The sequence below is a fragment of the Amycolatopsis panacis genome (assembly GCF_003600245.1).
Lineage (GTDB): Bacteria > Actinomycetota > Actinomycetes > Mycobacteriales > Pseudonocardiaceae > Amycolatopsis > Amycolatopsis sulphurea.
This window is the reverse complement of the sequence record NZ_QZFV01000083.1, coordinates 1-56,097: the sequence shown is the minus strand read 5'-3', so window position 1 is coordinate 56,097 and position 56,097 is coordinate 1. Positions and strand designations below refer to the sequence as shown.

Genomic DNA, 56,097 nt, shown 5'->3' with positions numbered 1-56,097 from the left:
CCAGTGCTGGCCGATGCCGGGTTGCGCGCGATCGCCCCGGACCTGGTCGGATTCGGCCGCTCGGACAAACCGGCCGAGATCGCCGACCACAGCTACGCGCGGCATGTGGAGTGGGTGCGCCGGTTCGCCTTCGACGATCTGGACCTGCGGGAGGTGACCCTGGTCGGACAGGACTGGGGCGGGCTGATCGGGCTGCGGCTGGTCGCCGAGCATCCCGGCCGGTTCGCCGGCGTGGTCGCGGCCAACACCGGCCTGCCCACCGGGGACACCGACATGCCGCCGGTCTGGCACAAGTTCCGCGAGGCGGTGGAGAACGCGCAGGTGCTCGACGTCGGCCGGGCGGTGCAGTCGGGCTGCCGTACGCAGCTGCCGGACGAGGTCCGCGAAGCCTACGACGCACCGTTCCCGAACGAGGTGTACAAGGCAGGCCCGCGGGCGATGCCCGGCCTGGTGCCGACCCGCCCGGACGACCCGGCCTCCGACGCGAACCGGCTGGCCTGGCAGACCCTGACCGGGCTGGAAATCCCGTTGCTGTGCGCGTTTTCCGACGGCGACCCGATCACCGGCGCGATGGCGCCGATTCTGCAGCGCAGCGTCAAGGGCGCGGCAGGTCTGGACCACCCGACGATCACCGGTGCGGGCCACTTCCTGCAGGAGGACGCGGGGGAGACGCTGGCCGAGCACGTGGCCCGGTTCGTGCGGCGCTGAGCGTTCGCCGGTTGTGCTGTGAAGGGTCCCTTCACGGACGCAGAGTCCGTGAAGGGTCCCTTCACAGCTTTACTTCAGGGCGGCCAGGGAGTCGGTCAGGATGGCCAGGCCTTCGGCGGCCTCGGCTTCGGTGAGGGTCATCGGCGGGCCGATGCGCAGGACGTTCTTGTACAGACCGCCCTTGCCGATGAGCAGGCCGCGCTTCTTCGTTTCCTCCAGCATCTGCTTCGCAGCGCGGACATCGGGGGTGCGGGTGCCCGGCTCGACCAGCTCGACGCCGATCATCAGGCCCTTGCCGCGGACCTCGCCGACGTGCGGGCTGTCCGCCGCGCGCAGGCCGTCGATCAGCTGGGCGCCGCGGGCGGCACAGTTGGCCTGCAGATCGTGGTCGTCGATGTAGCCGAGCACGGCGAGCGCGCCCTGCATGGAGACCGGGTTGCCGCCGAAGGTGGAGAACGACTCCGCCTGGAAGCAGTCCAGCACGTCGCCGCGGGCGACCACGCCGCCGACGGTCAGCCCGTTGCCGAGGCCCTTGGCGAAGGTCATCATGTCCGGCACCACGTCGTGTGCCTCGATGCCCCAGAAGTGCTCGCCGGTGCGGCCCCAGCCGGTCTGCACCTCGTCGGAGACGAACAGGATGCCGTGCGCGTCGAGGACCTCCTTCATCGCCTTGAACAGCCCGTCCGGCGGCAGGCTGAACCCGCCGACGCCCTGGATCGGCTCGGCGATCAGGCAGGCCACGTCGCCCGCGGTGGCGATGTCGAGCGTCTCCACCAGATCGGCCACGCAGGCGTCGATGTAGGCGGTGTCGGACAGCTCGCGGAACGGGCTGCGGTAGCGGTAGCCGCCGTGCACGTAGCTGACCTTGATCGGGCTCAGCGAGGACGCCGACCAGCCGCGGTTGCCGGTGATCGCGACCGTGCCGAACGAGCGGCCGTGGTAGGAGTTGCGCATGGCCAGCACCTGGTTGCTGCGCCGGTACTGGGTGGCGAGCATCAGCGCGGTGTCGTTGGCCTCGCTGCCGGAGTTGGTGAAGAACACCTTGGCGTCCGGGATGCCGGAGCGCTGCGCGATCTTCTCGGCCAGCTCGACCTGCGAGCGGATCAGGTAGAGCGTGGAGGTGTGCAGCACGCCGGTGTCGAGTTGTTTGCGCACCGCGTCGCTGATCTCGGCGACGTCGTAGCCCATCGAGTTGGTCAGTACGCCGGCGAAGAAGTCCAGATAGGTGCGGCCCTCGGCGTCGGTGACCCGGCGGTCCTGCGCGCGCACGATCTCCAGCGGCTCGTCGTATAGCAGCGACATCCAGGACGGGAGCACCGCGCGGTGGCGCTTGAGCAGGTCGTCGGTCATGGTGTTCTCCTCGCTCGGGGGTCTTGGCGAGTATGCGGAGCGCGGGAATCGGGCGACAACGATCAGACTGTCGGGTAGTCCGCGCGCGGCTGCACAGTGTGTACGGGAAACCGAGTCGAGGCGCCGCTACCCCGGCGACTACCCTTTTGCAAGTGATTGACCCCAGGACTCTGCGCGAAGACCCGGAAGCCGTGCGCGCGTCGCAGCGTGCCCGTGGCGAGGACGAGGGCGTGGTCGACAAGCTCCTCGGTCTCGACACCCGCCGCCGCTCCGCGATCGCGAACGCCGACACGTTGCGGGCCGAGCAGAAGTCCGTCAGCAGGCAGGTGCCGAAGGCCTCCGCGGAGGAGCGGCCCGCTTTGCTGGCCCACGCCAAGGACCTGGCCGCGCAGGTCAAGGCCGCCGAGATCGAGCAGAACGCGGCGTCGGAGGAGTTCGACCAGCTGTTCCGCACCGTGCCCAACCTGGTGCACCCGGACTCGCCGGTCGGCGGCGAGGACGACTTCACCGTGCTCAAGACGGTCGGGGCGCCGGGGTCGTTCGACTTCACCCCGCGCGATCACCTGGAGCTGCTCGAAGGACTGAGCGCGGTGGACATGGAGCGCGGCGCGAAGGTGTCCGGCTCGCGGTTCTACTTCCTCACCGGGGTCGGCGCGCAGCTGCAGCTCGCGCTGCTGAACATGGCCATCGCGAAGGCACTGGCGAACGGGTTCACGCCGATGATCACGCCGTCGCTGGTGCGGCCGGAGATCATGGCGGGCACCGGGTTCCTGGGCGCGCACTCGTCCGAGGTGTACCGGATGCGGGACGACGACCTGTACCTGGTGGGCACCTCGGAGGTGCCGCTGGCCGGCTTCCACGCGGACGAGATCCTCGACCTCGGCGAAGGACCGCGCCGGTACGCCGGATGGTCGTCGTGTTTCCGGCGCGAGGCCGGTTCGTATGGCAAGGACACCCGCGGCATCATCCGGGTGCACCAGTTCGACAAGATCGAGATGTTCGTCTACGCCAAGCCCGCCGAGGCGGAGGCCGAGCACGAACGGCTGCTGGCCTGGGAAGAGGAGATGCTCGCCGCGATCGAGGTGCCCTACCGGGTGATCGACACCGCGACCGGCGACCTCGGCACGTCCGCGTACCGCAAGTACGACTGCGAGGCGTGGGTGCCGACCCAGCAGACTTACCGCGAGCTGACCTCCACCTCGAACTGCACCACCTTCCAGGCCCGCCGGTTGTCCGTGCGCTACCGCGACGACAACGGCAAACCGCAGATCGCCGCCACCCTCAACGGCACGCTGGCGACCACCCGCTGGATCGTCGCGATCGTGGAGAACCACCAGCAGGCCGACGGCTCGGTCCGCGTCCCGGAGCAGCTGCGGCCGTTCCTGGGCGGGGCCGAGGTGCTGTCGCCGGGTAAGCGCTGATCGGGCTGGGCGTAGCCGCTTGCAACGTTGGGGTGTTTCTCCGGTCGATCGTGAGGAACTCGCACACAGTAAGCAATGCGTGGGTACAGTTCGCCAGTGTGGATGATCGTCGATGGGGGTTCGGCGTGTTTGCGCTCGGTGTGATCGGTGCGATCGCGACGGCATGCACCGTAGTCGGCATCCCGGCGGCGATCGCGGGCGCGGCAGGTGTTGCGATCGGGCTGGTCACCACCGCGATCGCGTCGGTCCAGTCGCTGGTCAACACCATTTCCGCCGAGCAGAACACCATTGCGCAGAAGGTGCACGACCTCGGAGCTCAGTGGGCGAGGTCGAACATCGGTGCGATGCAGGACAAGTCCGATTGGCACGTGATGCAGTGATCCCGGCGCTGGACAGGGCCGGGCGAATCGCCTGGCCGGACTTGTTCCTGAGTCTCGGCGCGATCGTCGTCCTGGTCGTTCTCGGCTTCGCCGCGCCGTCGGGGATACATCCGTTGTTCTACTTCGGGCTGATCTTCCTCGGCGGTGCGGCGTTTCCTTGTTGATCAGCGGGGTCATCGTCGGTGTGGCGAAGAACCGTGCACCGACCTTCCCGGCGGCTGACGCGCAGTTCTTCGCCGGAGTTCGTCGAGGTGTGCTGGCCATGTGGCTGTGCGCAGTGGTGACGGTGGTGCTCGGGGTCCTGATCCTGGTGGTGATCGCGGACGGGAGGGGTGGTACCCCGGTGAGCGCGGGGGCGTTGACAGCCGCCTTCGCCGTTGCCGTGGTGGCGGTGATTTTCGCCGCGGCGACCTCGATCCTCGTGCGTCGTGCGGTGCCGAAAGCCTGACGGCTGTGAAGGGTCCCTTCACGGACCCGAAACCGGTCCGGCGCACGCCACGAGGTGGTCGCACACACACCTCCGCATCGCCCGCTGCCGGGCCCCCGACCAACTTTGCCGGGGCCCTGGACTCTGAGGCTGTGAAGGGACCCTTCACAGCATGCAGAAGCACTCACGCGGACACGCGGTCGGCGATGTGCTTGGCGATCTCCAGTGCGCTGGTGGCCGCGGGACTGGGTGCGTTGAGCACGTGCACCTGGTTCCGGGCGGACTCGATGAGGAAGTCGTCCACGAGTGCGCCGTTCGGCCGGAGTGCTTGCGCGCGTACGCCGGAGCCGTGGCGCACGATGTCGTCTTCGGTCACCGCGGGCACGAGCTGGGCGAGGCTGGCCGCGAAGCGCTTCTTGGAGAACGACCGCCGCACCTCCTCCAACCCGGTGGGATAGGCGTACTTGCGCGCCAGCCGCCAGGCGCCGGGGAAGCGTGCGACGTCCGTGAGGTCCTTCATGGACACGTCTGCCCAGCGGTATCCCTCGCGGCGCAGGGCGAGCACCGCGTTCGGGCCGGCGTGCACGCTGCCGTCGAGCATTCGCGTGAGGTGTACGCCGAGGAACGGCAGTGTCGGGTCCGGCACCGGGTAGATCAGGCCGCGCACCAGGTGCCGCCGATCCGGCTTGAGTTCGTAGTACTCGCCACGGAACGGCACGATCCGCGCACTCGGCGTGAGACCGGCCAGCTCGGCTACCCGGTCGGCTTGCAGGCCCGCGCAGTTGACCAGCGCGTCCGCCCGCAGTACTTCGGTGCCGGTAGCCACCTCGACGCCGCCGCCCCGGCCGGCCCGGATGCCGCGCACCGGCGTGCCGAGGCGCAGGTCGGCGTCGGCCTCGTCGAGCAGCCGGACCAGCGCCGAGCACACCGCGGGGAAGTCGATGATCCCGGTGGACTCCACGCGCAGCGCCGCCACGCAGGACACCTCGGGTTCGTACTCGCGGGCCTCGGCGGGGGAGATCCGCTTGGCCGGCACGCCGTTGGCCTCGGCCCGGGTGGCGAGCGTGTCCAGCGCCGGGATCTCCTCCTCTCGCGTGGCCACGACGAGCTTGCCGCACACCTGGACCGGCACCCCGTACTGCCGGGCGAAATCCACAATGGACCGGTTGCCGGCCACCGACATCCGGGCCTTGAACGAGCCCGGCTTGTAGTACAGCCCGGCGTGCACCACATTCGAGTTGTGCCCCGTCTGGTGCGCCGCCCAGCGGGACTCCTTCTCCAGCACAGTCACGTCCTGACCACGTTGCGACAGCTCCCAGGCAACGGCCAGGCCGACGATTCCCCCACCGACCACCACGACATTTCGCACGGCAGGGAAGGCTACGCGCTTCGGGCCGTCGCTGCGTAGTCCACGACCGCGTGGTTACCTGACCGGCGACAACCCGGCGACGGTGAGCGCGTCGTCCACCCCCAGCTCCCGGCCGGTGGTGTACGCCTCGGCGAAGCGGTCGCCCAGGCTCGCTGTGGCTGCTTCGGTGACGCGCGCAACATCCGGCTGCCCCAGCACCGCAGTGCCGCGTATGGCCTCAGCAGCCCCGAGCAACGTGGCTGCTTCGATGTACTGCTTCTCCTCGGTGAGAAGACCCGCAGCCGCTTCGAGGACCGACGCCAGCACGAAGTTGTTGTGCCACGCGTACGCGGTCTCCGCAGCCTCTCGGATCCGGAGACGGGCTTCTTTCGGTCGATGCTCGGCCACTTCGATCCATCCCAGCGTGGCGGCTGCGGTGGCGCGTACGACGGCGACAGCGAACGAGCCCGACGTGCACTCGGTCAGTACGCGCTCGGCCAGGTCCCGTGCGTGGGCGAGGTCTCCGGCCTGGCGAGCCAGCCCGGCCAACCCGAGTTGACCGGCGGCACGCGTCTCCGGCATGCCCGTCCGCCTTGCCAGCGCGACAGCCTGTTCGTAGTCCGCGCGTGCGCCTTCGACGTCTCCGCGCAACGCACGGCTGTCGCCGCGACGGGAGAGCAGATCGGCGTAGTCGTCGGTGGCGCCGAGTTCCTGCATGAGCGACATCGACTCGGTCATCGCTGCTGTCGCTTCCTCGTGCTGGCCGCGCCAGGTGAGTACTTGTGACAAGTGGTCCAGGGACATGGAAAGACCCCAGCGTTCGCCGAGTGCGCGATAGCGGGCCTGTCCTTCGCGGAGGCCGTGTTCGGCGGCGTCCAAATCGCCGGTGAGCATGGCGCGCAGGCCGTCGCCCATCGGCACGAGCGCGGTGAGCCACGGATCGGAGTGCCGCGCGAGCCTGGTCTGCGCGAGCCGTGCCGCGTCGTCCTCCGGTGGTCCGAGCACCACGGCCGCGAGCATCAGCAGCATGGGCCGTTCCGGCACCCATCCGCTGTCCGCGAGGTAATGATCCACATAGGACTGATGGGCCAGTACCACGTCGTGCCCGGGATCCCCGGCCATCGCGGCCAGCAGACACATCAGGAACGGCTCGCCGGCCGGTGGTTCGGACCCGCAGTGCCGCAGGACTGCCAAGGAAAGCACGGCGCCTTCGTGGCGTCGGCCGCGTAGCCACCAGTACTGCGCCAGCGCGGCGACGAGCCGGAGCGCCGTGGCCTGGTCGGCCGTGGCCGACCAATACAGCGCGGCCACGAGGTTGTCGTACTCCGCGTCGAGCCGATCGAGCCAGGACAGCTGTTCGGCGGTGCGCAGTTTCGGGTCCGCATCCTCGGCCAGCCGGAGGAACGCCTGCGCGTGCGCCTGCCGCAGCTGTGCGGTTTCCCCGGCACCGGCCAGCTTCTCCGCGCAGAAGGCCCGGATCGTCTCCAGCATCCGGTACCGCCCACCGGAATGTTCCACCAGCGACTTGTCCGTGAGTTCCGGGAGCAGCTCCGCCGGCGTCCCGCAGATCTCCTCGGCGAACGCCAGCGTCGCCCCGCCGCGGAAGACGGTCAGCCGCCGGGCGAGGCGGCGCTCGTCGTCGTCGAGCAGATCCCAGCTCCACTCCACCGCGCCACGCAACGATCGGTGCCGTGCTTCCGCGGTCCGGCTGCCGCGGGCGAGCAGCCGGAACCGGTCGTCGAGCCGTCCGGCGATCTCCTCGACTCCCAACGTGCGCACGCGGGCCGCGGCAAGCTCCAGCGCGAGTGGCAGGCCGTCGAGCGCGGCGCAGATCCGCACGACGTCCGCGGCGGTGCGCTCGTCGACCCGGAACGCCGGATCGCTGGCCTGTGCACGGTCGGTGAACAGGCGCACCGCAGAGTAATTGAGCATCTCGGCAGCGGGGGTATCTGCAGGCGGTACCGCAAGCCGAGGGACGGGGGCGAGCTGCTCGCCGGTGATGCCGAGCGGTTCCCGGCTCGTGGCCAGTACGCGCAGCCCCGGGCAGGCCGGCAGCAGCCGCGCGACCAGCCGGGCCGCCGCGGCCACGACGTGTTCGCAGTTGTCCAGCACCAGCAACATCGGCTGGTCCCGCAGCGCGGAAACGATCCGTTCGACCGGGCTCGGCCCGCTGACGCCGCGCAGCGGGGACGTCGTCTCCCTCAGCCCGAGCGCGCCGAGCACGGCCGACTCGACGTCGTCTGCGATGTGCGGGGCCAGCTCCACGAACGCACACGGCCCGGCGTTCGTCCCGGCCTCCACCGCCAGCCGCGTCTTGCCCGTACCGCCGGGACCGAGCAACGTGACCAGCCGGGCGTGCCGGAGCAGCTCGGCGATCTGGCGCAACTCCTCGTCACGGCCGACGAAGCTGGTCAGCTGCGCGGGCAACGGTGCGGCCGTCGTCGCCGGTTCGTCGTGCAGCACCGCCAGATGCGCCTCGGCCAGCTCCGGTCCGGGATCGGCGCCCAGCTCGTCGGCCACTACCCGGCGGGCGTCTTCGAATGCGACGAGGGCTTCCGCGTTACGGCCCAATGCGTGCAATGCGCGGACCAACTGGGCACGCAGCCGTTCACGCAATGGCTCCGCGGCAACGGTTGTGCGCAACTCGTCGAGAATTTCCCCGGCGCGGCCAAGGGAGATCTCCGCATCGATCCGGTCGGCGGCTGTCTCGGCGCGCAGTTCCTCAAGCCGTGTGGCCTGCGTGGACGCCGCGGGGACGTCCGCGAAGGCCGGTCCGCGCCACAACGCCAGCGCTTCGGTGAGCAGATCGCTCGCCCGCGCCGGGTCGTTCGCGGCCAGTTCCCGCCTTCCCTCCGCGGCGAGCCGTTCGAAGCGGTGTGCGTCGATCTCCTCCGGATCGACCACCAGGCGGTATCCCGCGGACGTGAACTCCACCGGCAGCCCCGCTGCGCTGCGCAGCCGGGAGACCTGGGACTGCAAGGCGTTCGCGGCACCGTCCGGCGGTTCTTCGCCGTACAGGCCGTCGATGAGCCGCTCCGCGGACACGAACCGGCCGGCGTCCGCCGCCAAGAGCGCGAGCAGCGTCCGTCCCCGTGGCCCGCCGACGGTGACCGGCTCGCCCGCGGTGTTCCACCCAGTGACGGCCCCCAGCAGCCCGATCCGCATACTGGTGAGCCTAAGCGCTGCTCGTCGGCTTCACTGGCAGTTTATCCCGACGACAGCCTGTGGGGGGAACGTTATATACACTGCGACGCGATCAGTTCGCAAGGCGAGGTCCGCGATTCACAGGAGAGGCAAAGTGGGCGAACCCGTGCTGCTCGGGAAGCCGACGGTGGGCGAGGAAGAGCTTGCCGCCGTGGCCGAGGTGTTCCGTTCCGGCTGGCTCGCCGGGGCCGGACCGGCGTGCCGCCGATTCGAGGAACGCTTCGCCGGCGTCACCGGCACCGCGCACGCGCTGTCCACGAGCAGCTGTGGCGCCGCGTTGTTCCTCGGCCTGCGCGTGCTCGGAGTACGGCCCGGCGACGAGGTGATCGTCGGCGACTACACGTTCCCGGCCACCGGACACGCTGTGCTGCAGGCCGGTGGCAAGCCGATCTTCGCGGACATCCGCCCGGACGTCTTCAGCGCCGACCCGGCCGCGATCGAAGCCCTGATCACCCCGCGCACGGTGGGCATCCTCGCGGTCGATGTCGCCGGGCAGCCGGGTGATTTCGACGAATACCGCGCCATCGCGGACAAACACGGCCTGTGGTTGTTCGAGGACGCTGCGTGCTCCGCGGGCGCCACCTACCGCACCCGCCCGGCGGGCAGCCTCGCCGATTTGGCCGCCTTCTCCTTCCACGGCCGCAAGGGCATCACCGCGGGCGAGGGCGGCGCGCTCGTCTCCGATCGGGCGGATCTGCTGGCCCACGCCCGGAAACTGCACACTTACGGCATCGAACCGGCGATCAGCCGGGAAGGCGCCGAAGCGCTGCCGGTGCCGGAGTTCCACGAACTCGGCTGGAACTTCCGGCTGTCCGACATCCAGGCCGCGATCATGGGCGTCCAGCTCGACCGGCTGCCCGACCTGCTCGCCGCCCGGCGCGCGGTGGCCAAGCGCTACCACGAGGCGTTCGCGGACCTCGAAGCGCTGAGGGTGCCGGTGGAGCTGCCCGACCGCGAACATCCATGGCAGGCCTATCTGCTCACGGTCGCCCCGGAGATCAGCCGGGACGCGCTCGCGCTGCGCATTCGCGAGCAGGGCGTGCAGTGCAACTTCGGCACGTACGCCTCGCACCTGCAGCCGATCTACGGCGAGCAGGCGCCGTTGCCGGTTTCGGCGGACGCGTTCCGCCGGCAGCTGGCGATCCCGATGCACGCCGAGCTCACCGGTGCCGAAGTGGACCGCGTGGTGAGCACCGTGCGCGAAGCCGTCCATACCCTTTCCTGACCCACGAGGAGAACCAGCACCCATGTCCGAGAAGAAGGTCTTCTTCACCGGCGGTGGCGGGTTCATCGCCGCACATGTGATCCCGCTGCTGCTCGAGGGTGGCTACACGGTGCGGATCTTCGACAACATGACCCGCGGTGACCGGGCCAGGGTCGGCGAGTTCGTGGCCACCGGCAAGGTCGAGCTGGTGGAGCAGGACGTGCGCTACGGCGGCGCGGTGCGTGAGGCGATCCGCGGCTGTACGCACGTGATCCACTTCGCCACGGTGTCGATCAACAAGTCGATCGCCGACCCGCACGAGTCGATCGACATCAACATGATGGGCAACCAGAACGTGTTCGCCGCGGCTGCCGACGAAGGCGTGCAGCGGCTGGTTTTCGCCTCCACGGCCTCGGTGTACGGCGATCCGAAGCGCTTGCCCATGCACGAGGACGACGAGCTGCGCCCGCTCACGCCGTACTGCATCTCCAAGCGCGCAGGCGAGGACCTGCTCGGGTTCTACGAGCGCACCAAGGGCCTGTCCTGGAACGCGTTGCGGTTCTTCAACGTGTACGGCCCGGGGCAGAAGATCGAGGCCTACTACACCTCGGTGATCAACCACTTCATCAAGCGCCTGCGGGCCGGGCAGCCGCCGGTCATCGACGGCCGCGGCGACCAGTCGATGGACTTCGTGCACGTGTCCGACCTCGCCCGCGGTGTGGTCGCGGCGCTCGAATCGGAGCAGGCGAACCTGCCGATCAACATCGGCACCGGGGTGGACACCTCGATCGCCACGCTGGCCAAGATCCTCATCGAGGCGGTCGGCGTGGACGTGCAGCCGGAGTTCAACGAACGCGACGTGCTGGTCTCGCGCCGGGCCGCGGACATCGGCCGGGCCCGCGAGGTGCTGGGCTGGCAGCCGCGGATCTCGGTGGAGGAAGGCATGCGGGCCTTGGTGCAGGACTCCGAGTGAGTGCCGCCGGCCCTGCCGAGAGAACGCCGATGCGCATCGCGGTGGTGAACAACTTCTTCCCCCCGCGCGTCGGCGGGAGCGCGCACATGGCGGCCTCGCTGGCCGCCGAGTACGCCGCGGCCGGGCACGAGGTTCTGGCGATCACCGCGGCGTACGCGGATGCGCCCGCGGAGGAGGAACGCGACGGCTACCGCGTGGTCCGGCTGCCCGCGGTGAAGATGCCGCAGCTGGGTCTGTCGATCGACTTCGACATGACCTTCGCCGCACCGCGGCCGGGTAACTGGCGACGGCTGTGGAAGCTGCTGGAGGAGTTCAAACCGGACGCGGTGCACCTGCACGGCCAGTTCTTCGACCTCTCGTGGATGGCCGGGATCTACGCCCGGCGGCACGGGCTGCCCGTGCTGCTGACCATTCACACCCTGCTGATCAGCGACAAGAAGCTCTACGGCCGGGTGTTCCGGGTACTGGACGCGGTGCTGGTCAAGCCGGTGCTGAAGTACCTGCGCCCGCGCTACGTCATCCTCGACAAGCTCGGCGTGGACTACTGCGTGCAGCGTTACGGTACGAGCGACGAGAACTCCGAGTATTTCCCGATCGCGGTGGACATCGGGCACTTCGCCAAGCCGGTCACCAAGGACGTGCGCGCGGATCTGGAGCTGGGGGACGGCCCGCTGATCGTCTCGCTCGGGCACGTGATCCCGCTGCGCAACCGGCTGCCGCTGGTGGAGGCGCTGCCCGGGATTCTCGAACGGCATCCCGGCGTGCGCGTGGTGGTCGTCGGCCGGGTGTATCACGACGCGTTCCTGCGCCGGGCCGAGGAACTGGGCGTGGCGGACGCGCTGGTGGTTACCGGGCCGGTGCCGAAGGAGGACGTGCCCGCCTACTTCGCGGCCGCGGACCTGGTGACGCACGACCTCAACGGCGGCTGCGGGACCGCGTCGCTGGAAGCGATGCTGTCCGGCACCGCCACCATCGCGTCGGTGACCGAGGACAACTACCCCGGCATCGAACTGCGCAACGGCGAGAACGTCCTGCTGGTCCGGCCGGACGATGCCGAGGCGGTGCGCGAGACCGTACTGTCCCTTTTGGACGATCCGGACCGCAGGGCGCGGATCGCGCAGCGGCAACGGGCGATGGTCCGGGACAACTTCGGGCTGGACGTGGTGGCCGAGGAACACCTGCGGGTGCTCACGAAACTGGTGGCGGACAACGATGTTCTTCGATGACGAGCGCTCGAACCGGCTGCGCCCGCAGATTCTCACCGATGTCGTCGCGCAGTACTTCAACGACGCGGAGCGGGCGAAGTTCTACGGACTGCCCGAGAGCTGCCGGATCCGGGAGCGGGGCAAGATCGTCAGCCCGGAGAACCTCCGGATGGGCGAGCACTGCTGGATCGGCGAGGGCGCGGTGCTCGACGCCAGCGGCGGGCTGGAGATCGGCGAGCACACCAGCATCGGGCTGAACACGCTGGTGTTCACGCATTCCAGCTGGCTGGCGAACATGGCGCTGCAGAACCACTCCGGCAGCGATCTGATCGAGCGCAAGCCGGTGAAGATCGGCAAGGGCTGCTTCATCGGCGGCCTGGTGGTGATCATGCCCGGCGTGACCATCGGCGATTTCGCCACGGTGCAGCCGAATTCGGTGGTGGCCAAGGACGTGCCCGCCCGGACACTGGTGGCGGGCAACCCGGCGCGGGTGTTCCAGCGCTACGACGAGGAGTACATCGAGTCGGAGGTCGAGCGGGTGCGGACGGAGAACGCCCGCCGCCGCGCGCTTTCGGACGATCCGTCCGGCTGGGGCTCCCCTTCGGGCGACTTCACCGCGTAAGAGGCGTCAAAGCTGTGAAGGGACCCTTCACGGCCACAGCGGCTGTGAAGGGTCCCTTCACGGACGATCGTGGTGGAAGTTGCGGGCGCAATGGCCGTAGCCTGGGGGCGTGCGCAGTGACGACGAGTTCGCCGAGTTCGTGCACGCCTGTTCGAGTCGTCTTACGCATGCCGCGTATCTGCTGACCGGTGATCGGCACCAAGCCGAGGACGCCGCCCAGACCGCGTTCACCCGCACTTACGCTGCCTGGGCGCGGGTACGGCGGAAAGATCCGTACGCCTACGCGCGGCGAGTGCTGGCCAACCACGTCATCGACGGCTGGCGGCGGCCGATCCAGGAGTACGCCACCGAGGAGCTGCCCGAGTACGAACCGGTGCCGGACGTGGCGCACGCCGTCGCGCAGCGGGAGTGGCTGTCCACGGCGCTGGCCCGGCTCACCGCCAGGGAACGGACGGTGATCGTCCTCCGGCATTTCTTCGACCTGTCGGAGGACCAGGTGGCCATGGAGCTCGGCGTGTCCACCGGCACGGTGAAGAGCACGAACTCGCGAGCGCTCGCGAAACTGCGGGTGGACGCGGATTCGCTGGTCGGGAGGTGAGGCATGGCTGAGGAAATCGATCAGTTGCGTGCCGCGCTCCGGGAGCCTCTGCCGGAGCCCTTCGCTGCGCCCGATGTGCCCCGGATCATGGCCGAGGGCAAGCGATTGCGGCGACGGCGGCGGGTGCTCGGCGGGGCCGGTGCGGCTGCCGCGGTGGTCGCCGTGCTCGCGGTCGTCTTCGCCGCCGTGGGGTTGCGTTCGACCGGCCCGGCGCCGGCCCCGGTCGCCGCCGCGCCTTCGGCCCCGTCCCTCCCGCCCGCCCTGTCTGTGGTACCCGGCCCCGTCGCGCCGCCCGTCAAGGCCGTCCCGTCCGGCGACGTGATCGACACCGACACGTTCACCCCGGACGGGCAGCTGGTGTTCTACTTCGTGGCGCTCGACTCGGAGATCGGCTTCGGGGTGATGGCGGGCCTGCGCACGGCGAACGGCCTGCAGCCGCTGTACCTGACCAACGAGACCCGGATGCCGGCGCTGTCGTTCGGGTTCCACGCCACGTCCGGCGGGCAGCTCACGGACCGGACCTGGGTACCGGTGTACGGATACTTCAGCGGCCCGGCCGCGCGCATCACGACCACGATCGGCGGCCGCACCATCGCGGCGCACCTGGGACGGTGGAGCGGGCGGCCGGACGTGGTCGTGTTCTGGTTCGACCAGTCCGACGTGCCCTCCACGTCCCGGCTGACCCCGCTGATCGCCTATGCCGAGGACGGCGGGCGGCTGACCCGCTGAATCAGGCCGCCTGGTTCAGCACCTGCGCCACCACGTGGTGCGAGGGCAGGATCAGCTCGCGTTCGGCGTCCGCGTCGAGCTTGCCCTCCAGCAGATCGAGGAACCGGTCCAGCTGGGTGGCCAGCGGTTCCCGCGCGGTGATCAGCTCCGGGATCTCGATCACGGTCTGCTGCCGGTAGCCGAGCCCGTCCGGGGTGACCGAATCGTGCGAGACGTGCCGGTAGATGGTCACGTCCCGGCGCAGCAGGTCGATCTCCACCATGCGGTCGAGTTCCGACACCACCAGCGAACGGACCTTGCGCTGCCCGAGCCGGGACGCGGACACGGTGGCCAGCCCGGTCGGGAACGACAGCACCGTCTCGATGGTGTCCTCGGCGCCGTCGACCGAGGACGGGTGGAAGTACCCGGCACCCGAGGTGACCCGCGCCGGCGTCGCCCCGCCGAAGAACTGGATGGCCAGATCGACGTCGTGCACCAGCAGGTCCCAGGCCACCCCGGTCTTGATCCGCGGGGCGTACGGGCCGTGCCGGCGGGCCATCAGGTGCACCGGCTCGGTCACCAGCGCCCGCGCGGTCATCACCGCCGGGTTGTACCGCTCCAGCAGCCCGCACATCAGCGGGATGTCCTTCTTCGCCGACAGCGCGACGATCTCCTGGGAGAATTCGAGGCTGTTGCAGACCGGCTTCTCGACCAGCATCGGCTTGCCCTGGCCGAGGATCTCCTGCGCCAGCTCGTAGTGCACCTCGGTGGCCGAGGCGAGCACCACTGCGTCCACATCGGACAGTGAGCCGATCTCCGGGGTCCACCGGGTCTCGTACCGCTCGGCGACCGCGCGGCCGGCCTCCTCGCGCGGGTCGATCACCCGGACCAGCTCGGCCCGCTCGTTGCCGGCCAGTACCCGGGCGTGCAGCGAGCCCATGTTGCCGGTGCCGATGAGTGCGATGCGGTGTGTCATGCGCCCAGCACCTCGCGCACCGTCTCGACGATCCGGTCCAGATCGGACTCGGTCAGATGCGGGTGCACCGGCAGCGACAGCGCCTGGTCGGCGACCGAGGAGGCCACCGGGAAATCCGCCACCGTGGCATCCGGGATCAGCGGATGCCCGCGGTAGCAGTCGTAGTCGAAGACGATCTTCGGGTAGTAGATCCCGTTGCCGATGCCCTTTTCGGTGAGGGCGGCGGCCAGCTCGTCACGGGAGAGCATCGCGTGCGGGCCGACCAGCACGGTGTACTGGTGCCATACGTGCGACCGGCCGGGCAGCACCTGCGGCACGCTCAGGCCCGGCGTGTCGGCCAGCCCGTCGGACAACCGCTTCGCGTTGGCCTGCCGGGCGGCGGCGAGCTGGTCGAGCTTCGCCAGCTGCGGGATGCCGACCGCGGCGTGCAGATCGGTCATCCGGTAGTTGTGCCCGGCCATCTCGTACTGGTAGCGCGCTCGCATGCCCTGATTGCGCAGCACCCGCAGCTTGTCCGCCAACTCGTCGTCGTCGGTGGTGATCACGCCGCCCTCGGCGGTGGTCACGTTCTTGGTGGCGTACAGCGAGAAGCAGCCGATGCCGTACGAGCCGGCCTGCTTGCCCTCGAACGAGGCGCCGACCGCCTGCGCGGAGTCCTCGATGATCCGCAGCCCGCGCTCGGCCGCGAGCGGGGCGAGCTTGCCCATGTCCGCGGTCTGCCCGTAGAGGTGCACCGGCATCAGGACCTTGGTCCGGTCGGTGACCGCGGCGGCCACCGCGTCCGGGTCGATCGCGAAGTCGTCGCGCCGGATGTCGGCGAACCGGACCGTGGCGCCGGCCTCCAGGATGGCGTTCAGCGTCGCCACGAAGGTGAACGGCGAGGTGATCACCTCGTCACCGGGCGCCAGGTCCAGCGCCTGCAGCGACGCGACCAGCGCAGTGGTGCCGTTGTTCACGGCGATGGCGTGCTTCGTGCCCGCGACGTGGGCGAAGGCGTCTTCGAAGCGCTTGACCATCGGCCCCTGTGCGATGGCGCCGGAGCGCAGCACCTCGACGACGAGGTCCTCCGCGTCACGGACGTCGACCACGGTAATGGGGATCATCGGCAGTCTCTCTCGGCAGGCGATTTCGATGCGTCCGGTACAGTTGGCCGCCGGTTCTGCGCCCGGCCGCCCTGCAGCAACGCGGGCCACACGTTACCGGGCGCGCCGTCATGTCCAGTACCCAGCCGCCGACGAACGGATACGCGAACAGTGTCGGACGCTCAGGCCGCCAGGCCGGGAACCAACCGCATCCACCCGACCGCAGTCCTCGGGGAGGGCGTCGAACTCGGCGAGGGCAACGTGATCGGCCCGTACACCGTGATCGTCGGACCTGCCCGGATCGGCGACGGCAACTGGATCGGCCCGCACGTGACCATCGGCACGCCCGGCGAGGACCGCGGCAAGCCGCACCCGGCGGCCTGGGACACCGCGCCGTCCGGTGATCCGGAGCAGGACGGGCACGGGGTGGTGATCGGCGACCGCAACCGGATCCGCGAGTACGTGAGCGTGCACCAGGGCACCTGGCGCACCACCACGCTCGGCAGTGACGGGTATTACCTGCGGGGCAGCCACATCGCGCACGACTGCCTGGTCGGTTCCGGAGTGACGATCGCCTCGAACGTGATCACGGGTGGGCATTGCCACATCTGGGACGGCGCGAACCTCGGCATGGGCACGGTGCTGCACCAGCGCGTGGTGATCGGCCCCTGGGCGATGGTCGGCATGTCCTCGGCGGTGCGCCGCGAGGTGGGCGCGTTCACCATCGCCGTGGGCAATCCGGCCCGCGTGACCGGCGTGAACGTGGTCGGGCTGTCGCGCCGCGGAGTGGACGAGACCACCATCGAGGCGCTGTCGCCGTGGCTGAAGGGCAAGAGCGGCCTGCCGGACGACGGGCTGGCCGACCGGCTCCCGGGCGACCTCTCTACCGTGGTCAAGGCGTGGGACGCCCGCCCGCGCGAAGAACACTAGGAGCTGTGGATATGTCGGAAGTGGCCACCCAACTGCGCACGGTCTTCGTCGACGCGCTCGATCTCGACGGTGAAGTGGACGTCGAGAACCTGAAGTACCGCGAGATCGAGGCGTGGGACTCGGTCGGCCACATGGCGCTGGTCGCGGCCATCGAGGACGAGTTCGACGTGGAATTCGACACCGACCAGGTGATCGACATGTCGAGCTTCAAGGTCGCCGTGGACATGGTGACCGAGCTGAAGGCGAAGAATGACTGACTTGTCCGGTCGTGTCGCGCTCGTCACGGGCGGGACGCGTGGGATCGGCCTGGCCACCGCGCGGGCGCTGGCCGAGGTCGGCGCCACCGTGGTGCTGACCGGCCGGGACGAGTCCCGCGCGAAGGAGGCCGCGGCCACGGCCGGTGCGGCGGCCGGGCTCGTGCTCGACGTGACCGACGCGAAGGCAGTCGCCACGCTGGTCCGGGGGGTGGCGAAGGAGCACGGCAAGCTCGACATCGTCGTCGCCAACGCGGGGATCATGGTGGACGCGCTCCTCGGCATGATCAAGGAAGACCTGGTCGACACCACGCTGAGCACGAACGTCGCCGGCACGCTGCACACCGTGCAGGCCGCGGCCCGCGCGATGATGCGGAAGAAGACCGGCTCGATCGTCGTGCTGGCCAGCGTCGTCGGCGAGTACGGCAGCGCGGGGCAGACGGTGTACGCGGCGTCGAAGGCGGCGGTGGCGAACATCGCGCGTTCGGCGGCGAAGGAACTCGGCCGGTCGGGCATCCGCGTGAACGCGGTGGCCCCCGGCGTGATCGACACGGACCTGACCTCGGGGCTGTCGGAGGAGGCGAAGGCGGAGAACGCCGGCCGCACGCCGCTGGGCCGGCTCGGCACCGCCGAGGACGTGGCGAAGGTCATCCGGTTCCTGGTGAGCGACGAGGCGTCGTTCGTGACCGGTCAGGTGCTCGGCGTGGACGGCGGCCTGGTGTTGTGAGTGTCCTCGCCGGGTGACCCGCGATGGTCACCCGCGAGCACGACTAGGTTCTGTTTCATAAACGGCGGAGCCGTTTGCTGTGGGCCGTCAACCGGCACCGCTACCCGCACCGCCACGCAAGCCACTTTCGAGACAGTCTCTAGGAGGTTCGGGTGAATCTGGTTGGCGCTGGGGCCCGGCTGGTGGATGTGGCCGGTGGCCGCACGCTGGCGGGCGACGAGCTGACGGCGGAGATCGAGCGCGCGGCCGGGGATCTGGCGGAGCTGCCGTCCGGGGTGCTGTTCGCGCGGATGTCGCTCGATCTCGCGAGCGTGCTGCGTTACCTCGGCGCGTTCGAGGCGGCGCGGGCGGTCGCGCTGATCGACCCGGCGCTGGACCCGGACGTGCTGGCCGGGCTCATCACCCGGTTCCGCCCGGCCGCCGTGCTGGCCGCGCCGGAGGCCGAACCGCCCGCCGGCTACACCGCGTCGGACGGGCACTGGGTCCGGGCGGAGGCCGAGGGCGTGACTCCGCATCCCGAGCTGGCCGTGCTGCTGCCGACCAGCGGTTCCACCGGAAACCCGAAGCTGGTCCGGCTTTCGCGCCACGGGCTGCTGTCCAATGCGGACGCGATCGCGGAAGTCCTGCGGATCGACGCCGGCGAGGTCGCCCCGACCTGCCTGCCGCTGCATTACAGCTACGGCCTTTCCGTGCTGAATTCGCACTTGCTGCGCGGCGCGACGGTGGTGATCGAGGCGTCCGGTGTGCTCGGCCGCGGATTCTGGTCCGCAGTGCAGGAACACGGCATCACGTCGCTGTCCGGCGTGCCGTACCACTACGAAATGCTGCGCCGCCTGAAGTTCGACCCGGCGAAGTACCCGACGCTGCGCACTCTCACCCAGGCCGGCGGGAAGCTCCGGGACGAGCTGATCGCCGAGTTCAACGACAAGATGCTCGCGGTCGGCGGCCGGATGTACGTGATGTACGGCCAGACCGAGGCGTCCCCGCGGATGACGACGGTGCCGGCGGAACGGCTGGCGGAGAAGCTCGGCTCGGCCGGTCCGGCGCTGCCCGGCGGCAAATTCGTCGTCCGCCGGGACGACGGTGCGGAGACCACGCATCCGAAAATCGTCGGTGAGGTCCTTTACCGTGGGCCGAATGTGATGATGGGTTACGCCGACGACGAGGCCGGGCTCGCCGCGGGCGACGAATGCGGTGGCACGCTGGCCACCGGCGACCTCGGGTACCTCGACGAGGAGGGGTACCTGTACGTCACCGGCCGGCTCAAGCGGATCGGCAAGGTGTTCGGCAACCGGGTCAGCCTCGACGATCTGGAGCACGCCGTGCGCGTGGCCGAGGTGGGCATCGACGTCGTGGCGGCGGTGTCCGCGGGCGACAAGGTCGTGCTGTTCGCCGAGCTGCCCGAGGGTGAGGGTGCCAAGGCGATCTGCAAGGACGCCGCGCGGGCGCTGTCGGCGCGGCTGCACCTGCACACCAGCGGGTTCGACGTGCGCCCGATCGACACGGTGCCGCTGCTGGCCAGCGGCAAGATCGACTACCGGTCGTTGGAAGGACGGGTATGAGTGTGTTCACGCGCTCGCAGGCGGAGCGGGAATCCTTGCTGCTGCCGGAGCTGGCGGAGCTGACCGCGCACCACCGCGCGAACTCCGCCGGGTACGAGCGCATCCTGGCCTCGCTCGGCATCGAGCCGGACGCGTCGTTCGGCGCGATCGCGGAGCTGCCGTGGCTGCCGGTGCGGATGTTCAAGACCCACGACCTCAAGTCGGTGCCGGACGACGAGGTGTTCAAGACGCTCACCTCCTCCGGCACGACCGGCGCCGGCGCGTCGCGGATCCATCTGGACAAGGCCGCGGCGGGCGCGCAGACGAAGCAGCTCGGCGCCACGCTGCAAGAGGTGCTGGGCGGCGAGCGGCTGCCGATGCTGATGGTCGACACCATCGGGATCATCAAGAACCGCCGGTCGTTCTCCGCGCGGGGCGCGGGCGTGCTCGGCATGGCGAACTTCGGGCGTAAGCACACGTACGTGCTCGACGAGGACGACAAGCCGGATGTCGAGGCGGTGAAGCGGTTCCTGGCCGAGTACGGGGACAAGCCGTTCCTGATCTTCGGCTTCACTTTCATGGTGTGGCAGTACCTCTACGAGGTGGCGCGTGAGCACCGGCTGGATCTGTCGAACGGGATCCTGATCCATTCGGGCGGCTGGAAGAAGCTGATCGACCGCGCGGTGGACAACGCCGAGTTCCGCCGTCGGTTCACAGAGGACACCGGCCTGCACCGGATTCACAACTACTACGGGATGATCGAGCAGATCGGCACCGTGTTCCTCGAAGGTCCCTCCGGGAATTCCTTGTACTGCCCCGATTTCGCCGACGTGGTGATCCGCGATCCGGAGACGTGGCAGGAGCAGCCGGTCGGGCGGCCGGGGGTGATCGAGGTGGTGAGCACGCTGCCGCGGTCGTACCCGGGGCATGTCCTGCTGACCGAGGATCTCGGTGTGTACCAAGGGATCGACGACGGTGACTGGCCCGGCAAGCACTTCACGGTGCTCGGCCGGTTGCCGAAGGCCGAGGCCCGCGGCTGCTCGGACACGTTCTCGGGAGCGGCGGCGTGATGATGGAGCAGCGTTTTCCCGCGGCGGCATCGATCGCCGCCGATACCTTGCTGGCGCAGGTGCGCGAGGAGCCGCCCGGTGGCCGGTTGACCGTCGGTGACCCGCGTGTGGTCGAGTTCGTCACGAAGTTCGCGCGCAAGCTCCTGGCGCCCGCGCTCGCCCGCCGTTTCCCGGAGTTGACCTCGCTGGGTTTCTTCCTGCGCAAGGGAGAACTCGCCAAGGCACTGTCCACTTTGGAAACCACAGGCACCGCACTGCGGTTCCCGCGAGGGCTGGTGTTCCACGTGCCACCGGCCAATGTGGACACGATCTTCGTGTACTCGTGGGCGTTGTCGGCGCTGGCGGGGAATCCGAACGTGGTGCGCGTGTCCTCGCGGTCGGCGGGCGCGGCCGAGGTCGTGCTGGAGGCGCTGAACGCGGCGCTCGGCGACGTGTCGCCGGAGACGGCCGCGACGATCCGCGCCACCCAGCGGATGGTCACCTACGACCGCAGCGACGAGATCAGCGGGGCGCTGTCGCGGGCCGCGGACCTGCGGGTGATCTGGGGCGGCGACGCTTCCGTGGCCGCGCTGCGGAAGTACCCGCTCGCGCCGCACGCGCGGGACCTCACCTTCCCGGACCGTTCGTCGTTCGCGATCGCCTCGGTGCGCGGCTGGCAGGAGGCCACGCCGGAAGCCCGGCTGAGCGCGGTGGAGGGCTTCTACAACGACTCCTACTGGTTCGACCAGGCGGCCTGCTCGTCACCGCGCGCGGTGTTCTGGGTCGGCGACGCGGAAGGCGCGCGGGCCGCGGGCACCGAGTTCCGGCAGTTGCTCGGGCAGGTGCTGGCGGCCAAGCAACACGTCGTCGAACCAGCCATGGCCGTGCAGAAACGCGTGTCGGCCTATGGCGCGGCGGTCGACGGGCTGGTGTCCTCGATCCGGTTCGACGGGAACGCGCTGGCCACTTTGGAGCTTGCGGACGCCACCGTGCTGCCACGGGAGTGGCTGGGCGCGGGGACCTTCGCGAACGCCACGGTCGGTTCACTCGATGAGCTGGTTCCGATTGTGCGGCGCAAGGACCAGACGGTCAGCCAGTTCGGCTTCACCGCCGCGGAACTGGCCGGATTCGTCACCGCGCTGGCCGGGCGCGGGGTGGACCGGGTGGTGCCGTTCGGTTCGGCACTCACTTTCGCCGGGGTGTGGGACGGCTACGATCTGCTGGCCGAGTTCAGCCGCCTGGTCACCGTGCAGGCGTGAGGAACGCGCAGGCGTAAGGAGCAAGGCCGATGACGACCGTCCAGGATGACGAGGCCCGGCCCGCCGGGAAGACCCGCAAGTCCACCAGGGCACGGGTGCTCGACGTGGCGCGCTGGGTCGCCATCCTGCTGGTGGTCGGCTTCGCGGCGAAGCAGCTCGCGTCCAACTGGAGCGAGTTCTGGCACACGCTGTCCGAAGTGGCCTGGCAGTCCTCGGTGCTCAGCCTGCTCGCGCTGGTGGCCGCCATCATGGTGTCCACCTGGGGCTGGCAGATCCTGGTCGATCATCTCGGCAAGCCGATCGGGTACGCCCGCGGCGCGCAGATCTGCCTGGTCGGCTCGCTCGGCAAGTACGTGCCCGGTTCGGTGTGGGCCTACCTGCTGCAGATGGAGCTGGGCCGCAAGGCCGGGCTGGCCAGGGCCCGGATCTTCACCGGTTCGCTGATCCAGCTCGGCGTGAGCGTGGTGTCCGCGCTGGTGGTCTCGCTGCTGGCCGCGCCCGCGGTGTTCAGCAACAGCCCGCGCGCGATGTGGTTGTTCGTGCTGATCCCGCTCGGTCTCGCGCTGCTGCACCCCCGCGTGCTGAGCTGGGGTACTTCTCTGGTGCTGAAGCTGCTGCGCCGCGCGCCGCTGGAGGAGTCGCTGGGCTGGGGCGTGGTGGTGAAGACGTTCGGCGCGTCCACCGGCGCCTGGGCGTTGCAGGGGGTGCACCTGTGGTTGCTGGCGAACTCGATCGGTGCCCCCGGTTTGAACGGCTTTGTCCTGTGCGTGGGCGCGATGGCGGTGGCGATGACCGTCGGTACCTTCGCGTTCATCCTGCCCAGCGGCGTCGGTGTCCGTGAGGTGGCACAGGTCGCGGTGCTGACCGCGAGCGGGCTGACGGTCGGGCAGGCCACCGCGTTCGCGGTCGCGTCTCGCGTGATGTTCACCGTGGCCGACCTGCTGACGGCTGGTATCGCCGCCGTCGCGGCCCGGTTGTCGGCGCGGCGCACACCGGCGCCGACGGCGGCCTGATTCAGCGGTCCAGCCGGTAGATCACCGCGTCCTCGTTGCGGTACACCTGGTGCAGGAACGGCAGTCCGTCCAGCCGGTTCAGGCCCGCGAACGAGTACGGCGGGTTCGGCGCTGCCGCTGGGCGGCCGAGGATCACCCAGTGGATGTTCAGCCGAACCACCGCGGCGCGTACTTCCGGATCGGTTTCGTAGTCCCGGAACCGCGCTGCCAGCAGCCATGCGTCGGCCGGGGGTGTAGTGCCGTCGTCGTGGGCCGCGACGGTGCGTACGCCGCTCAGCGCGTAGGTCCACGGGGTGCCGTCGTTGCGGTCGTTCATCGCCCACTCGCCGGGGCGGGCCAGCTTGCCCAGCTCCACCATCGCGCGCTCTTCGTCCGGCGTGATGTTCTGCTCGCGCGGGTTGGCCGAACGGTAGCCGCCTGCGACACGGTCACCGTTCGACGGCGCGTACAGGCCGTTGGTGATCGCTACGAAGCCCAGCAGCACCACGGCGGCCAGCGCGGCCGCCGGTAAGCGTGCGGGCAGCCGTACACGCAGCCATGCGTGCAGCGACGCGACACCGTGGCCCGCGATGAACGACAGCGGCACGACCGCCATCGACATGAACCGGTACGGGTCGTCCCACCACGGCCGTGAGAGCGCCATGACCAACGGTGCGTTCGAGGAGGACACAGCGATGTAGAACAACCCGGTGACCAACGCTGTCAGCCCGATCCAGCGAAGCGAACCGAGCCGATTGAAGAAGATGAAGCCGAGCAGCAGCGCCACTGAAAGCCATAGCTGCGGATGTGGTTCCCGATGCTGGAAGCCGAGCAGCGCGCCAAGCGCGTCCGTCGCTCGCCATTCGACCGGCCAGCCCAGGTAGGGCAGCGAACCGTTCGCGAGCCCGAGCGCACCGAACAGCTGCAACCATGCCACGAGCAACGCCACGACGGCGATCGGCAACAGTGCCAGCAGATCCCGGCCGATCGTCCGCCATCGTTCGATCCAGCGCTGGATCAGCAGCGGGCCGGCGAAGAGGATCGCGCCGAACAGCGTCGACGAGTGGATGCACAGCAGCCCGACCGCGGACACCACCAGTACGAAGCCGGTGTCCGGCGCGACGCGGTTGAGATACCGCCGTAGAACCACAGCTGCCAGCGGTGTGAGCGCCATGCCGAGCATGAACGGGTACAGCGGACCGCGGTTCATCGACTCGTACAGGCTCATCACCGGCGCCACCGCTGCCAGCGCCACAGCACCGGCCAGCACCGCGCGTCCGCCGAACTCGCGCACTGTGACCACTAGGGACAGCGCCATCAAGCCCGGCAACAGCACGGTGTTCGTGTCGAGCGTGAGGGGGATGGATCCGCTGCCACTGAGCGTGTACTGCTCGGCTGCGAGCAGGTGGTAGGCGTTGGGATAGAACGGCGGCGAAGCGTCGCCATACCAGTTCAGCGTGCCCATGCCGAAAAGACCGCCGTCGCCGGTCGACGCGATGTAGCGGACGCCGTTGGCCGTGTACGGGGCGTCGCCGCCTTGCGCGATGGCGCCGAGGTGCCCCATTCCGCGTACTGCGGCGTAAAAGCCCACGGCGGCGGCGAGTAGCACGCAGGCACCCACGGCCCAGTGCGCCCTCGGTTCCCACACTCGTTGCACAGGCGGCGGTGGCCACTTGCGCACCGTGAGCCGTCGCAGTCCGAACGCGACAGCCGCGAACAGCACCGTGGTCACGGCGAAGGTCCACGTGGTGAACGGAAGGCCAAGCGCGGCCGTCCACGGTCCGGCGAGCCCGCCGATCGCGTAGCTCAGCAACGGCGTGAGCCCGGCCAGCGTCCAGCCGCGCAGGCCGGCGGCCAGCCCGGTGATCAGGCCGGGAAGCCCGATCACGAGCAGGCAGAGCACCAGGCTCGTGGCAACTGACAAAAACGTGGGTTCGCTCGGCAACAGTCTTCCTCGGCTGGACGGATCCGCTCGTGCCCCCGGGCGGCGGATCGAAACTCGGAAGTACAGCCTATCCGGCGGCCACATACACTCGAACGGCTGATGTCCGGCAGGCCGGGGGGCACGCTTGACTGAACCGGGTCAGCGCGGACCGCACGATCGGTCCGGAGGGGCCTGCGCCCCGGCGGGTGGGGACCGGCCGGGCGCCCGACCTGGGGGAGTCGCGTGGTCAGTGCTGTCGTGGGGGGATGGCTGGTGCTCGCCGCGCTGGTCATCGCCTGCTGGCGGCCGATCGTGGCGGACCGCCGGTGGCGGCGTACGGCCCTGCTGCTGATCCTCGGGTTTTCCCTCCTGCACCAGCTGTTGTTCGCGACCGGTACGGAGGACGCGTTCGTTACTTTCCGCTACGCGCAGAACCTGGCCGACGGCTACGGCCCCGTGTTCAACGTCGGCGACCGGATCGAGGGGTACGCGAATTTCTTCTGGCTAGTGGTAGTCGCGTTGCCACGGGCCGCGTTCGGCGCTGCAATACCCATTGCTGCGCCTGTGCTCAGCGTGCTCGCCACGCTCGGCTCGGTGCTGCTGGCGTACTTGCTCGCTGAACGCATTACGGGGCTGGCTCTCCCACCCGGCGCCGAACCACGTCCGTCGCTCGGCGTGGCAGCGGCGATGCTTACTGCGAGCGCCAGCGGGTTGGCCGTGTACGGGGCTTCGGGCACCGAGCTGCCGATGTTCGTACTGCTGGTGCTGGCTGTCGCGTACGCGTTGGTTGCGCGCCGTCCAGTGGTGACGGGAGTGCTCGTCGCCTGTGCGGTGATGACGCGGCCGGAGGGGCTGGTGCTTGCCGTCGTAGCCGTGCTGTGGCTCGCCGCCGCGGCTGCGCGGCGACGGCACACCTGGTGGGCGCCGGTCGGCTGCGTACTGGGTGGACTCGTGTTCCTGGTGCCGTGGATCGCTTGGCGGGTCACGTACTACGACGGGCGCCTGCTCCTGCGCTTTGTCAGCCCGGACTGGGCGTACCTGGGCGGATTCGCCTTGGCGCACATGGTTTTCCTGGTGCCGAGCGTGTTGGCGGTGGGCGCGCTGCTGCGGGTTCGCAACCGTGCGACGGAAGCCGTGTGGCTCTTGTTCGCCTTCGCTGCCGGCCTCATCGCGTACGTGGCGTTGCTTGGCCCGGATCCGGAGCCGTCGTGGCGGTTGCTCGCGCCGGTACCGCCGTTGCTCGCTGTCGCCTGCGTCAGTGCGTACGGCGTGTTCATCGCCGCGCGCCCGTCACCGAAGCTTCGTGCGGCTTCGCGCGTTGTCCCGGTCACCACAGCGGTGCTGGCCGGCGTCGCGGTGGCCGTGTCCGTGGTCAGCCCCGAGGTGCTGAGCCGCATCCGCGTCTGGCACACCCACGGCACGCAGCTGGCCGAGATCGGCGATTGGCTCGCCCACTACCTTCCGCCGGGCTCTGTGGTGAGCGCTGGCGCCCCCGGCGTGCTGGCCAGCCGTACGGGCGGACGGCTGACAGTAACCGGCCTGGACGCGGACCGCTCGACGCTGGCCGTCCCCGGCGCCGAGGGGTACACCGAGAGCCAGGACTGCGCCAGCAAGCTCGCCGGATACCGCGTCGCCACGTTCCGTCGCACCGGTACCCAATTCTGGGTCTCCGTCTACCCACGCGCCGACGAGGTGAGCCGGTTGGTCGGTGATCTTGACCGGGCACCGGGGTTTCAGTACGTGTCATGCCCTTGATCGACACCGGTGTGTCCGGCATGCGCTCCCGTAGCCTGGAACGCATGGCTGATTTCGTGTACCCGCCCATCGTCGCTGCCGCGCGGCTGATGTTCCGGCTGCTGGACAACCGAATCCGGGTCGAGGGGGCGGAGCACGTACCAGCCGGGGGCGGCGCGGTCATCGCCTGCACGCACGTCAGCTACCTGGATTTCATCTACTGCGGGCTCGGCGCCCGGCCGTCGAAGCGGCTGGTGCGGTTCATGGCCAAGCACGAGGTCTTCGAACATCGGATCGCCGGGCCGCTGATGCGCGGGATGCACCACATCCCGGTGGACCGCTCCGCCGGGCGGGCCTCCTACGCGGAGGCGGTCGAACGCTTGCGGGCCGGCCAGGTGGTCGGGGTGTTCCCCGAGGCGACGATCAGCCGTTCGTTCACGGTCAAGCAGCTCAAGACCGGCGCCGTCCGGATGGCCGCGGACGCCGGGGTTCCGGTCGTGCCGATGGCGGTGTGGGGCACCCAGCGGCTGTGGACCAAGGGCCGTCCCAAGGACCTGACCCGACGGCACGTGCCGATCTCGGTGATCGCCGGCGAGCCGATGAACCCGCAGCCGGACGAGGACTGCGAGGTCCGCACCAAAGACCTGCGTGTCCGGTTGTCGGCGCTACTCGACCGCGCGCAGGCGAACTACCCGGAGGAGCCCACGTCGGAGGCCGGCCGCTGGTGGCTACCCGCGCACCTCGGCGGCACCGCGCCCACCCCCGAGGCCGCCGCCGAACTCGACCATCGCCCCGACTGACCCGACCAAGGCTGTGAAGGGTCCCTTCACAGCCGCAGGGTCCAGGGTTCCGGCAAAGTCGGTGTAGAGGTCTGTGAAGGGACCCTTCACGGACTCTGAGTCTGTGAAGGGTCCCTTCACGGACCCGAAACCGGTCCGGCGCACGCTACGAGGTGGTCGCACACACCTCCGCATCGCCCACTGCCGGGTCCCCGACCGACTTTGCCGACACCCTGGACTCTGAGTCCGTGAAGGTGCCCTTCACAGCTTTTCCCCGGGCGGTCAGAACCAGCGGTCCAGGACTTGGGCGACGCCGTCCTCGGTGACCGGCCCGGTCACCTCGTCCGCGGCGGCCAGCGCTTGCGGGTGCCCGTTCGCCATCGCGACGCCGTGCCCGGACCAGCGGAGCATCTCCACGTCGTTGGGCATGTCGCCGAAGGAGATCACGGCCTCGGCGGAGACCGCGAAGCGTTCCGCGATGTCGGCGAGGCCGAGCGCCTTGGTGACCCCGTGCGCGGCCAGTTCGATCAGCCCGCCCGAGGACGAGTACGTGACGTCCACCGAATCGTCGAGCACCGCGCGCACCGCCCCGGCCATCTCCTCCGAGGTCATCCCGCGGCGGCTGACCAGCAGTTTGATCGCCGGCTTGCCGAGCACCTCGCCGCGCATCGCCACGCGGCCCTCGTCGTCGCCCCAGGGGTTGTGGTAGTCCGGCTCGATCACGAAGTTGCGCAGGTCGTGGTCCGCCGGGCCGGTTTCGATCCGCTCGGCCGCCAGCCGGCATCCGGGCAGCGCCTTGTCGAGCGCACTGGCCAGCTCGTGCAATAGCACCGGCTCGAGCTGCCCGTGCACCTCGACGACGGTGTCCGCGCCGATGTCGAGCAGCACGGCGCCGTTCGCGCAGACCGCGTACCCGGTGAGGCCGAGTGGGCCGGCGACCGGTGCGATCCACCGCGGCGGCCGACCGGTGCACAACACGAACGGCACCTCGTCGTCGAGCACTCGGCGCACCATGCCGACAGTGCGTTCGGTGAGCGTTTCACTGGGACCGAGCAGGGTGCCGTCGACGTCGGACGCGACCAACCGGGGTTTCTCCACTCCTACAGTGTCCCGGGAGCCGCCCGTTTGAGCGAATGTCTGTGTCGGGCACTACGGTCGGACTTCGTGCGAGCAGGCATCGTGATCCTTCCGGAAGATCGTTGGTGGGCGGCCGAGCCGAAGTGGCGGGCCGCCGAGGAGTACGGCTTCGACCACGCGTGGACCTACGACCACCTCGGCTGGCGGTCACTGGTGGACGGTCCGTGGTTCTCCGCGGTACCCACGCTCACCGCGGCCGCGATGGTCACGTCGCGGATCCGGCTGGGCACGTTCGTCGCGTCGCCGGTCGCGCGGCACCCGGTGCCCTTCGCGCGCGAGCTGATCACCCTGGACGACGTGTCCGACGGCCGGTTCGTGCTCGGCGTCGGTGCCGGGGTCGAACACGGGGAGTACGACGTGCAGGTCCTCGGCGGACCCCGGCTCACCAACCGGCAGCGGGTCGACCGCTTCACCGAGTTTGCCGAAGCGCTCGACGGCCTGCTGATGACCGACCGCTTCGACTACTCCGGCGAGTACTTCACCGCGGTCGGCGCGCGGAACCTGCCCGGTACGGTGCAGCGGCCGCGACTGCCGTTCGTGGTGGCGGCGAACGGCCCGCGCACGATGACGCTGGCCGCCCGCTTCGGCGCCGGCTGGGTCACCACCGGCCGTGGCGGCAGCACCCCGGACGAATGGTGGCAGGGCGTCGCAGACCTGGTGAAGGTGTTCGACCAGCGCCTCGAAGACGCCGGCCGCGACGGTTCCACGATGCAGCGGTACTTGTCACTGGACGCGTCGCCGACGTATTCGCTGAGCAGCGTGGCCGCGTTCCGCGAGGGCGTCGAGCGGGCCAACGCGCTGGGCTTCACCGACGTGATCTCGCACTGGCCGCGTTCCAGCGGGCCATACGAAGGCCATGAGTCGGTGCTGGAGCAGGTTGTCGATTCGGTGCTCCCGGAGCTGCCGGAGAAGTAGACGTCCGGACGCGGGCTAGTCCATTCGGGTGATACGGAGCGGGCCGGGAAACCTCCGCGCGCGCAACGGCGTGCACGCGGTGAGAAGAGGGGGAGCGGCGCCGGGGGACGTCGTCTTCTCACCCGGCGGGGGCTTGGGGAGGAACTCCTCGTGATCGTGGTGGTGGGGGAGCCGCGATCACGAGGAGCCGTTACCGCAGGATCGTGTAGATCGCAGCCCCCCGATTGCGGTAGTCCAGACGCAGGAAGTCACGGCCGTCCAGGCCGGTCAGACCGGGAGCGAGCGGGGCGTTTTTGACGATCGTGCCGCTGCCGATCAGCACGTGGTGCACGTCCAGCCGGTGCACTGCCGCGCGGACCTCCGGATCGGTGTCGTAGTCGCGGAAGTGCAGGGCCAGGTACGTCGCGTCCGGCGAGATCCGGCCACCGCCGTCGTAGTGGCCGGCGACCGGGTGCACACCGCTCAGCGCGTACATCCACGCTGTGCCGTCCAGCCGGTCGTTCAGCACCTTCTCGTGCGGCCCGATGCCCATCGTGCCGAGGTGTGCGATGGCCGCGATCTCGTCCGCGCTTACCGGCGGAGTGACCTCGCCCTCCCGGCCGTTGTAGTACAGGTAGGACACCGCGGTGGCGTTCGCGCTGCGGTAGAACCCGCCGGTCAGCACGGTCGTGGCGACCACCACCAGCACCGCGGTCGCGGCACCCAGCCGCGTCCGTACCTTTGGCCGGGCGCGGGCCCAGCTGCCGCGGCGGACCAGCCGGGCGATCCACCGTTGCAGCTCCGCCATCCCATGCCCGGCGAGCAGGCACAGCGGGATCGCGGCCAGCGCCATCAGCCGGTAGCGGTCGTTCCACCAGGGGCGCGACAGCGAAACCACCCACGGCAGGTAGCCGAAGGACGCGACGAGCACGAAGAACGCGGAGAGTCCGAGCGCGGCCAGCCCCACCCAGCGCATCCGGCCGAGCCGGTGGAAGGTCAGCACGCCGAGCACCAGCAGCACGGTGAGCCAGATCAGCGGCCGATTCAGGACCTGCTGGAAGGTGCCCAGCAGCTTCAGCGACACCGGGATCGACAGGTTCGAGTTCCACCCGTAGTACGGGTAGGAGCCGGACGTGAAGCCGATCGCGCCGAAGATCTGCGGCACGGCCAGCAGCACGCTGGCCACCATCACCGGCACCATGTACACGAGGTCCATACCGATTACCCGGCCCACGGAGCGCCCTTCCGGCACACCGTCCACCGGTAGCCGCCGAAGCGAGCGATACCAGCGCTGGATCACCAACGGGAACGCCAAGAGCACCGCTCCGAACAACGCGCTTGAGTGCGCGCTCAGCAGCCCGTCTGCCGTGAGTGCGAGCACCAGCCCGGTGTCGACGCCCGGCCGTACGAGGAAACGCTGCAACGCGACCACTGCGAGCGGCGTGAGCACGATGCCCAGCGCGTACGGCAGCAGGCCGCTCGACACCGACTCGTACGCGCCCGTGGTCGCTCCTACGGCGACGAGAGCGGCACAGCCGGCGAACACCGCGCGCCCGCCGAGCTGACGGATCAACGCGACCATCGACAACGCGAAGAGGCCCGCGATCGGCATGGTGAGCGCGTTGAGCGTGGCCGGGATGCTCGCCCCGGAGATCTGGTACACCAGCGCGCCGACCAGGTGGTAGCCGTTCGGATAGAAGGAGCCGTCGGGGTACCAGTTGATCTTGCCCATACCGGTGAGCGAGCCGTCGCCGGTCTCGGCGATGTAGCGAATGCCGTTCGCGTGGTACACGGTGTCCCAGCGCTGGAACACCGCGCTGGTGCCTTCGCGCGCGGAGAGCACCACGGCGATCGATATCCCCGTCGCGACCACGACGCAGGCAGCGACCGCCCAGTGCTCCCGATTGGTCCAGCCAATCGGCGGTTCCTCGGCGCCTGCGCGAAGCAGGCCGCGGGCGATCAAGAGCCGTCTCGCGCCGTACGCGAGGGCTGCCAGCAGCACGGTGCAGGCGGCCGTAGTGAGCACGTTGTAGGGCAGGCCGGCTTTCGCCAGCCAGGGGCCGGCCAAGCCGGTGACGGCGTAGCTGAGCAGGGGGGCGAGGCCGGCCAGTGCCCAGCCGCGCAGTCCGGCCGCGCGGCCGATCAGGCCGCCGGGAACCGCCAGCACGGCCACGTACGTGGCGATCGCGCCGAGATAGCTCCAGAAGGTGTCCGGTGCAGGCATGGTTCTCTATGTGTGGTGTGGGTAAAACCTGGCGGTATGCCGAGGTCGGTTCGGGCCGCGGTGTCAGTACTGCGTACCCTGGGCGCCCGTGAGCGAGCACACGAACCCCGCCAAGATTACTGAAGACGAGTTCGCCGGTTACGACCTCATCGTCGTTGGGTCCGGTTTCTTCGGGCTGACCGTCGCCGAACGCGCCGCGGCCGAGCTCGGGAAGAAGGTGCTCGTGCTCGAGCGGCGGAGCCACCTCGGTGGCAACGCCTACTCCGAGCCCGACCCGGAAACCGGCATCGAGGTGCACAAGTACGGCGCGCACCTGTTCCACACCTCGAACAAGCGCGTGTGGGAGTACGTCAACCGCTTCACCGAGTTCACCGGCTACCAGCACCGGGTGTTCGCGAAGGTCGAGGACCAGGTCTACTCGTTCCCGATGAACCTGGGCCTGATCAACCAGTTCTTCGGCAAATCGCACACGCCGGACGAGGCCCGCGAGCTGATCGCGAAGCAGGCTTCGGAATTCCGGACCGAGGACGCGCAGAACCTTGAGGAAAAGGCCATCTCGCTGGTCGGCCGCCCGCTCTATGAGGCGTTCATCCGCGGGTACACCGCGAAGCAGTGGGAGAACGACCCCAAGGACCTCGGCGCCAACATCATCACCCGGCTGCCGGTCCGCTACACGTTCGACAACCGCTACTTCAACGACACCTACGAAGGCCTGCCGGTCGAGGGATACACCGCCTGGCTGAAGAAGATGGCCGAGCACGAGAACATCGAGATCCGGCTGAACGTCGACTACTTCGACGTGCGCGAGCACATTCCGGCGGGCACCCCGACCGTCTACACCGGACCGCTGGACCGCTACTTCGGCTACTCGGCGGGCCGGTTCACCTGGCGCACCGTCGACTTCGAATCCGAGGTCGCGCCGACCGGTGATTTTCAAGGCACCTCGGTGGTCAACTACAACGACCAGGAAATCCCCTACACCCGCATCATCGAGTTCCGGCACTTCCACCCGGAGCGGGACTACCCCAAGGACAAGACGGTCATCTTCCGCGAGTACTCCCGTTTCGCGAAAGAAGAAGACGAGCCGTACTACCCGATCAACACGCCGGAGAACCGCGAGAAGCTGGAAAGCTACCGCGAGCTGGCCAAGGCCGAGGCGCGCGAGAAGAACGTGCTCTTCGGCGGCCGGCTGGGTACCTACAAGTACCTCGACATGCACATGGCGATCGGTTCGGCGCTGTCGATGTTCGACAACAAGATCGCGCCGCACCTGACCGACGGTGCTCCGCTCGACGGGTCCATCGATGCTTGAGAAGGACACCCCGCGCGGTGAAGTCGCGGTCCTCGCCAAGGCACAGGGCGTCCTGAAGAAGCCCGGCACCGTGCAGGTCGCGCGGGGTATGTCGCTGTTCGGCGAGCACAGCGCGGGCTGGTTCGCGCTCGGACTCGTCGGCGCGGCGGTGGACCGCGAGCGGCGCAAGGACTGGCTGCTCGCCTCGGCCGGGGTGGTGGGCGCGCACGCCGCCTCGATCGCGGTCAAGCGGGTGGTCCGGCGGCGCCGTCCGGACCACGAAAGTGTCGAGGTGCTGGTGGGGACGCCGAGCAAGCTGAGCTTCCCGTCCTCCCACGCCACCTCGACCACGGCGGCGGCGGTGCTTTACTCCGGGTTGACCGGGCGTAACCTGGTGCCCGCCCTCGTACCGCCGATGCTGGCCTCGCGACTGCTGCTCGGCGTCCACTACCCGACCGACGTCCTGGCCGGAGCTGCGCTCGGGGGTGTCCTCGGCGGTCTGCTTCGCAGGCGGCTGACCAAGGCCGAGCCCCGCGGCACCTCCCGAAAGAAGTGTGGAAGGCGATGAGCGAAACGACCGACGAGCGAGCCGAGAACGCAGCGGCCGCCGAAGGCGCCGAGGCGACTCCGGCGGAGCACGCGGAGTCGGTCGACGCCCCCATCCCACCCACAGCGCCCGTCTCGGCCAATCCGAGCCCACTTGGCCTGGTGCTCGGCGTGGTCAAGACGGCCCGGCCGAAGCAGTGGGTGAAGAACGTACTGGTCTTCGCTGCGCCGTTCTTCGCTTTTTCCAAGGCGACGAACCGCACCGAACTGGCCATCGACGCGTTGATCGCGTTCGTGGCGTTCTCGCTCACTGCCTCGTCGGTCTACCTCATCAACGACGCGGTCGACGTCGAAGCCGATCGCGCGCACCCGACCAAGCGGAACCGGCCGATCGCGGCCGGGATCGTGCCGGTCGGCGTGGCCTACGCGGCCGCGGCAGGATTCCTGGTCGCCGGGCTCGCGGTGTCCTTCGCCGCGAGCTGGCAGCTGGCCGTCGTGCTCGCGGTGTACGAAGCGGTGCAGCTGGCCTACTGCTTCGGGCTCAAGCACCAGCCGGTGGTCGACCTGGCCATCGTCGGGTCCGGTTTCCTGATGCGCTCGATCGCCGGCGGTGTGGCCGGCGGAATCGCGATGTCGCAGTGGTTCCTGCTGGTCACCGCGTTCGGCTCGCTGTTCATGGTGGCGGGCAAGCGATACGCGGAGATCATGCTCTTCGAGCGCACCGGGGCGAAGATCCGCTCCTCGCTGAAGAAATACTCGGCGAGCTACCTGCGGTTCGTCTGGGCCACCTCGGCGGCCATCCTGATCATGTCCTACTGCCTGTGGGCGTTCGAGATCCGCCAGACCGAGCACAACTCGGTGTGGGCCGTGGTGTCCATGGTCCCGTTCGTGATCGCGGTACTGCGCTACGCGGTCGACGTGGACGGCGGCAACGCCGGCGCGCCCGACGAGATCGCCCTCAAGGACCGGGTGCTACAGGTCCTCGGGGCCAGCTGGGTCCTGACCCTGTTCCTCTCGTTCTACCTCTAACCCGCTGTGAAGGGACCCTTCACAGCCTCAGCGTCCGTGAAGGGTCCCTTCACAGCCTTTATGCACAGCTGGGGTTCAGGCTCCGCACAGCATCGGCGGTCATCCTCAAGGGGTGGGAACAGTGTGTTCCCACGTTCGGAGCCGGAGGAACCCGCAATGAACGACCAAACCCCCGAACCACGGGAGGGCGCCGGCCCTGCCCCGGCGTCCGGCCCAGAAGAAGTCATCGGCTCGGCGAACGAGCAGACCCGGGAACTCCACTCGTCGGCGGCCTCCGCTGCGGAACCGGCCGCCGCGCCGGGCCAGGGCGTGCAGGGGCAGGGTGCGCCGGGCCACGGCGTGCCAACCCCGGGTGTGCAGGGCCAGGGCGCACCCAGCCCAGGTGCGCAGGGTGAGGGCGCGCCTAGCCCAGGTGCGCAGGGGCAGGCCGCGCCGCCGCCCCCGCCGCCCCCGCCACCTCCGCAGCCGCCCGCCGGGCAGCAGTGGGGCGTGCCGATGCCACCACCTCGCCCCGGCGGCTTCCGGCGCTTTGTCGGCAACCGGGTCACGCAGCTGGTCGCAGTCGGGGTGCTCGGGCTGGCCGTCGGCGGAGGCGTCGTGGGCGGCGTTATGGCCGCCACGTACCACCCCGGTCACCCCACCATGAGCCAGCACCGCGGCGACCACCATTTCCGGGGCCGGGCTCCGATCCAGCGGCAAGGCCCCGGCGGCCAGCAGAACGGCGGGAACGGCAGCGGTACCGGAACGGGCAGCGGTACCTGACGCTCGTTCAGCCGACGGTCACAGCGCTTCGATCGCGTCGTTGAGGATCTTCACGACCGCCCGCGGATCGCCCGGGATCAGCTCGACCCGGCCGTCGGCGGTCGGGTAGGTCAGCACCCGGCCGGTTTCGAGGTCGAGCGCGGTGATCGGGCCACCGCTGAGACGGCGGCCGTGGGCACGACGTGCCACGTACAGCTGGTGCACGGCTTCCTGCGGGAGGTTCAGTACCGCGGTGAGGTACTCGTGGCTGTCACGCTCGTCGAACAGGTCCGGCGCCGTTTCGGACGGGGAGGTCACCGACACCCGGCGCACGGTAGCGCCCGGCAGCGGGGGCAGCGTGTCCAGCAGCGCGGTGGCCGGCCGGTCTGGCGGGATCGGGCGGATCTCGACGGTGCCGCCGTCCTCCTCCCGCACCAGTACCAGCACCGCGTCCTGCGCTCGCTGCGCGACCAGCGCCGCCCGGCGGGTTCCGTCCGCCCAGCCTGACCACGTGTAGTACTCGGCCTCGGCGTACGCGATCAGCTGGAGCGTTGCCCGCCATCCTGGGGTCGGCGCGCCCCGGTCGGCGAGGCCGAACTCGGTGAGCAGATCGATGGTCGCAGCGTGCAGTTCGCGCCGTGCGCCGGCGTCGGCCCAGAACCGTGCCGAACCGAAGATCCGGTGCGGCGGGCCGAGGTCGAGCATGTCCCAGGCGAGGCCGAGCGCGGGCGCGGGCAGCATGACCGCTCGCTCCGGCGTGATCATGCGCCGAGCGTGGGCGGTGCGGAGCGAAGCCCGGTGACCGGGTCGACGAGGTGCTCGTCGGTGAAGATGTCGTCGGTGTCGAGGACGTACTTGCGATCGTGCTCGGCGTCTTCCTCCTTTTTGCCGCCACGCCCGCCCGCCGCCGCTCCCGCGCCGGGCAGCCCGCGTTCACCGGCCGCGCCACCGCGCATGGATCCGGTGCGGGCGCCGGGTTCTCCGGTGCCGGTCCGCGCGCCCGAGGAATTGCCGGGACTGCGGGTCGCCGGTCCTTCGCCGGGGCCAGAGGCGACCCCACCTCTGCCGAACGACGTTGTCCCGGGGCCGAATCCGCCTGCCCCTGCCCCGAATTCACCGGGGCCGAACCCGCCCGTGCCGAATCCGCCGGGGCCGAATCCCGGCGTGCCGGAACCACCGGCGCCAGGCTGATACCCACCCCACGACGGCGGTGCGAAGCCAGGCTGGACGGGCGGTGGCTGATAGCCCGCAGCGGTCGTGCGGTCGCTTCCCGGCCCATGCGTTGGGTTCGCGCCGCTCGTCCCACCCAGCCCGCCAGGCCCGTTTACGCCATCGGGCCCGCCGGGTCCGGCTGGCCCGCCCGGATGTCCGGCGCTGGTGCCAATACCGGGCAGGTCACCGCCGATGACCCCACGATGGGTGGCACTGGGGACACTGCCGCCGGGTTTGCCCGCCGCCGGTTGGTGCTGCGCGTCGGGTTGCTGCTCGATGCGGACGTCACCGCCGTCGTAAGCGCCGATCTGCCCGTAATCCGACTTGAGCCGGCCGGTGTTCCCCTGGGTCTGGTTGGTGAATTGCTGGTACTGCTGAAGGCTTTCGTCCGCTGCCGCGGTGTACTCCACCAGCTGCCACATATGGTCGTACTCGTACCAGCTCTTCCCGGCGGCGGGCGCGAGATCGGGCTTGGCGGGCATCTGTGCCATCTGGTTGCGGAGGTTGTCGTACAGCGTCGTGGTCGTGGTGTGGGTGCTGCCGTTGTCCAGAAAGGTCTGGTGCGCGTCGAGCATCGAGGCCCGGACTTTCTGCAACCGCCCGGAAACCTGATCGGCCGCGGCACCCTGCCAGACCGATTCGAGGCTGCCCAGTGCCGTCGAGACGTCCTGGCTGAGCGCTTCCTGATCAGTGGCCATTTTCCGGGCCATGTCGATGCCACGGTGCCAGTCGCGGGAATTGCCACCCTGGATCTGCTGCACAATCTCCTCGATCGGCACGGTCAGTTCCTTGTGCAGCTGGAAGTATTGCTTGGCGATGTCGGCCGGATCCATGTCAGCGCCCCGCTTTCGCTTTGAGTGTGGTGACCACGTGGTCGGCGATGATGGCTGCGATGTCGCAGGAGTCGACTTTGCCGGCGTTGTAGTCGCCGAGGCTGAGCCCGATTTGGAAGTCGAGGGTGTCGGCGAGCCCGACCGTGAGATGGCAGTCCCGGGTTCTCGGTCCTGGCTGGGTGTCGTAGGCCACGGCGGGGAAGCCCTGGATGGGTGGGAGTACGTCGAACCGTTTCATCTGGGATTTGACCTGCTTGTAGATGATGCTCAGGCCTTCGTGTTGCGTAGTCGTGAAATAGATCATTAGCAGTGACCCGCTCCCGCCGCCCCAGCTGCATACCGGCCCGAGGGCACCGTCCTCGATTTTTCCGGGGATTCCGGGCCCGATGTCGTCGTGAATCTGTTTCGGGCTGAGTGCTTCGCAGGGGCTGCCGGACAGCACGGAGTCCGGTAGTGGGTGCGCGACTTTGGGTGCGCCGCCATAGGGCGGTATTTCCTTGAGCAGCATGGGATTGCTCGCGGGGCTCGGAATGCCAGGAGTGATGCTGGTGCAGGCAGTGAGCATCGTCGCCGAGATCAGCATGATGAAGGGAGCGCGGCGGTTCATTTCGTCTTTTCCTGGGGGCTGACAGTGTTCAATAGGTCGGTCTGCTGATGGTCGCTCGACTTGGTCATGCCCAGTGCGGCTTCAATGCGCTGGATCAATTCGTTCAGGTAGGCCAGTTGAAGGTCGACGTGGCCGCCGCCGTAGGAGTACGCCCCGAGTTTTCCTGCGCCGTCGCCGACCAGCGCGACGTGTGCTGCGAGGGTCGAGGGGTCCTTCGACGGGGCAGTTATCCCGCACAGGTTGGCCACCGCGGCCTTCATTTTTCGCTGCCTGTCTCGGATGTCCTTCAGATTTTTGAGGAGCTGTTTCGCTTCGTCGGGCTCCAGGACGAAGCCGTCCGGCGCGCTTGCCCTGGCTTCTCCGGTCGCGACAGTGAACCCGACGTCCTCGAACACAGTGCCCCCTCGGCGCGGTGTCTGCAATTGATTACAGACATCAGAGTAGTGGATCTGGTACCCCGCGTGTGGGCCGTTTCGGAAAACCATCAGGCGGAGATCGGGTAGGCGAGCATCTGCGCCGTTGCTTGGCGATGTCGGCCGGGTCCATGTCAGCGTCCCGCTTTCGCTTTGAGTGTGGTGACCACGTGGTCGGCGATGATGGCTGCGATGTCGCAGGAGTCGACTTTGCCGACATTGTAGCTGCCGAGGCCGAGCCCGATCTGGAAGTCGAGGGTGTCGGACAGCCCGACCGTGAGATGGCAGCTCTGGGTTTTCGGTCCTGGCTGGGTGTCGTAGGCCACGGCGGGGAAGCCCTGGATGGGTGGGAGTACGTCGAACCGTTTCATCTGGGACTTGACCTGCTTGTAGATGATGCTCAGGCCTTCGTGCTGCGTAGTCGTGAAATAGATCAACAACACTGACCCGCCGTTGCCGTCCCAGCTGCATACCGGTCCGAGGGCACCGTCCTCGATTTTTCCGGGGATTCCGGGCCCGATGTCGTCGTGAATCTGTTCTGGGCTGAGTGCTTCGCAGGGGCTGCCGGACAGCACGGAGTCCGGTAGTGGGTGCGGGACTTTGGGTGCGCCGCCATAGGGCGGTATTTCCTTGAGCAGCATGGGATTGCTCGCGGGGCTCGGGATGCCGGGTGTGATGCTGGTGCAGGCAGTGAGCATCGTCGCCGAGATCAGCATGATGAAGGGAGCGCGGCGGTTCATTTCGTCTTTTCCTGGGGGCTGACACTGCTCAGGAGGTCGGTCTGCTGATGGTCGCTCGACTTGGTCATGCCCAGTGCGGCTTCAATGCGCTGGATCAATTCGTTCAGGTAGGCCAGCTGGAGGTCGACGTGGCCGCCGCCGTAGGAGTATGCCCCGAGTTTTCCTGCGCCGTCGCCGACCAGTGCGACGTGTGCTGCGAGGGTCGAGGGGTCCTTCGACGGGGCAGTTATCCCGCACAGGTCGGCCACCGCATCCTTCATTTTCAGCTGCCTGGCTCGGATGCCAAGCAGTTTCTTGAGGAGCTGTTTCGCTTCGTCGGGCTCCAGGACGAAGCCGTCCGGCGCGCTTGCCCTGGCTTCTCCGGTCGCGACAGTGAACCCGACGTCCTCGAACACAGTGCCCCCTCGGCGCGGTGTCTGCAATTGATTACAGACAACAAGGTAGCGGATCTGTGACCGCGCGTGTGGGGTATTCCAGAAAATCGTCAGACGGCTAGACATAAATGCTTTAGACGCATTTTCCATAGGTATTTATATTCTGATTTCACCTGCCCTGGACGCAAATGCAAGGGTCCGCAGACGAAAGAACCCCCGAACATCCGGTGACCGGAACGTTCGGGGGTTCGTTCGGAAGCCGGGCCTCAGATGGGCAGCTTCCGGAAGATCGGCCGGGGCACGTGCCGCAGGATGGACATCATCAGGCGCATCGGGGCGGGCGCCCAGACCAGCTCCTTGCCACGGCGGGAGGCGTCCACGGCGATATCGGCGACCTGTTCCGCGGTCACCGACAGCGGGGCGGGCTTGAGCCCTTCGGTCATCTTGGTCTTCACGTGCCCGGGACGGACCACGGTGGCCTTCACGCCGTAGGGCGCGAGCGCTTCGCCGAGGCCGAGGTAGAAGCCGTCGAAGCCGGCCTTCGTCGAGCCGTACAGGAAGTTCGACCGGCGTACGCGCTCGCCGGCCACCGAGGACAGCGCGATGATCCGGCCGTGGCCCTGCGTCTTGAGCTTCTCCGCCAGCGCCACGCCTACCGACACCGCGGACGCGTAGTTCACCGTGGCCAGCTCGACTGCCTTCGCGTGGTCCTGCCAGACCTCTTCGGGATCGCCGAGCAGGCCGAAGGCGACGACGGTCACGTCGATGTCCCCGTCGGCGAAGGCCGCGTCGAGCACCTTCGGGTGCGAAGCGGTGTCCTTCGCGTCGAAGACCACTGTGGACACCTCCGCGCCACGGTCCTTCAGCCGCTGCGCCGCGGCCTCCAACCGGGGCGACTGCCGCGCGGCGAGCACGACGCGCAGCGGCTTCTCGGCGAGGTACTTCTCCGCGATCGCCAGCGCGATGTCGGACGTGCCGCCGAGCAGCAGCAGGGACTGGGGATTTCCGACCGCGTCGATCACAGTGCGAGCCTCCGGCTCATGTCAGAGGCGAAAACGCCTTCGGGGTCAACGGCTGCGCGGATCTTCCGCCATTCCTCCAGCCGCGGGTACATCCGGGCGAAGGTCTCCGGCGAGGTGCGGGAGTCCTTGGCGGTGTAGAGCCGTCCGCCCGCGGCGAGGACCAGCTCGTCCAGCTCCCGGCAGAGGGCGCTGAGTCCCGGCTTGATCGGGAAGTCGAGGCAGACCATCCAGCCGGTGTCGGGGAACGACAGCGGCGCGCGGTTGCCCTTGCCCATCTGCTTGAAGACGTTCAGCGCCGAGTAGTGCCCGGAGTGCGCGACCTTTTCCACGATCCGGCGGAGATCCTCGTTCGCGCCGATCGGGGTGCTGAACTGGTACTGCAGAAAACCCTTGCTGCCGTAGCCGCGGTTCCACTCTCCGACCAGGTCGAGCATGTGATAGAAGGCCGTGATGTTCTGGATCGCGCCCCGGCCGTGCTTCGGGGTGGACCGGTAGTAGAACTCGCCGATCGCGCTGAGCGAGAGCTTGTTCATCAGCCCGTTCGGGAACACGTCCGGCACGGTGAGCAGCTGCGGCGCGGAGAACTTCAGCGGCTCGGCGCGCTGCTTCGGCGTGAGGTCGTCGAGCTTGGCCAGCGAACCGCGGGCGAACGCGCCCCGGCCGAGCTTGCGGCCCTTGTTGATGGTGTCGAACCAGACCGACGAATACGTGTAGTTCTCGTCCGAGCCGTCGCTGATCAGCGCCAGCGTGCCGTCCAGGTCGTCGGTGCGGTCGTTGTCGACGATGAAGTAGGCGCTCTCGGTCTTGGTCATCCGGATCGTGGCGCGCAGGATGATCCCGGTCAGCCCGATCCCCGCGACCGTCGCCCAGAACAGCTCGGCTTCCGGGCCTTGGGGGGTGAGCGTGCGGATCGAGCCGTCCGCGGTGAGCAGGTCCAGCGAAACCACGTGGTTGCCGAAGCTGCCCGCGGAGTGGTGGTTCTTGCCGTGGATGTCGTTGGCGATCGCGCCGCCGACGGTCACCTGGCGGGTGCCCGGCAGCACCGGGACCCACAGGCCGTACGGCAGCGCCTCGCGCATCAGCTTGTCGAGGCTCACGCCGGCGTCCAGCTCGACCAGCCCGCTATCCGGGTCGATCGAATGGATCTCGTCGAGCACGGTCAGATCGACCACCAGGCCGCCGGCGTTCTGCGCCGGGTCGCCGTAGGACCGGCCGAGCCCGCGGGCGATGACCCCGCGAGGGCCGGCGGAGGTGACCGCGCGGGCGATCTTCTCCACGTCGCGCGTGGCCAGCACGTCGGCGACGGTCCCGGCGGTGCGGGCCCAGCCGGTCAGCGTGCGGCGCGTGGTCTCGGGTGGTTGGCTCACCCGACCAGGGTAGCCACGCCGAATGCCGCCCGGGACGTGCCCCTGAAGTGACCGCTTCTACACTTTGCGCATCAAGGCACAAGCGTCCGCGCGTCAGTGACGACTCGTACGGACACCGACGCAATAAGCCGAGAAGGTATTTCCGTGGTGGCTACCGAACCGCAGAGTGAGACGACGCCGGCGACTCCGGCGGGCCCCGGTCTGCTGGGGCAGCTGATCCGCTTCGGCCTGATCGGCGGGTTCTGCGCCCTGCTTGATCTGGGGACGTATTCGCTGCTCAGGGCCATCGGCATGGATGCCGTACCGTGGGTGGACGTGGCCCGTGCGTGCAGCTTCGTGGTGGGCACGACCACCGCGTTCTTCCTCAACCGCCGGTTCACCTTCGCCGGCGGCCGCCGGGACGGAGGCGCCCAGATCGGCGGCTTCGTCCTGCTTTACGTGGTCACGTTCTTCGTCGCGGTCGGCGTGAATCAGCTCATGCTGCACGTGCTGGCGGTGTCGGCGTGGCAGTCCACGCTTGCCTGGGTGGTTTCGCAGGCCGGCGCTACGGTGATCAATTTCGTGATGCTCAAATGGGTCGTGTTCCGTGAACGGCCGGTAAAGGAGAACTGAGTTCGATGCCCGGTAAAGCAGCCCCGGTCGCCGAGACCGCCCCCGCGGGCGAGACGCGGTTCGCCGAGCACGCACCCCAGGGCCGGCTGACGGCCCAGCGGTGGCTGTTCGCCGGTCCGGCGCCGATCGTCAGCAAGGACCTCTACGCCGAGATCGAGCAGGGCAACGCACTGCGTGAGCGCGGGAGCGTGTCGCTGGAGCCGTCCGCGAAGGTCACCGGCAACACCTACTTCGGCCGGTTCCCCGCCTCGTACTGGCAGCGCTGGACGACCGCGACCGAGGTCTCCATCGAGGCCGTGGTGAGCGGGGACGGGCTGCTCTCGGTGGGCGCTTCCGACCTGGAGGGCGACGCGCGGGTGGTGGCCGCCGAGCAGGTGTCCGGCGCGCAGGGCCGCAAGGTCACGCTCACCGCGAAGCTGGACAAGTTCCACGACGGCGGCGCGCTGTGGCTCGACCTGGAGACCGAGGGCGGCCAGACGCTGCGCGTCGAGCAGGCCCGCTGGACCGTGGACGCGCCGGAGAAGATCCGCCCGACCGCGGTCACCATCTGCACCATGAACCGCGCCGACGACTGCCTGAAGAACCTCCAGGCGCTCGCCGCGGACGTGCACTCCCTCGACACCCTGGACGCCATCTACGTCGCCGACCAGGGCACCGACCTGGTCGAGTCGCGGGACGGCTTCGCGCAGGTCGTCAAGGACCTCGGCGACAAGCTGCACTACATCAAGCAGCCCAACCTCGGCGGCGCCGGCGGCTTCACCCGCGGCCTGTACGAGGTGGCCGGGCACACCGCCACCGAGCACGCGAACGTGCTGTTCATGGACGACGACGTGTTGCTGGAGCCGGACCTCGTGGTGCGGATGACGGCGTTCTCCAACCGCACCGCGAATCCGATCATCGTCGGCGGCCAGATGCTCAACCTGCTGCACCCGAACCAGCTGCACGTCGGCGCCGAGTACGCCCGGCTGAACACGCTGGAGCCGGGGCAGCCGGTGCAGCACTCGCTGACCACCGCGGACCTGCTCGGCGTGGACGAGGAGACCGGGGCCCCCAACCGGCAGGAGCGCCGGCTCGACGCCGGGTACAACGGCTGGTGGTCCTGCCTGATCCCGTACGAGGTCGTGAAGGCCATCGGCTACCCGATGCCGTTCTTCTTCCAGTGGGACGACGCGGAGTACTCCTACCGGGCGCGCGAATACGGCTTCCCCACGGTGACCCTGCCGGGCGCCGGCGTGTGGCACGCGGACTTCCACTGGAAGGACTGGGACGAGTGGCACCGGTACTTCAACCTGCGTAACTCGATCATCACCGCGGCGCTGCACTCGCCGTTCAACCTGAACCTGCTTTCCCGGGTGCTGCTGGCGCAGCTGGTGCGGTACCTGCTGGGCATGCAGTACGGGCTGTCCGCGACGCTGATCAAGGCGGTGGAGGACTTCCTGGAGGGCCCGGAGGTCCTGCGCGACGGCGGGGTCGCGGCGATGAAGGAGATCCGCCGGATCCGTGACCAGTACCCCGAGACCAAGCGGCACAAGGCCACCGACGTGCCGGGCATCGCGTCGAACGACATCGGCATCATCAACAGCGCGCCGCGGCCGAGCATGCAGCGCCTGGTGCTGATCAAGCGGGTGCTCGACCGCGTGCTCGGCCGGAGCCGGTTCGGCCTCGGCGCGGTGCCGGTCGACGAGGCGCACTGGTGGCACATCGCGCTGTTCGACACGGTCGTGGTCACCGATGCCTCGCAGGAGGGCGTGCGGGTGCGCAGCTACGACAAGATCAAGATGTTCGAACTGGCCAAGCGCGGCGCCAAGACCATTCAGCGTCTCCGCAAGGAGGGCCTGGCCGTGCAGGAGCAGTACAAGCGCGCGATGCCGGAGCTGACCTCGCGGGAGAACTGGCAGCGCCTCTACGAACTCTGACCGCTCGCTGAACAAGCTGTGAAGGGACCCTTCACAGACTCAGAGTCTGTGAAGGGTCCCTTCACAGCTTTCTGGCCTGCCGCTAGACGGACAGGCCGAACTTGCCCTTGCGGCTCAGATCGTCGACGTAGGCCGCGGCGACGTGCGCGAAGTTGACCGACACCGTGTTGCCGTCGCGGGTGCGCACCGAGTGCACGCCGCTCCGGCTCAGGAGATCGGGGATCTTTTCCTCGACGCTGGGCGCCTCGTCGGCGGTGAGCGGGAACAGCAGCGGTTCGCCGCCCGCGGCCAGATGCAGGACGAGTGCCGGTTTGGGATCTGCCATACCCCCATGGCAGCAGTGGCGGATCACCCTCGGCAAGCAGGTTCGCGCACAGCGGAGCGGTTGCCGGTACGTTCGGACACGTGCCCGACGATCTCCGCGGGAGATCGAACCACGGATGAGCAAGGGTGAGCCGTGCCGTACTCGTTTTCGCTTTCGCCGGCGGCAGTCGATCTTCTTCTGGCCGAGCTGGGGCTCGGCCGGGCCCCGGTGCCGTTCACGGTGCCGCACGTCGGCATCACCACCGGGGAACGCGCGGCGGTCCGGGACGCGGTGTTCCGCGACCTGGACGGCCGGGGCCTGCTTCGCCGCGGTTCGCTCGACGACGACATCGCGCTGGCGTTGCACACCTTCGCCCGGCCTGCGGTCGCGGTGTCCGCCGCGGCGCAGCTACACGGCGAGCAGCTGTTCGCGCGGGTTGCCTCGTCGGGGCAGTACGCGGTGCTGGTACGTCAGGACGGCGGGATGTTCGCCTTCGAGGAGGTCCGGCCGACCAACATCGTCCCGGTGATCGTCGACCTGCTGCCGTTGACGCCCGCGGCGCCCGGCCAGTCGGTGACCGTCGCCCGCCCGGCGAAGAAGCAGCGCCAGGGCGACAGCTACGACCCGTTCGCCGGGATGAGTGCTCCGCGTACGCACAACCCGCAGCTGCGCGCCGCGGAGCGGATCTTCGAGAAGCCTCGGCTGGGCGTGGGCGAGTTCAGCCTGTACGTACGCGATGAGAACGGCCGTGAGCGGGCGTTGCCGTCGTTGGCCTGGTTCGACACCGAAGCGGGCCGTTATCTGCTCAGTACCCGTGACTCCGGCGACGGCGAACGCTGGCTCACCTATTCGCCCGCGGACAATGCCCGTATTGCCCAGCAGTTGTTCACCCAGCTGGAAGGCTATTCGGTAAACGCCTGACCCGGGCCTCGCCGGTCAGTAGACTCCCGCGCATGAGCTCTGTTCCGGGTACCGACGCGCTCGCGGCCGGCGGGCTGGACGCCAAGGGCGTCGCCGAAGCCGCCGCCCAAACGCACAAACTGGTCGCTGCCGCGAAAGCCGGTGGCTTCACCATCGACGGCGAAGCGCTCGGCGACTTGCGCAAGGCGCTCACCGACATGGTCACGCGGCTGGGCGCGCTGCGGCCGAAGCTGCAGGTGCTCGCGTCCCCGCCACAGTTGGGTAGTCATCCGTACGGGCACACCGTGGCCGAGCACGACCGCAAGAGTGGAGCTGACACGGAAGGCTCTGCTGCCGACGTACTCGACCAGTTCGGCCGTCTGCTGAGTGAAGCCGATGAAGCGCTCGCGCGCGCGGCCGGCGTCTACACCGAGAACGAAGATCAGGCCATCGACACCCATCGCACTGTGAAGGCCGCCGAATGACCACGCAGATCCCGCAGCACGAGCTGGTCCCGTCCGACGCGGACTACCTGGGCCACGACCACCAGCGGCTCAAGTCGTTCGTCGAGAGCAACCTCGACGTCGCACAGGTTTCCTCGCTGTCGCAGGCGTACACGGAGCTGCAGAAGGCGTTCGAAGAGTTTGCGACGCAGCTGAAGGGCGCCGTACAGAAGTCGAAGGGCGCGTGGGGCGGCGACGCGGCTGTCGGCGCGCAGGCGTACTTCGAGAACCTCAGCGAATGGGCCGACGCGAACTCGCAGAACGCGAAGGTGGCCGCGCAGTCGCTGGAAGAGCAGGGGCACGCCGCGCAGACCGCGAAGAACACCATGCCGGACGCGGTGCCGTTCGACTGGTCCGAAGAGTTCGACAAGTGGGTCAAGGCCGGTCCGCTGGGGCTCGGCGACTCGATCGATTCGACGCTGAAGAAGCAGAACGAGAGCCGCGACGCGCACGAGCTGGCCGCCGAGACGATGTCGAACTACGACTCGTCGTTGCACCAGGCCGCTTCGAAGCAGCCGACGTTCGCCGAGCCGCCGAAGTTCGCTGCTGCGTCCGGCGGATCAGGCATTCCGACGATGCCGTCCGCGGATCAGCACCAGGACAGCTCGTCCCCGGCCGCGCCGATCAGCGGCCATGCCACGGTGGGTGGGGGAGCCGGGGTTGCAGCGTCGCCGAGCGTGAGCAGTCCGGGCTCGTACACCGGCGCCGTCCAGACCCCGACCCCGGACGCAGCCACCGTCGCGGCCGGCTACACCCCGCCTGCCGCGCATCCTGGTGCCGGCGGCGCCGTGGCGTCGGCGGGCATGGGTATGGGCGCGATGCCGATGGGTGGCATGGGCATGGGCGGCGGCTTCGGCGGCGACGAGGAACACCAGTCGAAGGTCGGCCGCGGCGGCGGATTCGGCCCCGGGCAGGACGCCGCGAGCCCCGGCACGGCCGAGGTGGCCGCGGCCGGCATGGGCGGCGCCCCGGCCCGCCCCGGGATGGGTGGCTTCAGCCGTCCGTCCTATGAGGACGATTCGCAGCCCGGTTTCCTGCTGGAGATGGACGAACCGGAGGAGGACGACATGTTCGGCCGCGGCAGCGCGGCCCCTCCGGTGATCGGCGAGTGAGCCGTGGGGCCGGGCGTCAGTAGCGGTAGAACCGCTCCGCCCGGCCCTGACGGACCAGCTTCAGCCACTGCAGGAACGCCTTCGGATCGCGTTTCACGCCGACGAAGTACAGGCCGAAGCGCAGCACCTCCAGCGCGCCGATCTTGCGCATTCCCGGCTGGGACAACAGAAAACCGCGGTTGCGGTAGGTGTAGTAGCGCTTGACCTCGTTCTCCGGGTCCTGCGCGTGGAACTTCCCGCCCAGCATCGGCTTGAACTCGTCCGAGCCGTCCGGGTGCAGATAGGTGGTACGCAGCGAGGTGCCGAAGGGCAGCCCCGAGCGGACCAGCCTGCGGTGCAGTTCCACCTCGTCGCCACGGAAGAACAGCCGCAGATCCGGCACCCCGGTCACGTCCAAAGTGGACGCACGGAACAGTGCGCCGTTCATCAGCGAGGCGATGCCGGGCAGGAAGTCCGTGCCGAGTTCGGCGGGCGAGCGCTTCCAGGTGAGCCCGCGGCGCAGCGGGAAGGCCAGCTTCGCCGGTGCGTCGATGTTCGCCACCACCGGGGAGATCTCGGCCAGCCCGCGCTTTTCGGCTTCCTCCAGCAGGATCGCCAGCACGTGCTCGTCGGCCGGGCGGCCGTCGTCGTCGGCCAGCCACACCCACTCCGCACCGAGTGCGAGTGCGTGCAGCATGCCGAGCGCGAATCCGCCTGCCCCACCGAGATTCCGATGCGAGGGCAGGTACGTGACGGGCAGCGGATAGTTCGCCACCACGTCGCGAGCCGGCTGATCCGGCCCGTTGTCCACCACCACGAGGTGGTCGACCGGGCGGGTCTGCGCGGCGATGATCTTCAGCGAGTCCGCGAGCAGCTCCCGGCGGTGCCGGGTGACCACCACGCCGACGACCGCGCCGTCGGGCAGCTGCCGGGTCTCGCTGGTCATCATTCGCCGCCGTTCGTCGTGGGCACGGCTGCGACGCCGAGCCGTTCGAGGCCTTCCTGGCTCATGTTCTCGTACGGATCGCGGCCCTTGTAGGCGGTGAGCACCTCGCGCAGCGAGCCGTGCTGCTTCACGTGGCCCTCGTCCATCCAGATGGCCGAATCGCACAGCTCCATGAGGAACTCGTCGGAGTGGTTCGCGAACACCAGGATCCCGGAGCGCTTCACCAGATCCTTGAGCCGGTCCCGGGCCTTGTTGAGGAACGCCGCGTCGACCGCGCCGATGCCCTCGTCGAGGATCAGGATCTCCGGGTCGATCGAGGTGACCACGCCGAGCGCGAGCCGCACCCGCATGCCCGTGGAGTAGGTGCGCAGCGGCATCTGCAGGTAGTCGCCGAGTTCGGTGAACTCCGCGATGTCGTCCACCCGCTTCTCCATTTCCTTGGCACTCATGCCGAGGAACAGCCCGCGGATGATGATGTTCTCCACCCCGGAGATCTCCGGGTCCATGCCGATGCCGAGGTCGAACACCGGCGCGATCCGGCCCTGGATCCGCGAGGAACCGCGGGTGGGCTCGTAGATCCCAGCGAGCAGCCGCAGCAGCGTGGACTTGCCCGCGCCGTTGTGCCCGACCAGGCCGACCCGGTCGCCCTCGCGCAGGCTGATCGACACGTCGTGCAGTGCCTCGATGATCGGCACCTTCTGGTCGGTGCCGATCCGGCCGCCGACCTTGCCGAGCACCCGCTTCTTCATCGACCGCGTCTTCGCGTCGAAGATCGGGAAATCGACGTAAGCGTTGTAGACGTCAATGCTGACCATGTGTCACACCCAATACGAGACGCGGGAGCGGTAATTGCGCATGGCGACGAGCGCGAGCCCCCAGCCGACGACGGTGATCGAGCCGACCACCACCCAGCTGGTCCAGGCGACCGACTGGCCGATCAGCGGGGAGCGGGTCACCTGCATGTAGTGGTACAGCGGGTTCGCCTTGATGAACGGCAGTGCCCAGGACACACCCGATCGCGAACCGCCGTTGAGCAGCTGGTCCACCGGCCAGACGATCGGCGTGCCGTAGAACAGCAGCTGCACCAGGGAATTGATCACCTGCGGGATGTCGCGGAACCGGGTGGAGATGATGCCCAGCAGCAGCGAGGCCCAGCCCGCGGTCAGCGCGAGCAGCACGAAACCGGGGATCGCGAGCAGAATGCTCCAGCTCAGCCCGGGGTGGCAGAACAGGCCGGGCGCGCACGCGCCGTCCGGGAAGCCTTCCTTGGTCCCGAGCGAGTACGGGTCGTCCAGCGCGCTGAAGAAGATGATCAGCAGCACCACGTAGACGATCATGTTGTGCGCGAGCAGCAAGGTCTGGCGCCAGACCGTGCGCAGCACATAGACACTCAGCGGCGCGGGGAGCTGTTTGATCATCCCCTCGTTCGCGATGAACGTCTCCATGCCCTCGGTCAGGCAGCCCTGGATGAAGCCCCAGATGATGAAGCCGGTGGAGAGGTAGGGCAGGAAAACCTGGATCGGCGTGTGGAACAGCTGTGAGTACAGCAGTCCCAGCCCGAGCGCGATGACGCCCTGGCTGATGGTGATCCAGAACGGCCCGATCACCGAGCGGCGGTACCGCTGCCGGATGTCCTGCCAGCCCAGGTGGGTCCACAGCTCGCGGGCTGCGAGACCCTCCTTGAGGTCGGCTATCGCCCTGGAGAACGTCTTACGGTCCGACGAAGGCGGAGCCTGCGTCGAAACCTCGGGTTCGGCTGCGTGAACCGTGCTGGTGGCATGCACGTGGACGAGGGTACCGATGGGACGGGCCGGGCCCTGTCCGGCCCGTCGATTGTCCCGGCGTGGCGCGGGAGTCCCTCGAATTCGTTGCCGGGGCGCGTCGTTAAGATGAAGTGATGTCGGCCTCTGAAAGCAGGACCGGATTGCCGCAGTCCACCGATTCGCGCCCGCTCTACTACTTGGTCGCCCCCGTTGGTCACCCCAACTACGGCGACGAACTCATCACGGCCGGCTGGCTGCGATACCTCGCCGAAACGGCGCCGGAAGCCGATGTATGGGTCGATACCCACTCGCCCGGCCCGGCCACCGTTCTGCTGGACGGCCTGCACCCACGGGCGAAATTCACCGACACGCTGTGGCGGCTGTGCTGGGAGGCGCCGGACGAGGATCCGTGGCGCGCCGCCGCTTGGGTGCGCGAAGCCGTGCACAACCCCGGCATGATGCCGAGGCTGCACCACGGCATCGAATTGCTGTCGCGCGTGGATGTGATTCACGTGGTCGGCGGCGGCTACATCAACAAACTGTGGCCGAAACAGATCGGTCTGCTCGCGGGTGCCGCGGCGGCCGTCGAGCGTTCGGGCGGCAGGGCCGCGATGACCGGGCACGGGCTGCTGCCGGTCTGTGACGACGTGATACCGCTGCTGCGCGCGCTGACCGATCACTTCGAGGTGGTCGACGTGCGCGACGATGCGTCCGCCGAGCTGCTGGGCGTGCAGACCGGTCTCGACGACGCGTTCCTGGCCTTGCGCCCCGAGCAGTACGAGGCCGCCGAGGACCTGCCCGAGGTCATGCTGTGCCTGCAGTCGGATCTGGTCGAAGTGGGCGTCGGGGCGCTTGCCGGCGCGGTGCTCGCGATGCTGCGGGCCTGGAAGGTGCCGGGGCACAAGGTGGGTGTCGTGGAAGGCGTTCCGCGGGTCGACCGGGAAGTGTTCGCGCTGTTCGAACGAGAGCTGCCGGGCGCGCGGTTCTACCCCTTCTCGCACATCTGGACGCACGGGCTGCCCGCGGCCCCGCACCAGACCTGGATCTCCACCCGCTTCCACCTGCACATGCTCGCCGCGGCGGCCGGTGCGTCGGGCGTCGCGGTCTCGATCCACCCGGACTACTACGCGACGAAGCACCGGTCGCTCGAAGCGCTGGGGTCGAACTGGACGCTGCTGGAAGACCTGTCCCAGGTCCCGGAACGCCCGACCGCCGGCGGTTACCGTCCGGAGCTGCTGGACCAGTTCCGAAGCTCGAAGCGAGTTCTGGCGGCGCAGGTCTACGCACCGGTCGTCCGTCCGGTGCCGGAACCGGAAGCGCCCCAGCCTGAACCTCCTGCGCCCGAACCGTCGGCGCGTGCCCGATGGTCGAGGCGCTGGCGCGCGTAGCTCGGTTCGCCGCCCGGCAATCCGCGCCGGGTACTGCCGGGAAGTGAAAGCCCGGCAGTACCCGGGGAATCCGCGGTTTCCGTCGCCGGAATCGGTGCGCGTCACCACCGGCTCGGGCGAACCCGGCGCATTCCGGTGCCGTTTCCGGCAGGGGCGCCGAACTGTGCGAACCGCGGTTTTCGAACCAGGCGTCCGTTCGCCGGATCGGCATTTCCCTGCGCGCGGCGAACCGGGTTCAGAGATACTGCCCGGTCCCGCTGATCCCCGGCCCCTCGCCGGGCCGCCCCCCCACGATGCCCGAGGACCCCGCGGGCAGGCCTCGGCGCATCTGCTCCAGCTGGACCCGGGCCGCCATCTGCTGGGCGAACAAGGCCGTCTGGATGCCGTGGAACAGGCCCTCCAGCCAGCCGACCAGCTGGGCCTGGGCGATCCGCAGCTCGGCGTCGGAGGGCGTGCGGTCCTCGGTGAACGGGCGGACCAGCCGTTCCAGCTCCTCGCGCAGCTCCGGGGCCAGCGCCTCCTCCAGCTCGCGCACCGAGGTCTGGTGGATCTCGCGGACCCGTTCCCGGCTGGCGTCGTCCAGCGGTGCCGCGCGGACCTCCTCCAGCAGCTGCTTGATCATCGTGCCGATGCGCATCACCTTGGCCGGTTCCTCGACCAGGTCGCCGACCGCGTCGGCGGATTCACCCTCAGGGGTCACCGGTGCGGTGCCGACCGGCACTCCGTCCGGACCTACGACCATCACGTGCGGTGCCGAATCGTCACCGCCCGCGCCCGAAGTCCGGAAGTTCGGCTCGCTCATGTGCTCCATCCCCGTCAACTGATGCGTCCGTTTCGTGTCCGAGGGTAGCGGCTTCCGGGTATCGGGTGCAGTTCTGCCCAACCCCGCGGTGACGGGGAAACCGCACGTCCGTACGGTGTGCTCCATGGCGTTCGACGTCGCTCGTATCCGCGGACTGTTCCCCGCACTGGGGGACGGCTGGATCCACTTCGACGGCGCCGTCGGGATGCTGGTCCCGGAGCAGGTCGCGTCCGCGGTCTCCACCGCGATGCGGGCCCCGGTCTCCGGGCCTGGCGGTGCCTTCCCGGCCTCCCAGCGAGCGGAGAGCATCGTCACCGCGGCGCGGCGGGCCGTGGCCGATCTGGTCGGGGCCGATCCGGCCGCGGTGGTGCTCGGGCCGAGTTCCTCGGTGCTGCTGCGCCGCCTGGTCGACGCGCTGGCCGAGCGCTGGACGATCGGCGACGAAGTGGTTGTGTCCCGGTTGGACGAAGAGGCCAACATCGCGCCGTGGCGCCGGGCCGCGAAGCGGGTCGGGGCCGTGGTGCGCTGGGGCGAGATCGACATCGAGACCTGCGAGCTGCCCGCCTGGCAGTACGAGAACCTGGTGTCCGCGCGGACCAAGGCGGTCGCGGTGACGCTGGCCTCCGGTTCGGTCGGTACCCGCCCGGACGTGCCGACGGTGATCGAGTTCGCCAAGCGAGTGGGCGCGCTGGTCGTGGTGGACGCCACCTACGCGGCCCCGTTCGTCCCACTGGACCTGCAGGAGCTGGGCGCGGACGTGATGGTCGTGTCCGCGCAGGCGTGGGGCGGGCCGGCGGTGGGCGCGCTGGTGTTCCGCGACCCGGAGCTGCTGGAGCGCATTTCCTCGGTCTCGCTGGAGCCGAACGCGCGCGGTGCGGCCCGGCTGGAACTCGGGGCGCACCCGTACCCGCTGCTGGCCGGGCTCGTCGCGTCGATCGACTACCTGGCCGGGCTGGACGACGCGGCGACCGGTTCCCGACGCGAGCGGCTGGTGACCTCGCTGGGCTCGGCCAAGTCGTACCAAGCGGGACTGCTCGCGCAGCTGTCCACGGAGCTGCGCTCGCTGCGGCACGTGATGGTGATCGGCGACGCGATGCGCCGGATTCCTTCGCTGGCCTTCACCGTCGCGAACAAGAAGGCGCCGGAGATCTCCGAGTACCTGGCTTCCCAAGGCCTGTGCGCGTTCGCCGACGACGGCTCCGGTGGCGTGTTCGCGTCGCTGGGGGTCGCCGAGGTCGGGGGCGCGGTGCGGATCGGGCTCGCGCACTACTCGAACGTCTTCGAGGTCAACCAGCTGGTACGGGTCCTCGAAGAGCTCCGCTGAAAGGCTGTGAAGGGCACCTTCACGGACGCTAAGGCCAGGGCCCCGGCAAAGTTGGTCGGGGGCCCGGCAGTGGGCGATGCGGAGGTGTGTGCGACCACCTCGTGGCGTGCGCCGGACCGGTTTCGGGTCCGTGAAGGGACCCTTCACGGACTCTGAGTCTGTGAAGGGTCCCTTCACGGACCTCCACACCGACTTTGCCGACACCCTGGACTCCAGGTCCGTGAAGGTGGCCTTCACAGACCTGCCTCCAGCACCAGCCCACCACGGGAGGCGTGCCCAGATGCGCCGCGCACCAACCGATCGGCACCCAACCCCGCACTTGCCGACCGGCTGCCCGCACCGGGGGCGGCTCGAATCCGGCTCGCGACGACCCAGCGCGATCTCGAGCCACCACACCCCTGCTGCGAGCCAGCTGAATCAGCGGAATCAACCAGGCTCAGCCGAGCGCCTACCAGGCGCCACCGGACACCTGCCGCAGTCAGCCGCGCTCAGCCGGGCACCCACCGCGCGCAACCGAACCGCCGGACTCAGCCGCGGTCCAACCCCAGCGCCGCCATCCGCGCCGCAGTCTCCTGCTCCGGCCGGCTCCCCCCGGCGAGCCCCCGGACCACGCCCGCCCGGTCCGGCGCGGTCCGGTTCTGGCTCAGCTTCGCCTTGGCCACTACGCGGCTGATCACCAGTTCGATCCCGACGATCGCGCGCAGCTGCGCCCGGACGAACCGCTCCGGCGCATCGGTGACCCGCCACGGCTGGGCGCGGCAGGCCTCGTGCCGGTCGGTGAGGCGGGTGACGTGGTCGAGCAGCCACTCCGGATCGTCGTGCGCGCGCAGCCGGCCGTGCACGGTGAGGGTCTCGTAGTTCCAGGTCGGCACGGTCTTCCCGCCGTCCTGCTTGCTCGGGTAGTAGGACGGGGTCACGTAGGCGTCCACGCCCGGGATGATCGCCACCGACTCGGCGTCGCCTGCGTAATGCCACTGCGGGTTGGGCCGCGCCAGGTGACCGATCAGCGCGTGGTTGTCCGCGTCGTAGAGCAGCGGCAGCGAGGTCACTTCGAGCCCGCCATCGGGCACCGGTGTGACCAGGTGCGCGAATCCGCCCCGGCTGAGCGCAACCGCGACGTCACCGGCGGGTACCTCGAACTGCTTCGGCAGGTACACGTCTCCTCCTCGATACTTTGTCACGTGACAAACACCGTATCGACCGGCGCCCGCACTGTCACGTGCCATACTCGGCAGGTGACCGACCGCACGGCGATCCGAGGCACGACCGCGGGCGAGATCTCCGGAAGCGTGCGCGACCTGGTCGGTGCCGGGCGGCTGCGGCCGGGCGATCCGGTCCCGCCGATCCGGGAGCTGGCCGCGGAACTCGGCGTGCACCGCAATACCGTCGCGGCCGCGTACCGGATGCTCGTCGGCGCGGGTGTGGCAGAGACCAGGGGCAGGCACGGCACGGTGATCACCGCCCTGCCCCAGCTGCCGGGCGAGGCCGAAGCGCACCGCGGGCTGGTGGATCTCTCCAGCGGCAACCCGGATCCGGCACTGCTGCCGGACGTGCCCGCGGCGCTGTCCCGGCTCGGCTACCGGATGCAGATGTACGGCAGCGCGGCGGTCGAACCACGGCTGGCGCAGTGGGCGCGGCGGACCTGGACCGGCGAGGTGGACGTCCCCTTCGAGGTGTCGGTGACGCACGGCGCGGTCGACGCGGTGGAGCGGCTGCTGCTCGCGCACCTGACCAGGGGCGACCTCGTCGCGATGGAGGACCCGTGCTTTTACGCGAGCGAAGGAACCTTGCGGCTCAACGGTTTCCGCGCCGCCCCGGTGCCGGTGGACGCGGCGGGCATGGAGCCCGCGGCCCTGCACGCCGCGTTGGTCGCGGGAGCCCGCGCGGTGCTGATCACCCCGCGCGTGCACAGCCCGACCGGAGTCAGCCTCACCGCCGACCGGGCCGCGGAACTCCGTGCCGTCCTGGCCCGGCACCCGCACGTGCTGGTACTCGAAGACGACCACTTCTCCGCGATCTCCCGCACGCCCTATCACCGCACCACCCCGCCCACGGCCCGGCGGTGGGCGCTGGTGCGTTCCGTGGCCAAGTTCCTCGGCCCGGATCTGCGGGTCGCCGTCGTCGCGTCCGATGTGGACACTGCGAACCGGCTCGGCACCCGGCTGCGCCCCGGCGCCACCTGGGTCAGCAGGCTGCTGCAGCAGCTGGCCGCGGAACTGCTGGAAACCTCCGCGGACACCTTCACCCGCGCCCGCGACGCCTACCGCGGCCGAGTCGACACACTGCGCGCGGAACTCGCCGCAGGAGGCGTGGAAACCCCGTTCCCCACCAACGGATTCAACGTCTGGGTGCCCATCCCGGAAGGCCCGGCCGCCACGGTCGCCGCCCTGCACGAATCGGGCTGGTCGGTCCGCGACGGCGCACTGTTCCTGCCACCGGGAAGCACCGCGACGCCCGGGCTCCGGATCACCGCCGCCCGGCTCACCCCGCCGCAGACCCGGGAGTTCGCCCGATGCCTCGGCGAGCTGCGCCGGAGCCCACCCAACCACCCGCCCCACACCCCGGCATTGCCGTGAAGGGTCCCTTCACGGACTCAGATAGGGCTTTGTCAGGAGTTGTTGATCTTGTGGTGTGATTCTGGTGTGGATCTTGCTGTGGTGCGGGCTTTGAATGGTGAGCTGGAGCGGTTCGTGATGGAGGTGTTCGTGCCGGGGCAGCCGGTT

55 protein-coding genes (1 of these 55 only partly in view) are annotated in these 56,097 nt (G+C 69.2%); 33 read left to right on the top strand and 22 right to left on the bottom strand.

All coding sequences use genetic code 11. The features are described 5' to 3' along the window. A protein-coding gene (locus tag D5S19_RS15775) for a haloalkane dehalogenase (protein ID WP_199730521.1) crosses the window boundary here: on the top strand, positions 1–708 show its 3' portion. It extends 198 nt beyond the left edge of the window; 708 of the gene's 906 nt are visible here — the last part of the coding sequence; its start codon lies off the left edge, out of view; it ends in the stop codon at positions 706–708. Between the two features lie 69 nt (positions 709–777). Here D5S19_RS15775 and D5S19_RS15770 read toward each other — a convergent pair whose 3' ends face one another. Beyond that, on the bottom strand, positions 778–2,058 hold the full coding sequence (locus D5S19_RS15770; RefSeq protein ID WP_120024098.1) for an aspartate aminotransferase family protein: 1,281 nt from the start codon (positions 2,056–2,058) through the stop codon (positions 778–780). A gap of 152 nt (positions 2,059–2,210) precedes the next feature. Here D5S19_RS15770 and serS point away from each other — a divergent pair, with 152 nt between their 5' ends. The 4 genes from serS to D5S19_RS33160 all read left to right on the top strand — a co-directional run bounded on the left by serS (position 2,211) and on the right by D5S19_RS33160 (position 4,307). Next, positions 2,211–3,479 (top strand): serine--tRNA ligase, encoded by a 1,269-nt coding sequence (gene serS / locus D5S19_RS15765; protein WP_120024097.1) that lies wholly within the window; start codon positions 2,211–2,213, stop codon positions 3,477–3,479. A gap of 98 nt (positions 3,480–3,577) precedes the next feature. After that, positions 3,578–3,859: a hypothetical protein gene (locus D5S19_RS15760; protein ID WP_233573950.1), complete on the top strand. Its 282-nt coding sequence runs from the start codon at positions 3,578–3,580 to the stop codon at positions 3,857–3,859. After that, positions 3,841–4,023, top strand: coding sequence for a hypothetical protein (locus tag D5S19_RS33165; protein ID WP_233573949.1), 183 nt, complete (start codon positions 3,841–3,843; stop codon positions 4,021–4,023). The genes D5S19_RS15760 and D5S19_RS33165 overlap by 19 nt, the downstream gene beginning before the upstream one ends. Positions 4,024–4,043: 20 nt before the next feature. Further along, positions 4,044–4,307 carry a hypothetical protein gene (locus D5S19_RS33160; RefSeq protein ID WP_233573947.1) on the top strand — a complete coding sequence of 88 codons (264 nt, stop codon included), beginning with the start codon at positions 4,044–4,046 and terminating at the stop codon, positions 4,305–4,307. 163 nt (positions 4,308–4,470) lie between these two features. Here the strand turns inward: D5S19_RS33160 and lhgO are convergent, their stop codons facing one another. Together lhgO and D5S19_RS15745 are read right to left on the bottom strand one after the other, a co-directional pair. Continuing rightward, on the bottom strand, positions 4,471–5,655 hold the full coding sequence (lhgO, locus tag D5S19_RS15750; RefSeq protein WP_120024096.1) for an L-2-hydroxyglutarate oxidase: 1,185 nt from the start codon (positions 5,653–5,655) through the stop codon (positions 4,471–4,473). Between the two features lie 54 nt (positions 5,656–5,709). Beyond that, positions 5,710–8,799 carry an ATP-binding protein gene (locus D5S19_RS15745; RefSeq protein WP_120024095.1) on the bottom strand — a complete coding sequence of 1,030 codons (3,090 nt, stop codon included), beginning with the start codon at positions 8,797–8,799 and terminating at the stop codon, positions 5,710–5,712. A gap of 133 nt (positions 8,800–8,932) precedes the next feature. Between D5S19_RS15745 and D5S19_RS15740 the strand changes: the two genes are divergently transcribed. The 6 genes from D5S19_RS15740 (at position 8,933) to D5S19_RS15715 (ending at position 14,169) form a co-directional block, all read left to right on the top strand. Then, a complete protein-coding gene (locus tag D5S19_RS15740) occupies positions 8,933–10,063 on the top strand; it encodes a DegT/DnrJ/EryC1/StrS family aminotransferase (protein WP_233573946.1) in 1,131 nt (376 codons plus the stop codon). Between the two features lie 22 nt (positions 10,064–10,085). Beyond that, entirely contained in the window at positions 10,086–11,015 is a 930-nt protein-coding gene (locus D5S19_RS15735; RefSeq protein WP_120024094.1) for an NAD-dependent epimerase/dehydratase family protein, read from the top strand. Between the two features lie 29 nt (positions 11,016–11,044). Then, entirely contained in the window at positions 11,045–12,241 is a 1,197-nt protein-coding gene (locus tag D5S19_RS15730) for a glycosyltransferase family 4 protein (RefSeq protein ID WP_120024093.1), read from the top strand. Beyond that, the gene (locus tag D5S19_RS15725) at positions 12,228–12,842 is read left to right on the top strand and encodes an acyltransferase (protein ID WP_120024092.1); all 615 of its coding nucleotides are present in this window, start codon (positions 12,228–12,230) and stop codon (positions 12,840–12,842) included. Before D5S19_RS15730 ends, D5S19_RS15725 begins: the two co-directional genes overlap by 14 nt. 109 nt (positions 12,843–12,951) lie before the next feature. After that, positions 12,952–13,440 (top strand): SigE family RNA polymerase sigma factor, encoded by a 489-nt coding sequence (locus D5S19_RS15720; protein ID WP_120024091.1) that lies wholly within the window; start codon positions 12,952–12,954, stop codon positions 13,438–13,440. A gap of 3 nt (positions 13,441–13,443) precedes the next feature. Then, positions 13,444–14,169: a hypothetical protein gene (locus D5S19_RS15715; protein WP_120024090.1), complete on the top strand. Its 726-nt coding sequence runs from the start codon at positions 13,444–13,446 to the stop codon at positions 14,167–14,169. A gap of 1 nt (position 14,170) precedes the next feature. Here the strand turns inward: D5S19_RS15715 and D5S19_RS15710 are convergent, their stop codons facing one another. Both D5S19_RS15710 and D5S19_RS15705 read right to left on the bottom strand, forming a co-directional pair. Then, positions 14,171–15,124 carry a Gfo/Idh/MocA family protein gene (locus D5S19_RS15710; RefSeq protein WP_120024089.1) on the bottom strand — a complete coding sequence of 318 codons (954 nt, stop codon included), beginning with the start codon at positions 15,122–15,124 and terminating at the stop codon, positions 14,171–14,173. Beyond that, positions 15,121–16,227 carry a DegT/DnrJ/EryC1/StrS family aminotransferase gene (locus D5S19_RS15705; RefSeq protein WP_120024088.1) on the bottom strand — a complete coding sequence of 369 codons (1,107 nt, stop codon included), beginning with the start codon at positions 16,225–16,227 and terminating at the stop codon, positions 15,121–15,123. The genes D5S19_RS15710 and D5S19_RS15705 overlap by 4 nt, the downstream gene beginning before the upstream one ends. 150 nt (positions 16,228–16,377) lie before the next feature. Here D5S19_RS15705 and D5S19_RS15700 point away from each other — a divergent pair, with 150 nt between their 5' ends. The 7 genes from D5S19_RS15700 (at position 16,378) to D5S19_RS15670 (ending at position 22,979) form a co-directional block, all read left to right on the top strand. Then, positions 16,378–17,136 (top strand): acyl-ACP--UDP-N-acetylglucosamine O-acyltransferase family protein, encoded by a 759-nt coding sequence (locus tag D5S19_RS15700; protein ID WP_120024087.1) that lies wholly within the window; start codon positions 16,378–16,380, stop codon positions 17,134–17,136. 11 nt (positions 17,137–17,147) lie between these two features. Then, positions 17,148–17,393 (top strand): acyl carrier protein, encoded by a 246-nt coding sequence (locus D5S19_RS15695; protein ID WP_120024086.1) that lies wholly within the window; start codon positions 17,148–17,150, stop codon positions 17,391–17,393. Then, positions 17,386–18,117, top strand: a complete 732-nt coding sequence (locus tag D5S19_RS15690) for an SDR family NAD(P)-dependent oxidoreductase (protein ID WP_120024085.1) — start codon at positions 17,386–17,388, stop codon at positions 18,115–18,117. The genes D5S19_RS15695 and D5S19_RS15690 overlap by 8 nt, the downstream gene beginning before the upstream one ends. A gap of 152 nt (positions 18,118–18,269) precedes the next feature. Beyond that, entirely contained in the window at positions 18,270–19,679 is a 1,410-nt protein-coding gene (locus tag D5S19_RS15685; protein ID WP_120024084.1) for an AMP-binding protein, read from the top strand. Then, a complete protein-coding gene (locus D5S19_RS15680; protein ID WP_120024083.1) occupies positions 19,676–20,728 on the top strand; it encodes a LuxE/PaaK family acyltransferase in 1,053 nt (350 codons plus the stop codon). Before D5S19_RS15685 ends, D5S19_RS15680 begins: the two co-directional genes overlap by 4 nt. A gap of 2 nt (positions 20,729–20,730) precedes the next feature. Beyond that, positions 20,731–21,966 carry an acyl-CoA reductase gene (locus tag D5S19_RS15675; RefSeq protein ID WP_199730527.1) on the top strand — a complete coding sequence of 412 codons (1,236 nt, stop codon included), beginning with the start codon at positions 20,731–20,733 and terminating at the stop codon, positions 21,964–21,966. 29 nt (positions 21,967–21,995) lie between these two features. Then, positions 21,996–22,979, top strand: a complete 984-nt coding sequence (locus D5S19_RS15670) for a lysylphosphatidylglycerol synthase transmembrane domain-containing protein (protein WP_120024081.1) — start codon at positions 21,996–21,998, stop codon at positions 22,977–22,979. A 1-nt stretch (position 22,980) separates the two neighbouring features. Here D5S19_RS15670 and D5S19_RS15665 read toward each other — a convergent pair whose 3' ends face one another. Then, entirely contained in the window at positions 22,981–24,903 is a 1,923-nt protein-coding gene (locus D5S19_RS15665; RefSeq protein ID WP_120024080.1) for a DUF6541 family protein, read from the bottom strand. A 222-nt stretch (positions 24,904–25,125) separates the two neighbouring features. On the opposite strand from D5S19_RS15665, the gene D5S19_RS15660 reads away from it, so the two are divergent. Both D5S19_RS15660 and D5S19_RS15655 read left to right on the top strand, forming a co-directional pair. Further along, positions 25,126–26,637 (top strand): hypothetical protein, encoded by a 1,512-nt coding sequence (locus D5S19_RS15660; protein WP_120024079.1) that lies wholly within the window; start codon positions 25,126–25,128, stop codon positions 26,635–26,637. A gap of 44 nt (positions 26,638–26,681) precedes the next feature. Then, complete coding sequence (locus tag D5S19_RS15655) at positions 26,682–27,416, top strand: lysophospholipid acyltransferase family protein (RefSeq protein ID WP_120024113.1); 735 nt, start codon at positions 26,682–26,684, stop codon at positions 27,414–27,416. A 261-nt stretch (positions 27,417–27,677) separates the two neighbouring features. On the opposite strand, the gene D5S19_RS15650 is transcribed toward D5S19_RS15655, so the two are convergent. Further along, positions 27,678–28,478, bottom strand: a complete 801-nt coding sequence (locus D5S19_RS15650; protein WP_120024112.1) for an HAD family hydrolase — start codon at positions 28,476–28,478, stop codon at positions 27,678–27,680. A gap of 81 nt (positions 28,479–28,559) precedes the next feature. On the opposite strand from D5S19_RS15650, the gene D5S19_RS15645 reads away from it, so the two are divergent. Continuing rightward, a complete protein-coding gene (locus D5S19_RS15645) occupies positions 28,560–29,447 on the top strand; it encodes an LLM class flavin-dependent oxidoreductase (RefSeq protein ID WP_120024078.1) in 888 nt (295 codons plus the stop codon). A gap of 190 nt (positions 29,448–29,637) precedes the next feature. Here D5S19_RS15645 and D5S19_RS15640 read toward each other — a convergent pair whose 3' ends face one another. Next, the gene (locus D5S19_RS15640; RefSeq protein ID WP_120024077.1) at positions 29,638–31,650 is read right to left on the bottom strand and encodes a DUF6541 family protein; all 2,013 of its coding nucleotides are present in this window, start codon (positions 31,648–31,650) and stop codon (positions 29,638–29,640) included. A gap of 88 nt (positions 31,651–31,738) precedes the next feature. On the opposite strand from D5S19_RS15640, the gene glf reads away from it, so the two are divergent. The 4 genes from glf to D5S19_RS32485 all read left to right on the top strand — a co-directional run bounded on the left by glf (position 31,739) and on the right by D5S19_RS32485 (position 35,278). Further along, positions 31,739–32,962: a UDP-galactopyranose mutase gene (glf, locus tag D5S19_RS15635; protein WP_120024076.1), complete on the top strand. Its 1,224-nt coding sequence runs from the start codon at positions 31,739–31,741 to the stop codon at positions 32,960–32,962. Continuing rightward, positions 32,955–33,509: a phosphatase PAP2 family protein gene (locus D5S19_RS15630; RefSeq protein ID WP_120024075.1), complete on the top strand. Its 555-nt coding sequence runs from the start codon at positions 32,955–32,957 to the stop codon at positions 33,507–33,509. The genes glf and D5S19_RS15630 overlap by 8 nt, the downstream gene beginning before the upstream one ends. After that, positions 33,506–34,516: a decaprenyl-phosphate phosphoribosyltransferase gene (locus tag D5S19_RS15625; protein WP_120024074.1), complete on the top strand. Its 1,011-nt coding sequence runs from the start codon at positions 33,506–33,508 to the stop codon at positions 34,514–34,516. Before D5S19_RS15630 ends, D5S19_RS15625 begins: the two co-directional genes overlap by 4 nt. A 156-nt stretch (positions 34,517–34,672) precedes the next feature. Beyond that, the gene (locus D5S19_RS32485) at positions 34,673–35,278 is read left to right on the top strand and encodes a hypothetical protein (RefSeq protein ID WP_199730520.1); all 606 of its coding nucleotides are present in this window, start codon (positions 34,673–34,675) and stop codon (positions 35,276–35,278) included. Positions 35,279–35,296: 18 nt separating this feature from the next. Here the strand turns inward: D5S19_RS32485 and D5S19_RS15615 are convergent, their stop codons facing one another. The 8 genes from D5S19_RS15615 to D5S19_RS15580 all read right to left on the bottom strand — a co-directional run bounded on the left by D5S19_RS15615 (position 35,297) and on the right by D5S19_RS15580 (position 41,825). After that, positions 35,297–36,022: an ESX secretion-associated protein EspG gene (locus D5S19_RS15615; RefSeq protein ID WP_120024073.1), complete on the bottom strand. Its 726-nt coding sequence runs from the start codon at positions 36,020–36,022 to the stop codon at positions 35,297–35,299. Further along, positions 36,019–37,302 (bottom strand): hypothetical protein, encoded by a 1,284-nt coding sequence (locus tag D5S19_RS15610; protein WP_120024072.1) that lies wholly within the window; start codon positions 37,300–37,302, stop codon positions 36,019–36,021. The genes D5S19_RS15615 and D5S19_RS15610 overlap by 4 nt, the downstream gene beginning before the upstream one ends. Position 37,303: 1 nt before the next feature. Continuing rightward, the gene (locus D5S19_RS15605; protein WP_120024071.1) at positions 37,304–37,909 is read right to left on the bottom strand and encodes a DUF3558 domain-containing protein; all 606 of its coding nucleotides are present in this window, start codon (positions 37,907–37,909) and stop codon (positions 37,304–37,306) included. Next, complete coding sequence (locus tag D5S19_RS15600) at positions 37,906–38,304, bottom strand: hypothetical protein (protein WP_120024070.1); 399 nt, start codon at positions 38,302–38,304, stop codon at positions 37,906–37,908. The genes D5S19_RS15605 and D5S19_RS15600 overlap by 4 nt, the downstream gene beginning before the upstream one ends. Before the next feature lie 152 nt (positions 38,305–38,456). After that, positions 38,457–39,062: a DUF3558 domain-containing protein gene (locus D5S19_RS15595; protein WP_120024069.1), complete on the bottom strand. Its 606-nt coding sequence runs from the start codon at positions 39,060–39,062 to the stop codon at positions 38,457–38,459. Then, positions 39,059–39,457: a hypothetical protein gene (locus D5S19_RS15590; protein WP_120024068.1), complete on the bottom strand. Its 399-nt coding sequence runs from the start codon at positions 39,455–39,457 to the stop codon at positions 39,059–39,061. The genes D5S19_RS15595 and D5S19_RS15590 overlap by 4 nt, the downstream gene beginning before the upstream one ends. A gap of 245 nt (positions 39,458–39,702) precedes the next feature. After that, complete coding sequence (locus tag D5S19_RS15585) at positions 39,703–40,458, bottom strand: decaprenylphospho-beta-D-erythro-pentofuranosid-2-ulose 2-reductase (RefSeq protein ID WP_120024067.1); 756 nt, start codon at positions 40,456–40,458, stop codon at positions 39,703–39,705. Continuing rightward, positions 40,455–41,825: an FAD-binding oxidoreductase gene (locus D5S19_RS15580; protein WP_120024066.1), complete on the bottom strand. Its 1,371-nt coding sequence runs from the start codon at positions 41,823–41,825 to the stop codon at positions 40,455–40,457. The genes D5S19_RS15585 and D5S19_RS15580 overlap by 4 nt, the downstream gene beginning before the upstream one ends. A 144-nt stretch (positions 41,826–41,969) precedes the next feature. Here D5S19_RS15580 and D5S19_RS15575 point away from each other — a divergent pair, with 144 nt between their 5' ends. Both D5S19_RS15575 and D5S19_RS15570 read left to right on the top strand, forming a co-directional pair. After that, entirely contained in the window at positions 41,970–42,437 is a 468-nt protein-coding gene (locus D5S19_RS15575; protein ID WP_120024065.1) for a GtrA family protein, read from the top strand. A 5-nt stretch (positions 42,438–42,442) separates the two neighbouring features. Continuing rightward, positions 42,443–44,353, top strand: coding sequence for a glycosyltransferase (locus D5S19_RS15570; RefSeq protein ID WP_120024064.1), 1,911 nt, complete (start codon positions 42,443–42,445; stop codon positions 44,351–44,353). An 82-nt stretch (positions 44,354–44,435) separates the two neighbouring features. Here D5S19_RS15570 and D5S19_RS15565 read toward each other — a convergent pair whose 3' ends face one another. Next, positions 44,436–44,678 carry a hypothetical protein gene (locus D5S19_RS15565; RefSeq protein WP_120024063.1) on the bottom strand — a complete coding sequence of 81 codons (243 nt, stop codon included), beginning with the start codon at positions 44,676–44,678 and terminating at the stop codon, positions 44,436–44,438. A gap of 132 nt (positions 44,679–44,810) precedes the next feature. On the opposite strand from D5S19_RS15565, the gene D5S19_RS15560 reads away from it, so the two are divergent. The 3 genes from D5S19_RS15560 to D5S19_RS15550 are packed head-to-tail and all read left to right on the top strand — an operon-like array spanning position 44,811 to position 47,172. Then, complete coding sequence (locus D5S19_RS15560; protein ID WP_120024062.1) at positions 44,811–45,578, top strand: ESX secretion-associated protein EspG; 768 nt, start codon at positions 44,811–44,813, stop codon at positions 45,576–45,578. Positions 45,579–45,610: 32 nt separating this feature from the next. Continuing rightward, a complete protein-coding gene (locus D5S19_RS15555) occupies positions 45,611–46,042 on the top strand; it encodes a hypothetical protein (RefSeq protein WP_120024061.1) in 432 nt (143 codons plus the stop codon). Then, entirely contained in the window at positions 46,039–47,172 is a 1,134-nt protein-coding gene (locus tag D5S19_RS15550) for a hypothetical protein (RefSeq protein WP_120024060.1), read from the top strand. Before D5S19_RS15555 ends, D5S19_RS15550 begins: the two co-directional genes overlap by 4 nt. Positions 47,173–47,188: 16 nt before the next feature. On the opposite strand, the gene glfT1 is transcribed toward D5S19_RS15550, so the two are convergent. Genes glfT1 through wzm form a run of 3 tightly spaced genes read right to left on the bottom strand, consistent with a single transcriptional unit; the run spans position 47,189 to position 49,881 of the window. Further along, positions 47,189–48,097 carry a galactofuranosyltransferase GlfT1 gene (glfT1, locus tag D5S19_RS15545; protein ID WP_170069746.1) on the bottom strand — a complete coding sequence of 303 codons (909 nt, stop codon included), beginning with the start codon at positions 48,095–48,097 and terminating at the stop codon, positions 47,189–47,191. Then, positions 48,097–48,912 carry a galactan export ABC transporter ATP-binding subunit Wzt/RfbE gene (gene wzt, locus D5S19_RS15540; protein ID WP_120024059.1) on the bottom strand — a complete coding sequence of 272 codons (816 nt, stop codon included), beginning with the start codon at positions 48,910–48,912 and terminating at the stop codon, positions 48,097–48,099. Before wzt ends, glfT1 begins: the two co-directional genes overlap by 1 nt. Positions 48,913–48,915: 3 nt before the next feature. Next, entirely contained in the window at positions 48,916–49,881 is a 966-nt protein-coding gene (gene wzm, locus D5S19_RS15535; RefSeq protein WP_098512102.1) for a galactan export ABC transporter permease subunit Wzm/RfbD, read from the bottom strand. A 113-nt stretch (positions 49,882–49,994) separates the two neighbouring features. Between wzm and D5S19_RS15530 the strand changes: the two genes are divergently transcribed. Next, positions 49,995–51,248, top strand: a complete 1,254-nt coding sequence (locus D5S19_RS15530; RefSeq protein ID WP_120024058.1) for a polysaccharide pyruvyl transferase family protein — start codon at positions 49,995–49,997, stop codon at positions 51,246–51,248. A gap of 235 nt (positions 51,249–51,483) precedes the next feature. Here D5S19_RS15530 and D5S19_RS15525 read toward each other — a convergent pair whose 3' ends face one another. Further along, on the bottom strand, positions 51,484–52,059 hold the full coding sequence (locus D5S19_RS15525) for a bacterial proteasome activator family protein (RefSeq protein WP_120024057.1): 576 nt from the start codon (positions 52,057–52,059) through the stop codon (positions 51,484–51,486). 115 nt (positions 52,060–52,174) lie between these two features. Between D5S19_RS15525 and D5S19_RS15520 the strand changes: the two genes are divergently transcribed. After that, positions 52,175–53,374, top strand: a complete 1,200-nt coding sequence (locus D5S19_RS15520) for a cysteine desulfurase-like protein (protein WP_120024056.1) — start codon at positions 52,175–52,177, stop codon at positions 53,372–53,374. Between the two features lie 527 nt (positions 53,375–53,901). On the opposite strand, the gene D5S19_RS15515 is transcribed toward D5S19_RS15520, so the two are convergent. Next, the gene (locus tag D5S19_RS15515; RefSeq protein WP_199730519.1) at positions 53,902–54,531 is read right to left on the bottom strand and encodes an FMN-binding negative transcriptional regulator; all 630 of its coding nucleotides are present in this window, start codon (positions 54,529–54,531) and stop codon (positions 53,902–53,904) included. 78 nt (positions 54,532–54,609) lie between these two features. Here D5S19_RS15515 and D5S19_RS15510 point away from each other — a divergent pair, with 78 nt between their 5' ends. Next, entirely contained in the window at positions 54,610–55,950 is a 1,341-nt protein-coding gene (locus D5S19_RS15510; RefSeq protein ID WP_120024054.1) for an aminotransferase class I/II-fold pyridoxal phosphate-dependent enzyme, read from the top strand. Positions 55,951–56,097 lie beyond the last annotated feature (147 nt).

What these genes read in the sequence shown, in the direction of transcription:
- D5S19_RS15770 (WP_120024098.1), bottom strand. Translation starts at nt 2,058, where the DNA reads ATGACCGACGACCTGCTCAAGCGCCACCGCGCGGTGCTCCCGTCCTGG.
- D5S19_RS15745 (WP_120024095.1), bottom strand. Translation starts at nt 8,799, where the DNA reads ATGCGGATCGGGCTGCTGGGGGCCGTCACTGGGTGGAACACCGCGGGC.
- D5S19_RS15735 (WP_120024094.1), top strand. Translation starts at nt 10,086, where the DNA reads ATGTCCGAGAAGAAGGTCTTCTTCACCGGCGGTGGCGGGTTCATCGCC.
- D5S19_RS15730 (WP_120024093.1), top strand. Translation starts at nt 11,045, where the DNA reads ATGCGCATCGCGGTGGTGAACAACTTCTTCCCCCCGCGCGTCGGCGGG.
- D5S19_RS15725 (WP_120024092.1), top strand. Translation starts at nt 12,228, where the DNA reads ATGTTCTTCGATGACGAGCGCTCGAACCGGCTGCGCCCGCAGATTCTC.
- D5S19_RS15715 (WP_120024090.1), top strand. Translation starts at nt 13,444, where the DNA reads ATGGCTGAGGAAATCGATCAGTTGCGTGCCGCGCTCCGGGAGCCTCTG.
- D5S19_RS15710 (WP_120024089.1), bottom strand. Translation starts at nt 15,124, where the DNA reads ATGACACACCGCATCGCACTCATCGGCACCGGCAACATGGGCTCGCTG.
- D5S19_RS15705 (WP_120024088.1), bottom strand. Translation starts at nt 16,227, where the DNA reads ATGATCCCCATTACCGTGGTCGACGTCCGTGACGCGGAGGACCTCGTC.
- D5S19_RS15695 (WP_120024086.1), top strand. Translation starts at nt 17,148, where the DNA reads ATGTCGGAAGTGGCCACCCAACTGCGCACGGTCTTCGTCGACGCGCTC.
- D5S19_RS15690 (WP_120024085.1), top strand. Translation starts at nt 17,386, where the DNA reads ATGACTGACTTGTCCGGTCGTGTCGCGCTCGTCACGGGCGGGACGCGT.
- D5S19_RS15680 (WP_120024083.1), top strand. Translation starts at nt 19,676, where the DNA reads ATGAGTGTGTTCACGCGCTCGCAGGCGGAGCGGGAATCCTTGCTGCTG.
- D5S19_RS15675 (WP_199730527.1), top strand. Translation starts at nt 20,731, where the DNA reads ATGGAGCAGCGTTTTCCCGCGGCGGCATCGATCGCCGCCGATACCTTG.
- D5S19_RS15670 (WP_120024081.1), top strand. Translation starts at nt 21,996, where the DNA reads ATGACGACCGTCCAGGATGACGAGGCCCGGCCCGCCGGGAAGACCCGC.
- D5S19_RS15655 (WP_120024113.1), top strand. Translation starts at nt 26,682, where the DNA reads ATGGCTGATTTCGTGTACCCGCCCATCGTCGCTGCCGCGCGGCTGATG.
- D5S19_RS15640 (WP_120024077.1), bottom strand. Translation starts at nt 31,650, where the DNA reads ATGCCTGCACCGGACACCTTCTGGAGCTATCTCGGCGCGATCGCCACG.
- D5S19_RS15630 (WP_120024075.1), top strand. Translation starts at nt 32,955, where the DNA reads ATGCTTGAGAAGGACACCCCGCGCGGTGAAGTCGCGGTCCTCGCCAAG.
- D5S19_RS15625 (WP_120024074.1), top strand. Translation starts at nt 33,506, where the DNA reads ATGAGCGAAACGACCGACGAGCGAGCCGAGAACGCAGCGGCCGCCGAA.
- D5S19_RS32485 (WP_199730520.1), top strand. Translation starts at nt 34,673, where the DNA reads ATGAACGACCAAACCCCCGAACCACGGGAGGGCGCCGGCCCTGCCCCG.
- D5S19_RS15615 (WP_120024073.1), bottom strand. Translation starts at nt 36,022, where the DNA reads ATGATCACGCCGGAGCGAGCGGTCATGCTGCCCGCGCCCGCGCTCGGC.
- D5S19_RS15610 (WP_120024072.1), bottom strand. Translation starts at nt 37,302, where the DNA reads ATGGATCCGGCCGACATCGCCAAGCAATACTTCCAGCTGCACAAGGAA.
- D5S19_RS15605 (WP_120024071.1), bottom strand. Translation starts at nt 37,909, where the DNA reads ATGAACCGCCGCGCTCCCTTCATCATGCTGATCTCGGCGACGATGCTC.
- D5S19_RS15595 (WP_120024069.1), bottom strand. Translation starts at nt 39,062, where the DNA reads ATGAACCGCCGCGCTCCCTTCATCATGCTGATCTCGGCGACGATGCTC.
- D5S19_RS15570 (WP_120024064.1), top strand. Translation starts at nt 42,443, where the DNA reads ATGCCCGGTAAAGCAGCCCCGGTCGCCGAGACCGCCCCCGCGGGCGAG.
- D5S19_RS15565 (WP_120024063.1), bottom strand. Translation starts at nt 44,678, where the DNA reads ATGGCAGATCCCAAACCGGCACTCGTCCTGCATCTGGCCGCGGGCGGC.
- D5S19_RS15555 (WP_120024061.1), top strand. Translation starts at nt 45,611, where the DNA reads ATGAGCTCTGTTCCGGGTACCGACGCGCTCGCGGCCGGCGGGCTGGAC.
- D5S19_RS15550 (WP_120024060.1), top strand. Translation starts at nt 46,039, where the DNA reads ATGACCACGCAGATCCCGCAGCACGAGCTGGTCCCGTCCGACGCGGAC.
- glfT1 (WP_170069746.1), bottom strand. Translation starts at nt 48,097, where the DNA reads ATGACCAGCGAGACCCGGCAGCTGCCCGACGGCGCGGTCGTCGGCGTG.
- wzt (WP_120024059.1), bottom strand. Translation starts at nt 48,912, where the DNA reads ATGGTCAGCATTGACGTCTACAACGCTTACGTCGATTTCCCGATCTTC.
- D5S19_RS15530 (WP_120024058.1), top strand. Translation starts at nt 49,995, where the DNA reads ATGTCGGCCTCTGAAAGCAGGACCGGATTGCCGCAGTCCACCGATTCG.
- D5S19_RS15525 (WP_120024057.1), bottom strand. Translation starts at nt 52,059, where the DNA reads ATGGAGCACATGAGCGAGCCGAACTTCCGGACTTCGGGCGCGGGCGGT.
- D5S19_RS15520 (WP_120024056.1), top strand. Translation starts at nt 52,175, where the DNA reads ATGGCGTTCGACGTCGCTCGTATCCGCGGACTGTTCCCCGCACTGGGG.